This is a genomic window from Rhodonellum sp. (genome assembly GCF_030656585.1).
Taxonomy (GTDB): Bacteria; Bacteroidota; Bacteroidia; order Cytophagales; family Cyclobacteriaceae; genus Rhodonellum; species Rhodonellum psychrophilum.
Window position 1 is genome coordinate 1 of the sequence record NZ_JAUSPP010000007.1, and the last position, 57,671, is coordinate 57,671.

Here is a 57,671-nt window from a genome sequence, read left to right on the forward strand (position 1 = left end):
ACCTGATGTCAAAATCCGAAGCCACAAAATCAATCGTATAGTTGGTACCAGCATCCAAGTTGCCTTGATTGATCGCGTAGTTGCCTACGTTTTCGCCGGAAGTTCTTCCAAGTGCTCCCGTCAGGATACTTGCATCGTCTCCGTTTTCAAAACCAGTGACCGCATAACTGAACGTAGGCTCAGCGGCTCCGTAAACCTTAGTCTGGTTCGCGTCTGCTGTGACCACCAAAGTTTTCAGCGTGATCGCAAAATCAGCTCCGGTGTAAGCAATCGTGTAATTGGTTCCTGCATCCAAGTTGCCTTGGTTGATCGCATAGTTCCCTACGCTTTCACCGGAAAACCTTGCGAGAGCTCCCGTCAGGATGCTCGCATCTTCACCCGCCACGAATCCTGAAGCTGAATAGGTGAATGTAGGATCTGAAGCTCCATAGACCTTTTGGAGAGTTTTATCAACTTGAATGGTAATGGTCGCAGGATTGACGAAAAAGTCTTCCGGGCTAAGAATCAGGGTATAATTCGGGCCTGCATCAAGGTTGCCCAAGGCAAAGGCATAGGCGCCCGCATCTTCTCCCGGCGCACGTGAAAGTAAACCTTGAATGCCACTGATATCGTCACCAGGATTAAATCCAGAAGCCGTGAAGGTGAATGAAGGTTCTGCCGATCCATAAACTTTGTTTTGATTGACCGTTGGGGTGATGGTTAACGGTGATGGCACATCGTTATCGGTAATGGTAACCGTGGCTTCAGCAGGAGAACCTACAGAAACCAGAGGATTGTTGGTCTCTACCAACCTGATGATCACCGTTTCATTGCCTTCTACATCGATATCGTCAATCACCGAAACGGGGATAATGACGCTGCTCGTATTGGCAGGGAAGACAAAAGAGCTTCCTATCGTGGTGTAATCTGTTCCATTGGTAGCTGTTCCACTCACCACGATGGTCACTGAAGTATTTGCCGCAAACAGATTGCTGGTCAACACTTCAAATTCCCCGTCAGTACCCGCTTCGTCAGCCTGGGTTATCGCGCTGATGGTTAAAATTGCCGGTAAAAGTTTTTCAACTGTGTCGCTTTCTTCGGCTCCTACATTTCCGGAAGGATCGGTGAGTGTAACAATAAGAGTCAATTCACCATCAGGAAGTGTACTCACATTTATGCCATCAATGAATTGATTGATATTACTTACTGTACCATTTCCTGTCACCGGGGTCCCTCCTCCACTGCTGCTGATAGAATAGGAATAAGTGGTGCCAATTTCTCCGTCAACCAAGTTGAAACTAAAATCATTCTGATTCACACCATTGATTCTATCCGGAACAATCGACACTGAATACCCGGTTGGATTAATGGTATCCACAGAATAATTATTGGAATTGGAAATTCCAGATCCCGTATTTCCTGCCAAATCCTGATAACCGGTATTGTCCAATGTGATCAGGTTAGTGGCATCTTCCACTCCGCTATCCGGAGTTAAAGTAGCTGTCCAGGTAATCCCTCCATCCGAAGTACTCAATCCGGAGAGGCTACCGTTTTGAATTGTGAAATCATCGAGCGCTAATCCATTTACTGCTTCGGTGAAAGTAATGGTGACAGGACTTGTCTCTCCCACACTCAACTGCGTATCCGAAACAACGATTGTGACGGTTGGTCGCCTTGTATCAATTGCGTAGTTGTTGGAAGTTGTTGTTCCTGTACCTGTATTTCCAGCTAGGTCAGCAACTCCCACATTAGCGAGTTCGATCACATTCGTCGCATCTTCCACTCCGCTTGATGGAGTTAAAGTAGTCGTCCAGGTAATCCCGCCATCAGCCGAACTCAATGCGCTAAGGAATCCATTGGAGACTGTCAAGTCAGCAGTGGTAAACCCTATCACCGCTTCACTGAAGGTGATGGTCACCTGAGTTGTCTCTCCCGAGATCAATTGGGTATCCGCTACGACCACACTTGCGGTTGGTCTTGAGGTGTCAATGGCGTAATTGTTGGAATCGGTAGAGCCGACACCTGTATTTCCAGCCATATCCACCACACCGGTTTTATCCAGGGTAATCAGATTGGTGGCATCTTGTACATTTGCATTTGGAGTGAAGATGGCCGACCAAGTACTTCCACCGTCAGCAGAGCTGAGTCCCGAAAGCGTCCCATTTGCCACGGTAAAGTCACCGGCGTCCAAGCCTGAAACCGCCTCATTGAAAGTGATCGTAACTGTGGTGCTTTCACCGACGGATAAGGCGGTGTCATTTATGACAATGTTTACGGTTGGCCTAATGCCATCAATCGATAAGGTTGAATTGGCCGAGAGTGAATTCACAGTGCCCGGTGCAGGCAATGTCAGCAATGCGTCCAAGGCCTCTGCATTCGTGATCTTTGCTCCGTTAAGCAACAAGGCTGCTGTTCCGGTATAATCCAGATCTGCGGTGCTATTTCCTTCTTGAACGGTGTACTGAAAAGTCAGGATATTGGTGCCGGATCCTGAAGTATATGCGGCCAAAGCGTCTGAGACACCTGTCTCCAAACTCAAAGTCGGAATACCCAAGTCGGTATCCACTGTGAGATTTTGGTCAAACCTGACCTGTATCGAAATCACCTCCCCGATTTTATAGAGCCCGTTGGTTGTAATTGAACTGACGGAAGTCACCACTGGATTGATTGCATTGACCGTAATCAAAATCATGTCTGAATCGGTCTGAGCACCTCCGGATCCATTTAATCCCAGATCACTGGTCGTGATTGTAATGCTCGCCAATCCATTGTAATTACTAGTTGGATAAAATGTCAGCGTGCTTATTGCTGTATTTATGTTGGCGATTGAGCCTCTGAAAGTCATGCTTCCATCAGCGGTTCCATCCCCGGTCGTAAAGGTCAGTCCTGTTACACCGGCTAAAGTCAGTACTCCATTGGTAGCGCTCAATGAAACCTCTACTGTACCACCCCCTGCATCAACATCGGAAATAGAGATCTGATTTGCCTTACTTAAACTAAAGATTAAAACAGCATTTTGATCGACTTGCTGATCACCTGGCACAGCATTAACAGGAGCATCGTTCACCGCTGTCACAGTTAAAGTCAGATTGACAGCATCAGTTTTCGCCCCTCCAGACCCACTGTTTCCATTGTCGTTTATTTCAATTTCCAAAGTGACATCTGTGGTACTGTTTAGGCTGGTAGTAAAGCTTAACTCACCATCTGCTATAAAGCTGTTGAGGTCTGCCACACTGCCCGTCAATTCCAAAGCACCTGTACCACTTCCGTCAACGGTTACACCTGAACCTGATTCAGCAACCAATATTCCACTGGCCACATTAAAAGTGACCAATACCGGATTGGACCCAGCATCCACATCGGTAAAGGCAATTCCTGTCAAGATCTGGGCTACATCTTCCAATACGGCTATAGTCAATGGTGCAGTGATGTCTGGTGCATCGTTCACTGCCGCGACGGTAAGGGTAAAGGAATCCGTGACCGTCTCTCCACCACTATCCTCAGCAATGACTTCCAAATTTATTACACCTGAATCAGCATTACCCGGGGTCCCGCTGAACGTTCGCGTTGCAGAATTAAAACTCAACCAAGTTGGAAGGGCTCCGCCCCCGGTCAACTGAACCGAATAAGTCAACACATCTCCAACATCAATATCATTGAAGGTATTGGCTGCAAATTGGAAGTTGAATGCGATATTTTCGGTAGCATTTTGATTGGGAATCGGATTGGCGACGGTCGGTGCGTCATTCACATTGGCGACTACGATATCAAAAGTGTCAGTTACTGTCCCGCCATTTCCATCATTGGCAATCACATCAATGCTGACTGTGCCGACATTGGCATTCAAAGGGGTGCCGCTGAATGTCCGTGTTATGGAATCAAAGCTTAGCCAAGCAGGCAAGGCCCCGCCACCGGAAAGTTGGGCGGAGTAGGTCAAAGTGGTACCCGCATCCACATCTGCGAAGGTGTTGTTGGCAAACTGGAAATTGAAGGCCGCTCCCTGTGTAGCGTTTTGGTTGGGAATCGGATTGGCTACGGTCGGTGCATCATTCACCGGAGTGATGTCAATTTGGATTTGACCTAAACTTACGTTAGTTCCTCCACCTGAGCCTGTATTTCCTCCATCATTTGCGGATACGGTCAGCGTAGCGGCGCCGACCCCATTGAGATTCAAAGCGGGATTATATGACACGTTGGTATTGGTACTGAGGTAACTTTCGATATTTGTCACCGTACCAACCAGATTTGCCACAGAAGTCCCGTTTCCGATAATGGAAATTATTCCTTGCGGATTCGCAAATCCCAAAGTCCCTGAACTGACAGTTAAGATCAGGGTTACATCATTTGATCCGGCATCTACATCGTTAAAAGTCCCTGCGGAAAGCGCATTGCTCAAGTAACTTGGAGAAACATCCTCCACTACGGTAATCGAAGCCGGCAATCCTATAAAGGTCGGGTCATCATTGATTCCAAGGATATCAAAAGTTGCCGAAGCCACCGCTGACGTGGATGTCCCATCATTGGCTGTAAAAGAAATTCCTCCCGCGTTGGTCCCAAAAAGATCCGGCGTAGGTGCAAATGTGGCAGCAGCCAATGCGGTATTGATTTCTGCCAGCGTCCCGGAGGCTGTAAAATTAGCAGAACCGTTACCGGAATCTCCAAAAGTGATTCCGTCAGTTCCCAGTGAAAGTACTCCACCGGTAATGGTAAAACTCAACGTTTGATTGTCTCCTTCTCCATCGCTTACACTCATCCCTGAAATCAAAACAGGAGCAGTGTCTTCCTCCACTGTTGGAGATATTGGCGGAGTGGCTGTTGGCGTCTGGTTTACATTTGAAACCAATATAGAATTTCCACTCAGATCAGCAATAACTACCGCAGGATTCGTCCCGGCTGACCAATCTTCCGCGGCTGCCAAGTTGTAGGTGGTGGCATCAATAGCACTTAAGCCATTTTTATTCAAAATCGGCTTAATCGCTGCCTGATCTGTGGCTGATAAATTCAAGGTGAAGGAGGTTCCGTTGGTGATTTCAGCATTCTGCGTATCCGTGAAGGTGTACGTTGTTCCTCCTTCCCCAGTTAATGCAAAACGAGTGGCCACAATATCGTTGGATGCGCCGGCAGCCTTCACAAACCAACTTCCAGTTACAACTAATGAACCTGTAGACCAATTGTAAGTGGCAGAGGTAATGCTTGGGACAAGTACATTGAAAACAGAAACTCCATTTCCAGTCAAGTCACTCATGTCGTTGGAGAGTTCCGCCGCAGTCAGCCAGTTGTCTGCAGCAGCAAGATTATAGGTGGTGCCCCCTGTGGAGGCCATCCCATTCTTGTTGAAAATGGTCCCAAGGCTGAGACGATCTGTAGGAGACAAAGTCAGTGTGAATGAAGTCCGCGAGGTAATTTCCGAACCAAAAGTATCCGTCAACGTGTAGATCTCCCCTCCTTCACCAACCAGGGTGAGTTTTGAAGCATCCACATCCGCACCGGTTGAATTACTCAAAAAGTCTGTTCCAGTTACAACGAGCGCCCCAGTATCTCCATGGTATGTAGCAGATGTAATTGTCGGGGTAGGTGCTTCCTTGGTTGCAGTGGCTGTTACCGCTTGGCCAACATTGTTATAGGGATCTGTCAAAGTGAGAGAAAGCGTAATTGTTCCCTTTGCCAATCCTTTGATGTCAATCCCGGTAAATTGTTGATTTGCCGATGTGATTGTGCCTGAACCGGTGACTGGTGTTCCTCCTCCCGAACTGGTGAATGAATAATTTAGAGTTGCCCCGATTTCTGCACCTGCAATCGTAAAGCTGACAGCCGATGCGTTTGATTCATTGATCAGATTTTGGTCGATGCTGACCGAATATCCGGCCGGAGGAGTCTTATCGACTATGATTCCGACATTCGCAGCAGCGGAGGTCGAGGACAATGTATAATTCCCTGCATCCGAACCCGTGATGGAAAGTCCCGTCACAGTCACCTGAATTCCGGTTCCCGGCAAAGCTGAAGCATAACTTCCAGCCCCAGGATTGAGTACAGAAACATCATCAATGCCAATTAGACCCGTCAACTCCAGATTTTCATTCGCAATACTTGCTTGGGTAGTTCCATCTCTTTCTTTCTCAATTGTACCGATTAGATTTACAGTCAGAGATTTTCGGTTAACGGAGAGCTGAATGTGATTTGAAATTGCTTCATTCCCGCATGCATCCATGGCTACTACACGATAGCGGTAGCTGTTGTGGGAAACGGGTGGCTTAGTGATCACCAAAGTTGAGGTGGCTGTACCTGAGTAAATTCCAGCATTGGTCAAAGCAACGTAATCAGTCCCCTCATTTGAACTTACCTGCCATTGGTAGGAGCCGATAGTTCTGCTATCGATTTTTGTAACTGTAAACTGAGTATTTCCTCCGTAAGTGATTGTATTGACCCCTGTTGGATTGTTTAAAAAATTAAAAGGTGTAATGACAAAATTCAGTGCTTTTGGCAACTGAAATCCCGATGGAACAGCATCTGGTTGATACGAATCCTCAAAAACCCAATTTGTATTTTGATTGAATACTGCAACTATGTTTGAAAAAAGTCCACTAAAACTATTAGATGAGATGACCGCATTGCTAAACCCATTGTCTATACTGCTTACCAAGCTTACATTTTGCACATTCGCAGCATTAAGAGCTACTGGTAAGAATGATTCGGAGGAAGTCAGCCTATCGGCCAGAAGGCTGGTCCAACTTTGGTTCAAGTTGATTCCTGCAATAAAAGTGGGACTGTTCACAGTACCTGTGAAAGCAAAAAGCTGATCCCCTGAAATACCGAGATCCAAATAGAGATCAGGGTTATTTGGTGTAGCTCTGACTCCTGAAACCGTACCCAAAGTGGCGGCAAGTGCATATTTAGCATCTATTGTAATCTGAGTACCTGCTTCCACCCCACCCACCGGTGCGGTCCACTTGATGATTCCGTCGGTTAGGGCTTTAGTGGTACTTTGAAATGAGTTGGAAGTAGTCCAGCCCAGGTCCGTGAAATAGATCTCAAAATTTTCACTCACGTCCTGAAGGAGGACGAAACTGAAGCGATCATTTCCACTCGTGCCATCCACTCCATCATCATCGAGATTGACTCCCGAGAAAACCAGGTTCCCTGGAAACAGGATACATTGGGCATAAAGAGAATTGATTCCCAAAAAGAAGAAAGCAAGAAAAATCCCTAGACTTTTGAACACATTTTTCATATCGTATGGCTGAAGACCCTAAAAACTGCTTCCTGGATGGAGATGATTTGAAAGACCGTTACTGATAAAATTCACTTTTTTAAGAGCAGAGGTAGGTATTGAACCAACCCACTTGTGGGGGATTCGGCCGAGTCTCCATAAATTGCTCCCATTCTTTCAATACTTCCTCAAGTTCGATTTTTGAGACGTTGAGGTGTTTTCCTTGAAGTTGGACCTGATACTGGACACCGATAAAATGCCCTGTTTTCAAATGAAACTTCATCACTCCCCTACTTCCTGAAATCGTTGTTTTTTGAAGTTGCTGTGCCTTCTCCTGCCAGTCAGCCCCTGATGCTGAGGCAAGCTGCTGCAGCACTTCTCCGGCATCCCATCCCAAATATGAAAAAGGGGAAACCTCCCGCCTCGCATCATTTTTGAAAAAGTCATGAAGGGGTTGAAACCTCTTGTTTTTCCACTCGGGACTGAGGGAAGTACAAGCGAAAATTTCCGGCAGGGACATTTTTTGATCCAGTTCGGATCCGATGAGTTCATGAAGCATCGCGGCACTGCAAACCAAAGTTGCTTGCGTGTGGGAACCTTCTATTGCTTTGAGAAAAAGCGGCAAAATATTTCCCGTATAGATCGCATAAATCAACATTGGTTCCTGATTCCCTTCCAAAAAATCTTGTAATGGCTTGGGATCAAATTCTGTTTCAAGATGCTTGGACACAAAAGTGAACACGATTTCTCCACCAGCATTTTCTTGCCCAAGATAAAAGGCGTCCCCAATGCCGTATCCTCCATCGTAAAAGTTGGTAGCATTGATTCCTTTGGAAATCCCCAATCCAGAAACTGCATGCGTTGCTGCCAATTTTGCCGAAAGCATTTCTCCCATTGTGAGAAACACAACATAGTCAGGAGCCTGCCAATCGATTGGGTATTTTGCTCCGGGATTAACCACGAGAATGGTCCGGCGAAACTGGGCTGCCAAAGGGAAGATTTTGTCAACTATGGGATGCTCCGCAAAAACCACCAAAACGTCCACATTTTTTTCCAAAAACATCCGCTCCGCTTCAGAATACATCCCATCCCCATCAATTCCAAAACCGATATTTGCGGTGTAAATCGATGGATTAAAAGTGGTATGGTATGCGAAAAATGCTTTTATCCCGAAAAAGAAATCATATCCAATCTCGGGATGTGTGCTGGATTTGGGAAGAAGAATTCCAATATTTTCCATTAGGACGGGGAAGGAAAAACACCAAAGAGACTGATGATGAAATTCACTGCAAGGTAGGGTTGCAAATTAGTATGCGGCTGACCGCCTCCTAAGGGAACCAGAATAGACGAATTCCCCAATCCCTGATTGGCCATATTCACGTTCTCTATGGTCGTTTTGCTGTAAAGATTTATTCCCGGTGATATGGCCGGATAGTTTCCCGCTGGATCGGCAGAATTCCCTGCGATGGACCCTAATGCTACTACGCTGGGCCCTTTCAATGTATGGGTATGTTGAGGAATTTGATTGACTGTTAGTGTGATTTCTTCTGCCCCTCCAGTTTCCGCCAGGATAAAACCATTCCCTTGGTGGATAGGTGTTCTGCCTCGAAGATCAGGAAGAGCAAAAGTTGATTGCCCGTCACCTCCATAGGTTGTTCCAATGAGTGCAAATAAGGTTTCATTTTCAGAAATAGACAATATTTGCCCTGCACAAAACATCCACCCCTGAGGCGGAAAGTTTCCGGCAAAAATGCAAATTTGTCCTATGTATGCTTGAGACATGGTGTTTAGGTTCTTGGTGGAAAAACTCCCTGAAGAGCGATGCAATAATAAACAAATAAGGTTGGCTGCATATTGTTGTGAGGTTGCCCCCCACCAGCAGGATTTGAACTGATTTGAGAATTGAAAGAACCCAAATTTCCATCTGTGGTGGATGAATACAATGCTGCTGGTTTACCATTTATCTGGTCTCCAACTTCAAAAGTCGCAGGATAAGCATTGAGTGGACTATCTGTATCCGCTGTACCTCCAACTGGAATATTAATATCAACATTGTGACTATGATTTGGGATTTCACTTTCAAGTAGAGTAACTGAAGCCTGGCCTCCCATCTCTCCTAAATCATGCAATGAAAGTCCCGGACCTTGTCCGGGATGCATCGGTAACCGGCCTTTAAGGTCAGGTAATGCAAAATTGGAAAAACCATTTCCCCCATAGGTAGTACCCAATAGAGCAAATAAAGCTGTGTTTTGAGATAAGGACAATAATTGACCATCACACCATGCCCAGCCTTTTGGGGCAAAATTGAAGGGAAACATGCATATTTCCGCAACAAACTGATTTGTACCACTCATATTTTAATCAATTTGGAGATGGGAAAATACCCTGAAGGGCAATACAATAATTAAGGGTTAAAAAAGGCATCATATTCAAATGTGCTTGGCTACCTCCAGCGATACCAGAGGCCTTCGAACTTGCAATTTGATCCGAAAGTCCTTCGTCAAATTTTTCCCCAAAACGATTAGGAAAATTGCTGTTGCCAGCAAAAACACGACCCTCCGGATCTCCAGAATCAGCTGAAGAAGATGCGCTGATATTCAAAATTGAACTTCCTGATTTGTTCGATTCATGGAGATGTGTTGGGATTTCAGAAATACTTAATGTATGCGCTTGCGCCCCAACTCTCTCACCTAATGTAAAACCATCTCCTACGTGTGCCAAAGCTCTCCCCCGTAGATCTGGTAAAGCAAAATTCACTCGACCATCACCACCAAAACTGGTCCCCAACAAGGAAAACAAGGCTTGATTTTGGTTGATGGGAAGCAATTGCCCATTGCATTGTGCAAATCCTCTAGGCGCAAAATTGAACGAAAAAAGCATTATCTCAGACAGAAATGGTTCCATGCTTATATTGATTGAGTTGATATTTCATGAATGATTGAAGTGGCTTGGGTCTGGTTTTTCGGCCCTGGAATTCTGGAATGATTGGCGACCATACATTTGGCGTATTTTGGTGTGAAAGTGACTGAAAAGTCACCCAGGTATTTTCCCGAATCCATCACGGTACTGATCAAGACATCTTCGCCGGATCGATCCTTGATCAAATTCAATCCCGGTCTGGTGCTGGTCGTATTGGCGGATAAAATGAAATCAATGTGTTCGGCTTTTTCTGCCAACCTGTCAATCGAAGGGTTTTGGATATCGGGATTTGAATCAAAATTGACAAGGCATACCACCATGTCGCAGGAATGGAAGCTTTTCAGCAATTCCGACTCCCTTAGCGCTGACTTGATTGGGTTCCTGACTTTTTTTGGAAGGGAACCAAACTCATCAGCTACGGCAATCACCCCCATTTTGTATTTGCCAAAATTAACAATGAGGTGCTTGTTGATCACCTGATCGAGTTCAGGATTGATAAATCGATAATTGGTATTGACGAGTGAAAAAGTTGCCTTTTTGGCCAATTCCAGAAGCTGATCCTCCGACAGATCCAGTTCGGTCTTTCCCAGTCCGGCCAAGTGAAGGCCATAATTGGAAAGATTTTTGACAAATTCCAGGTTATCGGAAAAAGACTGGCTTGGATCCAAAAAGTCCCCCGCATCGATTTTCAAACCATTGAAAGTGGCTTCAGCCAAACTTTCAGCGATATCATTTAGCCCTCCGAATTGTCCTTTCAAGGTTGGCCCTGATTGCCCCTTCAATCCCGCAGTATGTACAAATCGAAGCTCTCCCAAATTATTGGCTAATTCGATGGACTTCTTTGATTTGCCAAAAGCATTTGCCACGGGAGCGAGAAAGGCAAGACCGCCCAGGAGTGAACTGGACTTTAGGAAATGACGGCGGGATTTTCCCTCAGAAAATATTTTTTTGAGCATATACTATAAATGTAAAAGATCCGTTAGTAATTTTTTGCGGGAATTTTAATAAAGCAATTGAGGATTTTTTAAAATCGATGAGATTCTATTTGGACCAACCAAACAACTAAAAAAATAATTATTTTTTTAAATATAGATTTTAAAAGTTTTTATAAAGATTAATTTGCATTTTAAATTTTATTAATAGAAGTATTTTGGGGGTAAAAGCTTTTTTTTTGCATTAAAATTAATGACTAAAAAGTCTCAAGGGTTTAAAATTCGATCAAAAAATCTCAAACTACATATTTTATAAACGGTCAAATATTGATTTATAGGGAACAATAACTTAAAAATGGCCAAGAAATTTCTATCTAGTTGTTATTTGATTTATACATATTGACATGGCCATTCCAATTTATTTGACATTAAATCCGAAATATACATTCCGTTTCCAGATGGGCTTGAAACTGCAAGAAAACCAGACTTTTTGAAGCATAGGGTATCGTACCGCTGGGGAGAAGTCAAAAACAGCTTCAAAGACTGATTATTACCCAATTTCAGAATGGAATTGTGTTGCCAATGCATAACCCTGGTCAAACCAATCCACACAGGAGCAAAATGAACCTCCAAACAAGTCTGTATTAAAATACCCATATGCTTCATTTGAGTGCGGAAAACAGTAGGGATAATGCATCAACTCCTGATCAAGCAAAGTCAGAGGGAGTTTTTACCCCTACTCCACCTGGGGATCTATTCAGATCCAAGGAGGAAATATTTATTTGCGATAAGTTTGTCGCAATTGCAAATTCCCATTACATTTGTCAAAATAACTGATCTATCTCATGTTTTCCAAGTCCTGTGAATACGGTATCAAAGCCATCATCTACATCGCCACCAGATCATTGGAGGGAGAAAGGGTTAAAATCGGTGAGGTAAGCTCGGGCATCAATGCCCCTGAGGCCTTTACCGCCAAAATTCTGACTTTTCTGATCAAACAAAAAATACTGGAATCCAAAACAGGACCTTTCGGCGGATTTTTTATTGACAATAAAAAGATGACGGAAATCAATGTGAGTGATATCGTTTTCGCCATTGATGGCGATAATTTATACAAAGGTTGCGGTCTCGGTCTTAAGGCATGCAACAGCAAACAGCCCTGCCCAATGCACGACAAATTCATCAAAATAAGGGAGGACCTTAGAAAGATGCTTGAAACAACCTCTATTCTTGATTTGACTACCGGTCTTAAATCAGGAAAAACCATTCTGACCCGATAAAAAAAAATTTAGTCTTATTTCCGATAATTTTATCCAAAATGAAAAACATTAAATTTTACATTGGCCTACTCTTCCTGATCGCCATTTTCCCAAAGGAGGTATTGGCCCAACCTACCCCAAACCCTGACACAGCCAACTGGATGACTAGTCCAGGCATTGTCGGTACGATTCTGCTCATCGTAATCGTACTTGTCATAGCCATATTCATCCTTACGGTGAAGGCTTCAGGTTATTTCGCACAGCTTCAAAAAAGTGGCGAGCGAAGCAAAAAGAATGAATTTAATGAACGTCTTCTGGAAATGGATGAAGCGGAGATTGGCACAATCCTGGAAAAACGCAGGAAAGCAGTTTCTTACCAATTGACCAGTAGTGAACTTGGAAGTGATCTTGAAGTGGAGGACAGCAGGGGTATCATTGCCGGCGTAACCCATGAGCCAAACAATCCGCTGGTGGATGAAAAGAAAAAGTCTCCCATCACTTTAGACACACCACTCCCATTAAAAAAAATCATCACCTGGTATATAGGTGCCTCGGTGTTTTGGCTCGTTTTCGGTACCCTGATCGGTCAATATCTTGGGATGAAATTTGTTTGGCCAGAAATGGATTCCATTTCCTGGCTTTCCTTTGGAAGGTTGAGGCCTGTCCATACCAATGCCGTATTTTGGGGTTGGGCCTCCCTCACCATGATCGGCCTGGGTCATTTTGTGATCACGAGAACTTCCAACAACACCTTATACAGTTATAAACTCGCCTGGTGGGCGTGGTGGCTGATGAACGCCAGTGTAGCCATTGGGACCTTGTTTTTGATGTCAGGGATCAACAACGGCGGTGGTGAATACCGGGAATATATCTGGCCTGTGGCACTCCTTTTTGCCATTGGCATGGTCATCACCTTTTATAATTTCTACCAAACTGTCGCCCACAGGAAAATAGAGGAAATCTACATTTCCAACTGGTACTTGCTTGGAGGATTGGGCTGGACCATTATTCTGGTTGTCATCGGCTATCTGCCCATGTACCAGGATGGATTGGGAGAAACTGTCATCCAGGGGTACTACATGCATCAGGGAGTCGGGATGTGGTTCATGACTTTCACATTGGGTTTGATCTACTATTACCTCCCCTCCTCTCTCAACAAGCCCATTTATTCCTATTCCTTGGGCGTATTGGCTTTTTGGACCCAGATGCTGTTTTATACGCTGATCGGCACCCACCATTTCGTATTCAGCCCCTTGCCTTGGTGGTTGCAAACAGTCGCCATTGTCTTCAGTGCAGGCATGCTGATTCCAGTAGTTGCCGGGACAACCAATTTCCTAATGACCATGCGGGGAAGCTGGAATGAAATAACCAAAAGTTATGTCCTGCCTTTCTTTCTGGTTGGAGTGGTATTCTACTTTGTGGGATCTGCTCAGGGGAGCCTGCAAGCCTTCAGGTTTACCAATTTCATCTGGCATTTTACGGATTTCAATGTGGCACATTCCCACATGACCATGTATGGCATCATCACCTTTATGCTTTGGGCCTGCGTGTATGCGATTCTTCCCAAAATAACAGGACGGGAACCCAGGCAAATATTTGTGGGGATGCATTTCTGGATGGCATTTATAGGCCTTTTTGCCTACATGGTCTCACTGATGGTGGGTGGATCCATGAAGGGACTGAGTTGGATAGAAGGTGAACCCTTCATTCAATCCGTGATACTGATGCAGCCTTTCTGGCTTTGGAGAGCCATTGGCGGTACGTTGATGTTTATTTCCCATCTTCTCTTTGCCTACAATTTCTATGACATGACAAGAGGTCTAAAAAAGATCCCAAAGAGTCCTGATCAAAAAAATCCCGCTCCGGCAGACGCTGGCAGGAATCGTTTGCGCACAAAAAATGAAATCACAACCAACTAAACGAATCAGACATGTTAGATTTTCATAAAAACCACAAACTTCTTGTCGGAACAGCGCTATTCGGGTTTTTGGTGCTGAGTATTTTGGTTGCCCTGATTCCTGCTTTTCAAATCCAGCAAACCCAACCTCTCCCCACCATAGAAGCATTTTCGGAGGAAGAATTAAAAGGCTTGCGCATTTATGTGGAGGAAAACTGCATGTCCTGCCATACGCAACAGGTGAGAAATATTGAAATGGACAATACCTGGGGAAACCGACCTTCCATCCCCTCGGATTATTATTACAGCAAGCAAAGACAGGATGTTTGGAGACAGTCTCCATCCTTGTTGGGGAGTGAAAGGACCGGCCCCGATCTTACCGATGTGGGAAAAAGGCAGCCTGGGAAGGAATGGCATTTACTCCACCTGTACAATCCCCGGATTGTGGTCAAGGAATCCATCATGCCTTCCTACCCCTGGCTTTTTGAGTTGAAAGAGGAATCAAAAATCAAGGAGTCTGATTACTTGGTTCCCGTTCCCCGGAAATTCATAAATTCTTCCACCAAAAAAGTGGTTGCCTCCCAAAAAGCCCTGGATCTGGTGTCTTACCTGCAATCCTTAAAGCAGGCAGAAATGCCAAAAAATCCCACTGTCAGTTTCATTCCTTCTTCCAAAGAAAACAAACCAACAGCCAATGCTGGTGAGGCGGTACTTCCGGATGGGCAGAAATTGTACATGAACAATTGTGCCGCCTGCCATCAGGCTGATGGAAGCGGATTGCCCGGAGCCTTTCCTGCCTTGGCCGGTAGTGCCATCATCAATGATGAAAACCCGGAAACTTTGATCAGAATCATTATGGAGGGCTATGATGCCCGACCTGAATATGGAGTAATGTCCGGCTTTGAGGAGATCCTTTCTGATGAGGAAATTGCAGCCATCTCCAACCATGAACGCTCAAGTTGGGGGAACAATGCCGTGGCTGTTACTCCCGATAAGGTCAAGCAGATCAGAGTATTTGTCAAATCACTTCAACAATAAACAGTATGGAAACCAAAGAAATTTATCTGGAAACATTGATAACCGCCTCTCCACAGGAAGGGCGTGAACTGGCCATCAAACTTGCCAGGAAATCCATTGCTGCCATCCAGCCGGACAGCGAAATCCGCAAAGGGCTCAGAAAAGATTATGCTGAGGACACGGCACAGCTGATTGCTTCCTCGCAGGTAATTGCCACGGAATTTCAGACGATTGCCATGGCCAATAATTTCTGGAAATGATGCGGACACATTTGAAAACCATCCTGATCACCATCGCCCTTTTCGGGTATGCCTCGGTAAGTTTTGCCTGTGAAGTCTGTAAAGCCAATCAGCCCAAAATGCTTGAAAACATCACACATGGGCAAGGTCCTCAGGGAAATGTCGATTATCTGATTACCTGGTCAGCTGCTGTTTTGGTTGTCTTCACCTTGATCTTCAGCATCAAGTACCTTGTCAAGCCCAAAGAGGATACCCCTGGACATATCAAAAACATCGTCTTGGAATAAAAAATATTTGAATTTATGGAAGATAACAGAACAATTAAAATATTTCTGGATACGGATCCGAAACCATTTGCGGAGTTTGCCCCTCCTGTGAAATTTGTTTTGGACACGACAAAAATCCCTGATGGGAAACATATCCTGAAGATTCTTGCCAAATCCACTTCAGGCAAGGAAGGCATAAAAACAATTTCCTTCGAAGTGAGAAATGGGCCGGACATCTCTGTTTTGGGTATAAAAGAAGGAGAAGTGGTCAATCAACAGATTCCCATCACTGTGAATTCCTATGGCAGTGAGCGCAATGACTTCTTTATGATCAGAGGCTCCGAAACGCCTAAGGCCATTCCTGCATGGGTTTGGGCACTTGTGATCTCTTTTATAGGCTTTGCGGTTTTTTATTTCATCATGTTCTGGAATTCCGAACTGTATACCTCCTATTTCTGATGGTGACAAAAAAAGACATTACCTCCCTTGAGGATATCAAATCGATGGTAGACAATTTCTATGGAGAAGTCCGGAAGGACGCAATGCTCAGGGATATTTTCAATGATAAAATCCAGGAGAGATGGCCAGAACATCTCGAGAAGATGTACAGCTTCTGGCAAACGGTTTTGCTGGAAGAGCATACTTACTACGGAAGCCCCTTTGTCCCCCATACCAAGTTGGCCGTAGAAAAAGAACATTTTGACCGGTGGATTCAACTTTTCTGCAAAACTATAGATGAACAGTTTTGCGGAGAAAAAGCAGAAAAGGCAAAATGGCAAGGAGAAAGAATGGCAGAAATGTTTCACGCTAAAATCAAGTATTATCAAAATAATTCTTTGCGGCCGATTCTATAAAATATGGAAATAATATTCGGCAGAGGATAAGGCGGATGACGCCTGCTGCTGTCTCCTTCCTTCAAAAAATAACGGTAATGATTTAACCCGAATTCCAAGACTTGGAAAAAGTGACGTGAAGCATCTAACTTGATTTAGTTAGATGGAAATATGCAATAGGTTTCCAAATGTGGTTGAAACTAAGAGAAAATCAGACTATTGGGAGAATAATTCCCGACACCAATAGAGTGAAGTCAAAAATAATCAACACCTAATGGATTATCAGTAAATTACATTATTGAATTGAGTTCATAATGCACAAAACGGGTTTAATAAAAAAAGAAACCATGGGTATCTTAGACCAACTTGTCAAACATTAAAACCGAAGTCTGGAATAGGCTTCCTGATAAGGCTTTAACTGCGAAAAAATCAGATTAATTGGAGAATAACGCAGTTTTTTGATTTGGCGAGGTCAAAATTTGGAAACAATTGAAGATTATTAAGCAATTTCAGGTCGGAATAGAATTGCGAATACGTAAAACAGGTTTTTAAGAATCAGACGATGAAAAAACAACCAGAAGTATGGTTTAGAGGCAATATTGAAGGCTATCCGCGGCTATTGCAGCCCGTGGTCCACGCCATCTTGCAAGCCCAAGAGGAAATACATGAACTGATAAGAGAATTTCCTTCTGACCTGCTCTGGGAAAAACCCTTCGGCATGGCCAGTGTCGCCTTTCACCTGCAACATATCCCAGGTGTAATGGACCGCATGGCCACTTATGCAAAAGGGGAAACATTAAGCGGTCAACAATTGGGTTATTTACAAAAAGAAGGGAAACCAGATTTAAAATTCTCCTCCCAAATGTTATTGAGGGATTTAGATCTTCAGATTGTTGAATTCCTCCATTTAATCGCACAAATAAATACCGATACCTTGACCGATCCGCGAGGTGTAGGTAGGGCCCAACTACCGTCTACCGTAGGTGGATTGTTGTTTCATGCGGCCGAACATGCCCAAAGACATTTGGGGCAATTGCTTGTCACTGTGCGGATTTTGACCCATGAAGCGCAGTAAATCATCCCGCAACGGAGGTATCTTGACCTTCATTTGTATATTTCCATCGTTCAAAATGCAGCAGAACTTTCAAGAGCACAAGGTTTGGCTATTTGCCAGATTGTCTTCCCGCACGGAGACTGGATGAGCTTCATCTTTTCCCTCAATCCCTCTTCCTCAAGTTTTGCTTTTCATTTGTCATGCCCTTTCCAAGCGATACATTCCTGATGATAAGGCGTATGCAGCCACCACTTCCAATAGGTGTTTTTTAATGTCAGTCCTGTTCCGTTTCCGGTTATCAATGAGGATCCACGCAAAAAATGCGGACTTCCGGCCACATGTCAAGGAACGGCTTTGCCTTGTCCAAAAAACAGGGTTTTCCTAAAGGGATCCTTCCCCGATTTTTTTATCAGCCCTTGTCTTTTGTGGCCAATATCCCCTTTCTCCATCAGTGGGGAAAATGGCGGAAAAATGACCATTGGGATTTGGATGCCTTCATCACTTTACCACGACTTGAATTTGGATGAAACCTCCCAATTCAAGTCTTTGTCCAGTTGCCTGTTTCAAATCAAAATACCACTTGCGAAACTTGAAAACGACATATTTTTTTACCTGAGCACAAAGTTCTGGCTGCTCAAGCGCTCAGCACTCCGCGGCTATCCCTACTCCTGTCCATTGACATTCAGGAATATTTCCGGATCAATCTCCTTCTTGCCTTGTGGTGATTGTTGTGTTGGGGAGGTTATCCATCAGAAATTTCAACTCCTCCTCGGGGTAATCATTGCCGTTTATACCCAAATACCTAAGGGTATTTGCCAAATTTGCGATGCTTGGTGGAAAGCGTGTTATCTTATTCCGGCTCAGATTCAATAAGGTAAGTTTGGACAGATTCCCGATGCTGGCCGGAACACTGGCGATTTCATTCGTAGAAAGCATGAGCTCCTCCAACTTTTTGAGTTGACCGATGCTTTCGGGAATTGCTTTCAATTTCACATGACCGGCGCTCAATATTTCCAAGTTGGCCATTTTACCAATATCGGATGGGAGGTTATCCAATTCTCCATGAATGATAAGATTTTTTAAACTCGCCAAATCTGTAAAAGATGCCGGCAATTCCTTTAGCCTCAATACAATATTTAGCCTGTTTAGGCTGACCAAATTCCCAAAATTCTCCGGAAGACTGCTTACTCCACTTCCATATCGGATGCTTAGGTCCTTCAAATTGGAAAGGTCGGAAAAGCTTTCCGGGAGAACTCTATAATCCCCAGATAACCAAAGTGTCTCGAGATTTGCGAGCCTACCAAAATCAACTGGCAGGGTAGCAGGCTTGGACGTTACCGTAAAGAAACAAAATTCCAGATTTGACAGGCCAGAAAAGGAGTTTGGGATGTTTTGAGACAATACAGGACCTCTAAATGTTTCCAGATTTTTCAAATTGCCGATTTGTTCCGGTAATTTTTCGATTTGGTTCAGTTCCATGTTTAGGTAATTGAGGCTGGTGAGGTTACTGAAGCTTTCGGGCAAACTTTTAAGCCCCATCCCTGACATGTCGAGAAACCTTAATTTAGTCAATTCCCCAAAGCTCTCCGGGAGAGATGCCACGTTCAGCGTACTCAAGATCAAGGTGTCAAGTTCCACCAAATTCCCAAAATCATCGGCGATACTGGTAAATTGGGCGTGTGAAAGGTTTAAATATTCCAACTTGTGATAATGTGCCGAAATAACGCTCGGGAAGACTTCCAGTAGATTGCCTGCAAGTTCCAACTTGGTAAGATGCTTCAATGCCTTCAATGCAGGAAATTGATCCTCGTAACTGAACATCCACCCGTAGCCATCACCATTCATCACTAATTCGGTCACATCCCCCGCTTCGTTCCGTTTGAAATAGGACGGTGAATAGAGTTTGCCCAAATCTTCCAGGGCTTCATCTTGCTGGTATTCGCCCGATTTGAACACAATTGTCTCCGATGCTGATTTACTGCCATACCATGTTGTCCAGGTGATTTTATATTCGGTGTTTTCAAAACCATAAAAAGTAATATAAGCAGACTCCTCATCGGGTAACCATAAGCCTCCGTGACTTTGCCCAATGATCTGAAGGTAGTTTCCCTCAACTGTCCACATCCCTTTGTCATAGGACTTCGCCAGAAGCCTCAACCTTGTTTGATAATGTTCATGGCTATCATCCAGAATCTCTGTTTTAAGTGGAGAAAAATGGACTTTGACGGTATCCGTGGTGGTCTTGGATCCCATTTTCACCTGCCAAAGCAATTTGTATTCCTCCCCCGGAAGGCCATTGAAGATGGTTTTTGGATCGTGTACATTGTTAAATGAAACTTTATCATCCACCATCCCACTGTGGATCGACCAAGTACCTGTTTCATCTGGTTTCAAATCATCACCAGCCAAGGTGACCCTGAATTCCTTCAGGTCGTAGAAGTCTATTCCTCCATTGGTGGGGGCTGGTGGAAGGTCGGGCTGGTGGATATCATCTTCATTTTGACAACTCATCAGAAAAGCAGTTGCGACAAACAAAAAAAGAATTTTCTTCATATTCTTAGAATGGCTTCATCAATATTTAAATCACCGGAAAAACACCCTCTCAGCCGGGGATTTAAATATAAATTTTATTTTTGAATCCCATACTCTTTGAAATAAAATTCTCCTTGCATTTTCAATCCCATTTAGAATGTATATGAGGGCCTCTGTTTTTTTCAAAACCTTTGATTGATTTTATCCAAAAGCAATTGCAAAAAGAAGAGTATGTTCGGTTGAATTGTATCTGCCACATTTCCCGAAGAATCCCCTCCTCTTGGAAATGAACCCAAGTCATGGAACAGTGATTTCGTAAACCCCCGATTGGATCTTCCAGTCAGATGACAATAAATGTATCTTCCCCCCAAACCCAAAACAGAAGAATTCCCCCTTCAAATCATGCAGTTGCCTGGCATTCCAATTCGGGAAACAGGATTGGAATGCCCTCTTTGAAGATTATTTTTTTTAGGTTCCTGAGCCTTAAACCCCAAATATGCATTCCGTTTCCAAATGAGATCGAAACGGCAAGAAAATCAACTTATTGGGAGACTAATTCCTGACTCCAATAGGCTGAAGTCAAAAATAGTCAGCAAATAATTGATTATCAGTAAATCACAATATTGAATTGAGTTCATAATGTATAAAACGGGTTAAATTTGAAATATTTGTTTGGTTAACTGATAAGGTTGAAACTGAAGGACAATCAGGCTTTTGGGAGAATAAGTATATTGCCTTTAGGGCAAACTCTAAAATAATATACAAATGACCGATTATTAAAAAATCATATCCTGAAATAGAATTGGCAATGCAAAACACGGGTTTAAGCTTAATTCAAAACGAGGGGAATGACAGATGAAACTTCCTAAAGCTATATTTTTTACATAAATTGAATATTCTTGTATTTTAACCCGAAATGCATTCCGTTTCGCAAAAGGGGTTGAAACTGCAAGAAAATCAGACTATTGTGAGACTAATTCCTGACACAACTGGGGTGAAGTCAAAAACAATCAACAACTAATTGAACATCAATTCATTATAATATTGAATTGAGTTTGTCATGCATAAAACAGGCTGAACCGATCCGGTGGAGCCAAAAATTGTAAACCAAGACTGATTCTTAAACAATTCCAGGTAGAAATGGAATTGGCAATGCAAAACACGGAATTAACAATATCGATTTCAAACACCTATGAAGATACTGATTCGATTGATTTTGATTTTAATTGTTCCAATTGCAATTGTAGGCTGTGAGAAAGAACCAAAATTCAGAATTGGCCAAGAGTATGGTGGAGGAATCGTATTCTATATTGACAATACGGGCAAACATGGGCTGATTGCCGCCCCATTTGATCAAGGACAAGCAGAATGGGGTTGTCAAACAACAAAAATCGAGGGTGCTGAAGGAGAAGAAATCGGGACTGGGTTGCAGAATACGCTTGATATCCTGAAGGGATGTTCTTCTGAAAATATTGCAGCAAGAATATGTTCTGAACTGGTCCTAAATGGATACGATGATTGGTTTCTTCCGAGCAAAGATGAACTGAATCAACTTTTTATACATAAGAATAAGGTAGGAGGATTCGCAGATGATGTCACCGCTCCTTATTGGAGTTCTACAGAGTGGGAAATCTACAATGCAGCATGGAGACAGACTTTTGCAGATTATTTTGAGCAGACAGCCTATGACAAATACAATGTATACAATGTTAGGGCCGTCAGATATTTCTAAGAGATTTGCTCGTACTTTGTTGTTTTTTGGGTAGCGGATGCCCATTCTCAAGTCGAAGAACAACATCTTTTACTATTCCAAAAAAATCGTTCGATCCGTTCCGGCAGCCTGATGGCAGATAAATCTTTGTGTGCTCCCCTACTCGATCCGCACAAAACGCTCCTCCAACACCTTATCGTATTTTCAAAAAAATCCTCAGTTAAAACCCGAAATACGCATTCCGTTTTGAATTGATCGGCAATTGGGCAAAGAAATCAGGCTATTGGTAGAATATGGAGAAGTACTGATCTAGAGAAGTCAAGAATAGGGAAGCAGCAGTTGTGTTTAAGATTTTAAATTTCTGAACTCCATTTGCACAATTTCATGGATTAAATCCGAAAGATGCAATAGGTTTCCAAATAGGATTGAAACTGAAAGAAAATCAGCCTATTGGAAGAATAATTCCTGACACCAATAGGGTGAAATCAATAATAGTCATCACCCAATTGATTGTCACTCAATTCCAATATTTCGTTAAGTCCTTAACGCATAAAATGGGTTTAACGGAACAAATTCAGTTTTTCATGGATGGAGGTCATGAAAAGCGGGCCAATTGGCCGCGCTTCGAAAAAAATCACCCCATTCTTAAAATCAACACAAAACCGAATATTTTCGGATCAACCTTTCATCTTGTGTTGCATGTGGTCTAAGACAAGATTATGCTCATGTTGGGGGCTGAACAGGATGACCTCTGCGTCCTGCTCGACTCTCACAGAATGACCCGGAGGCCAGTAAAAAAGGTCACCACCGTGAATCATTTCATGTTTCCCATTGGCATAAGTCACATCGATTTCCCCTTTTATGACATAACCCCAGTGGGGAGATTGGCACATGTCCCCTTCCAATCCTTGGAGCAGTGGGGCGATGTCCGTTCCTGTGCCAAGGGAGAAATATTCCCCACTGATTTTCCCGAATCCAGTGGCATCTCCAAAATCCATCTTTTGTCTGGCGACGGCTCCTGGCACATCAAATTTTACAGGTACTTCTTCTTTTGCGATATGCATTTTTTTTCCACCTCTGTGGCGATTAGGTTAAAAATATACAGTATTGAATTTAGCGTTTCTTAAAAAACTTTGCAAAATAAACGGGTAATATTTAAGCATATATTTCATTGACTATTAATTGTTTATATGAATTATCCGCTTAAAAAGAAGAGCGGTATAATTCCTTGTGTTGGTCCAAGGATTGGAAAAAAATTTAGGGAAAATTCAAGCGCATCACCCCTCTTCAATTCCCCACCATTTTCATTCCTCCGAAAGGAAATTAAAATAGGGAAAACTGTGATATGACCATCCAAATTTTTATCTTTTACTTGATTTACTGAATCTTGTTTGCCTTAGGTGGGCAAGAACAATATTGAGACCCAACCCAAATAGTCAAAAATGAAAGTCATCAATTTTCCATTGTGCTTGCTCCTTCCCTTCATGTTCTTGACAGGAAGTTGCAAGAGATCCGCTGTTGACGATTCTTCCCAGCAACCTGCTATACCCACCGCGCTTACCATTAGATGGAATGAAAATGAAAATTCCCTATCCATATTCAGGAAAGACGAGGACGAGCCCATCCTGACCCAAAATGCCAAAGATGATTTCAGGCCATTTATTCATCCTATCCTTGCTCCTGATGGTAAAGGCGTGCTCACCGAATACAGCCCCGGTCACCACAAACACCAAACCGGCTTGTACTGGGGATTTACGAATGTCAATGGCAGGGATTATTTCCACAATCCCCAAGGTGATTATTGGAAAAAAGTAGCCTTAAATATATTGCAAAAGGAAGGGGAAGAGGTGAAGTGGCAGACCCTCTATCATTTATTGGATGCAGAAGGGGAAACGGTGATGGAAGAAACGCAAAACTGGTCCATGAAGGAGGTCGCTGGCAAATATTTATTGGAACTGGAGTGGAAAGGTGAAGCCATACAGGATGTCACCATCGGGAAGTACGATTATGGTGGTTTGTTTCTTAGAATGCCCTGGAAAGAAGGAATCAATGGGGAAATCGTGAATGCTGCCAGACAGAAGAACGAACTTGCAGAAGGTCAGCCGGCCATGTGGATCAATGTCGGCATGCAGGTAGATGGAAGAAACGATTTGGCCAATATTGCCATTTTTGATCATCCTGAAAACAGGGGATATCCGCAAAAATGGAGGGTGGACAGTCAATTGGGCTTAGGACCTGCATTTACCCGTGATGGAGATTGGACCATTGAAAAAGGCAAGTCGGAGATCATCAAGCACCAGTTGGTGGTCTATACAGGAGCGTTCAATGATGTGGAAGTGACCGAATACTGGAGTGCTTTTTCAGGCAAGGCAGGGATGTATAGCAGCACTGAACTTTGGGGAATTGCACAGGAAGAAGGCCGGACGGCCAAATTCCTGAATCCTCAAGAAGCTGTGGATGCCATGACCATCAAAGCAGGTTATACAGTCAATGTCTGGGCTTCAGAACCCATGATGACCCAACCCATGGCTTTCTGTTGGGATGACAGAGGCCGGTTGTGGGTAGCCGAAAACAAGGATTACGAATCCAGGGGCCATGGCTTTTCCAGTGCTGGAGACAGCCGCATCTTGATCTTGGAAGACACAAACGGTGACGGTGTTGCGGACAGCCGAAAAGTGTTTATGGAAGGTTTGGCCTTTCCTGCAGCCATTGCAGTGGGATTTGACGGGCTTTATGTGGGGGCGCCCCCCAATCTTTTGTTTGTTCCAAACAAAAACGATAAAGCCGATATGGAAAAGATCGAGATTTTGTTGACCGGATGGGGCATCAGGGACAGACACGAAACGCTGAACAGCCTGCATTGGGGTCCGGATGGCTGGTTGTATGGTTTGCAGGGATTTGCTACCCCCTCCAAGATCCGGAAACCAAACGGAGACAGCAAACTGTATTACCACAATGATCCTTTTCCCGAAGATTTATTGGAAGCAGATGGGGTGGATATCAATGGCGGAGTATGGCGGTATCATCCCACCAAAGACCGCTTTGAAGTGGTGGCCCATGGCTTCAGTAACCCCTGGGGAATTGATTATGATGCCAAAGGCCAGTTGTTTATGACCGCCTGCGTGATTCCCCATCTTTGGCACGTGGTACCGGGAGGGATTTACCACCGTCAGGGCGGACAGCATTTCAATCCTTATGTCTATGAAGACATCAAAACAATAGCCAACCACAGCCACCGCTCTGCACATGGTGGAGCGAGGATTTACCAATCCGATGCCTTCCCCAAAGAAGAGCAGGGTAAGATCTTCATGGCCAATATTCATGAACATTCCGTTTTGTCTGATATTTTGGAACCCCGGGGTTCGGGTTTCGTGGGAAAACACGGAGATGATTTCATGTTGGCCAACAATGCCCAATGGGTGGGTTTTAGCATGGAAATCGGTCCTGATGGTGCACTTTATGCCCTTGACTGGCATGATGCGGACATCTGCGGTAAGGAAGTTTTAAATTCAGAAACAGGAAGGATTTTCAGAATTGCAGCGGAAAAATCCCTTGCCAAAGACTTTGAAGGCCGGTATTCAGATCTCGATAAAATGTCTGAAAAACAGCTGATTGACCTGCAAACCAACCCCAGTGACTGGCATTCCCGAAGGGCAAGGGCTATTTTGCAAAAAAGGGCTGCCAAAGGAAAACTACAAGCCAATACGGTCGCTGGATTGAAGGATCTTTTTAACAAAAACAAAAATCCGGATTGGAGATTAAGGGCAATGTGGACCCTGCATATCACTGGAAACTTTTCGGAAACAGAATTGGTCCAAGCCCTTTCTGACAAAGATCCACACATCAGGGCATGGGCGATTCAATTGCTCTGTGAGGACTTGAACCCATCCGCTGAAGCAATGGCCAAATTCAAAACGATGGCCAAAAACGATGATTCCGCCGTGGTAAGACTATATTTGGCTGCCGCCTTACAGAGATTGGGCACAAATGATCCATGGGAAATCGCCACGCTCCTCCTCCAGCATGCCGAAGATGAAAAGGATCACAATTTACCCAAAATCATTTGGTTTGGAATCGAACCATTAATGGCCAAAAACCCGGATAAGTTTCTAGAAATGGCCGCCAAATCAAAGATCCCATTGGTCACCCAATATATGGCCAGAAGAGCTGTGGATGCGGATGAAATGGAAAAGCTGGTTGCCACCATCGGAAAAAACGGTGAGACTGCCGAATGGCTGTTGGCGGGAATGCTGAGTGGAATGGAAGGAAGAGCCGATCTCCAAACACCCCCCAACTGGAAATCAACAGCTGCTAAAATGCAGAGTAGCGAGGGGAAAAAGAAGAACCTATCCATTCAGATTTCTGAGTTGTTCGGAGACACAGAAGCCACCCAAAGAGCCTTTGCAACGCTTAAAAATAAAAATACGCCTATAGATCAGCGGAAAAGAGCCCTTCAAACCCTTAGCGCACAACAGCGGAATGAGCTAATCAAGGAATTGCCGCAGCTTTTGCAGGATCCTGCGCTGAGATTGGAGGCCATCCGATCAGTGGGGGCTTTTGACAATGAAACTTTGGGTAAGTTGTTGATAGAAAATTACCCCAAATATTCCCCCCGGGAAAAGGCAGAGGTCATCAATGTCCTGTCCTCACGGCCTAGATACGGGGGCATGCTCACGAAGGAAATAAAGGAAAAAAGGATCCCAAAAAACGAAGTGCCAGCCAATGTCGCCCGACAGTTGCTTCGGGTGGTGGGAAGTGGATTTATAGAAGTGTGGGGCCCCATAGAGCAGGTGCCAAGCGATGCCGCCGCCTATGCGAAGTATCGGGGGATGTTGGCCGGCAACTCCCTTGCGTCAGCAGATTTGACAAGGGGAAAAATGCTTTTCCAGCGATCCTGTGGCAGCTGCCATAAAATGTATGGAGAAGGTGGAGAAATGGGGCCGGATCTGACAGGCTCAAACAGAACAGATGTGGATTACATCCTGATGAACGTGTTGGAGCCCAGTGCCGAAATCCAGGACGCATACAAGATGGTGGTGATCAATACCCGTGATGGAAGAACCTATTCCGGCAATGTGATCGCTGAAAACGAAAGGCAGCTGACTTTAAGGATTGTGGGACAGGATCCGGTGATCATCAATAAATCCACGATCCAATCCCGTGAAATAACGGACGTTTCGATGATGCCACCAGGCCTTTTTGAAAACCTAAGTGAAGGGGAAATTGTGGATTTGATGGCGTATTTGAAGTCCAATAAGGCGGTGAATTGAACTTCAGGAAGCGGAATCCACATTTGGGGTATAAACCCCGAAATCTAAGACACTGAAAAAGTAACGAAAAGCAACAAACTTGAAGTAAGTTATATGGAAATATGCGTTCAGTTCCCCATTTGGACTTGTCACTACAAGAAAATTGGACAATTGTTGGAACAAGTCGTATTGCCGATTTGGTGAAATCAAAAACAGTGTTTTACTGAGTGGTAATTAAGAGATTTCAGGCTGGAATGAAATTGGCAATGCATCCCACGGGTTAAAGGGATGCCAAGTCAGTCCATCTTGAAGAATAAAACCAGCCCAGAAACCGGACTGGTTTTAAGAATTAGTATTCAACCCAATTGTACTGTGATATTAAATTCTTTGAATGATAACTACAATGGAAAATGGTTTAACCCGGAATATGCATTCCTTTTCCCAATTGGGTCTTGGAACTAAATGAAATTCAGACCATTGTAAGAACAAATCGTATTGCCGAATTGGTGAAATCAAAAACAGTGTTTTACTGGTTGCTTATAAAATAATTTCAGGCTGGAATAGAAATCGCAATGCATCATACGAGTTCAAATGATTTCCAGAAGAGGATTCATTTATCGACAAATCTGACTTGAACCGGGCTATTCAACCTCTCGGAAAAACTTTGTAAATAAGCAGTCCATTCTTTTTCGTTTACAATTTCTCCTGCTTCGTCCCATGCAAAACCGGCATAAAAGACGAATGTATTTTCTGAATCAGGAACCAAGTTGACCAAAATGTGACTTTGGTCCCTGTAAGGACTTTCTTGCTTCCTAATGCTCTCAATTTTTGATGGATCCAGTACAATACCTGTTCCAATATAAGTTTCTTTCATAAGTTCCCAATATCCAAAAAAGCCCTTTTCTTCATCCCAAAAAGCCTGCCCATCATTTTCGTGCATCGTCAACCCAACAGTTAGATAAGGTATTGGCTCTGAACTGTCAATTTTAATCTCATATTTGGTCAGATTGCTTCCCAAATCCAAAGAAATCCTTTTCTTTTCTTTGATTGAGATCCCTGCAACGGTGTAGGCGGAATAATCAAGATCAAACATAGTCTTCAACGGACCTACAGCTATGGTTTTGTGATTGATGAAATTTTCCGCTGCATAAAGGGTATCTTGATACCAGAATCCGGTTCCTCCCACGCCTCTGCTTATTCCTACATGGTAAAAGTCAGCCCCTTCCCCGGTATCTTCATGATAAGAACCTTCACCAGACAGTTCTTTCTTATACCATTTGTCAATTATGGGATAATTTACTTTTTTATGCCATGCATCGATGCCACTTGAAAAAGTACCACCGGGCTTCCCTTCTTTTATCCTTCGCAAAGCATCAGGGCCATATGTTCTGAAGGCTACCTTATCGTTTTCCCAAGTATAGTCATCAGTACGTTCGGGAACAAACCTCGAATAGGTCATCACTTCCGGTGAAAGGAAAGGCTCCTCCACTTTCACAATTTCCAAATGAATTTCCTTATTTTTTTCAAGACTTACACCGACCAATAGGTTTTCTCTTTTGCCCTGTTCGTCCAAGAGCCACTGATGATCCAGCATGTTTCCATTGCTGATGTTCCTGACCCTGATATAATCCCAGTCTTTTTCATCCCATCCTTTTTTCACTGATACCATTGGCAAATTGATGACCGTAAATTCATGGTCTCTCTCTGATACCACACTAAAATAAGAGGAAGATTCGTGCTGCTTGCAGGCTACTAAACCTAGAAAGAGCATCAAAAAGCCAGAAGCGTAATGTCTCATAAGAATTGATTTTTATTTAATACTTCCGTTCTGAGGTGAACCTTATATTGTTTTTTCTTTGAAGGGCCTCCAGATAATAGTAATCAGCATAAACCAAAGGCACATCAACTTCGTGTTTTCCAGGTAAATGGCCTGTACTGTGGAGCAGTAGAAATCCTTTATTGGCACCAAGCTCAGATCTATAGCTGGCAGTCAAATTATCCAGTACTTCAAGAGCGGTATCTCGGTATTTCCTTTTACCTCCACGGACATAGGTGTCAAGCTCAATTAATGCAGAGGCCATGATGGCTGCTGCGGAAGCATCACGGGGTGCATTTGGGATATCAGGGGCATTGTAATCCCAGTAAGGGACCATATCTTCCGGCATATTGGGATGATCCAACATAAATGCAGCAATTTTTTCTGCCATGTCCAAATATTTCTTTTTTCCTGTTTCCCTGTAACTCATGACATACCCGTACAATCCCCACGCTTGACCCCGGGACCAAGCAGATTCATGCGCATGTCCTTGATGGGTGTGTTTGTTTCTTACCCCACCTGTCAGTGTATCATAATCGATAACATGGAATGAGCTATTGTCCTCCCTAAAATGATTGGCCAAGGTCACTTCGGCATGGCTATCGGCGATCTTATAATACGTGGAATCCCCTGTGACTTTGGTGGCCCAAAAAAGAAACTCCAAGTTCATCATGTTGTCAATGATGACTGGATAATCCCATTTATCACGGTTGTGATCCCAAGACCTAATTACCCCTACCCTGTCATCAAAACGTGAAATCAGGGAATTGGCAGCAGTAATCATTACCTCTTTGTATTGCTCATTACCGGTCAACTGATATCCTTTGCCAAAGCTGTTGTAGATCACAAAGCCAAGGTCATGTGTACCCTTATTGTCTTTAACCGATTCAAGTGGCTCGGTGAATTCCTTTGCTTTTTCTTTCCAAAACTCGTCACCAGTAGCCTCAAACATCCACCAAAGATTCCCTGCAAAAAAACCACTGGTCCAGTCTTTTGGAGGCACCATAAAAAGGGTGTCCTCCCTTAGAGACCGGGGGCTCAAGAGATCGGGATATTGCTCTTTGACTTTCGCCACCTCTTTCAGGGCGAAGTTCAATTGTTCCCCTGCAAATTCAATTGTGTTTTTCGGTGCGGATTGCTCCCTACAGGAAGCAAAAACCAAAAGAAGTGAGAGGAAGAAAATTCCGTTTGATTTTGACAAAATAGAGTTTTGATTAAGCATATTAAATGATAAAGAATAGCGTCTGAAAATGAAATAAAAAATGGGGAAATTGCCTCCCCATCTTTATGTACCAAATCAATTAATAGCCTGGATTTTGGGGAGCCAAATTGGGATTTGTCTCCAGTTCCTGCCTGGGAATAGGCATTAAATAATCTCTTGCTTCAGAGAAGGTCGCATGCGGCTCCAAGGAATTGGCACCTGTGAAAACCTGCGTTCCCAAATTCCTCCTTTTGATATCATACCATCTTTTAAATTCAAAAGCCAGTTCCAATCTTCTTTCTTCCATCACAAGATTGACAAATGCCTCTTTGCCCATTCCCGGCTGCACATCTTCCGGAAAAGTATTCATCACTCCTGCTTCGTTTCTTGCTCTTGCCCTGACCTGATTGATATAACCCACTGCTTCCGCATTTCCTCCACTGATTTCGCCCAAGGCTTCCGCCGCTATAAGCAATACTTCCGCATACCTGAAATCTGCATAGTTATGGTCGCTAAACTGCATTTCACCTTGTGACCTACCTGGAAATCTGGAGTATTTCGCGATATGAGGTCTTTGTGTATTGACAAATGCCGAAAAAGGACGGATAGTAGTACCCATCAAGATTTCCGAATCAAAACTAACTTTCTTTCTATAATCCCTATCGTCCCATGTATCAAAGACCATCATGGAAGGGACGATTACACTCCACCCGGAAGGAGTGGCACCTCTAATACCTGTCATGGAAGCCATATAGTCTATGTTTGCGTTGCCTGGACCACTCTGTAGACCCAGAAAATCAATGGCAAAAACATGTTCCTGCAATCCATTCGCAGTATTGGCATTGAACAGACCTTGGAAATCAGGTAGCAATGCATAACCAAATGAAGCCCTATTGTCAATAACCCATTTTGCTTCCTCATAGGCTTTGGGATAATTGGCCAAGGTTAGGTGTACAGATGAGAGATAGGAAGCAGCCGTACCTTTGGTGGCTCTGGTTCTTATATTATTGGGTCTGACATCGGGTAACCATTGCTTGGCATATTCCAGGTCTTCAATTATTTTCCCAAAAATCTCCACCTCGGCGGTTCTGGAGATAGTCTTGATTGACTCAGGATTATTGATGAAATAATCAATGTAAGGAACAGCCCCAAAATTACGAACCAGATGATAATAGGAAAATGCTCTCATAAAACGAGCCTCAGCTATTAAAGGATTAAGCTGTACTTCTGAACCCTGAATGCTTTCAGCGCCTGATATTGCGGCATTGGCTGCACTGATGACTTGGTACCAAACTGGCCAAAAAACAGTGATCATCCCATTGTTGTCATCCATATTGAAGTCATTCATTTGCTGTCTAGCAGCAGGTGTGCCCCTGTCTCCGATATCCGCCATATCACTTCGCAACATCAAAGCAGAGACAAACTGTCTGCCATACAACGCCTCCGTGGCCAAAAGCCCTACGGATCCCAGTACAGCCACATTTACATCTGCAGGCGAATTGAATAGTCCTTCCGGCGCCAAAACCCCGATTGGCTTCTCCTCTAAATTGGTACATCCAAAGATCCCTGCCATCATGCAGGCAATGGAAGCTATTTTATATATGTTTTGCATGGTTATTTAGATTTAATTTTTTGTTAAAAAGCAATGTTTAATCCCACTGTGTAGGACTTTGCATTTGGATAACTTCCATAATCAAGCCCAAGATTTCTATTTCCGCCCGTAGCGCCTCCAGAATTGTAATTTACCTCAGGATCATAGCCTTCATAGCTGGTCAATGTCAGTATATTCTGCGCAGAAACATAGATTCTAGCCCTGCTTAGGCCAATACGGGAAGAAGCACTTAAAGGTATATTGTATCCTAAGGCTACGTTTTTTAGTCTAACAAAACTTCCATCAGAGATAAATCTTGTAGAAACCCTTCTCGTCCTACCGACGGAAGCTCTCGGGACATCCGTATTTGTGTTTTCTGGAGTCCATCTATTCAGTGCATTAGTGGTTGCATTATTCACACCTGAGAGCAGATCCAGCTCCATCAAGGTGTAGCTCAATATATCATTGCCCTGGATGCCATGAAAGAAGATATTCAGATCAAAGTTTTTGAATTTGAAGTCATTGTTAAAGCCCCAGGTAAAGTCAGGATGAGGATTACCGATGATTTCACGGTCATTTGCATTTAGGATATTGTCCCCGTTGACATCTCTGAACTTCTCTCCTCCAGCTACTTGTTCGAAACCGCCACCCGGGACGAAGGAGTCCCCCTGCTGGTACACCCCGTCATAATGCCACCCGAAAAAACTACCCACGGGAAATCCTTCACGTAGAATCTGAGTCTGTCCAAGCCCGACCATATGGCCCGGTCCTGATCCGTAGAGAATGTCATTCCCTCCTGGTAAGCTCAGTACTTTATTTCTATTCTGGGAAAAATTGAAATCTGCATTCCATTGTAGTGTGCCTGTAAGGATTTTGGCACCGACAGTTAGTTCAATCCCCTTATTTTCCACACTTCCCACATTCTGAAGCTGAGAGGTGAAACCAGAATACTGTGGCAAAGGTACCTGAAACAAGAGGTCACTGGTCACCATCCGGTAATATTCTACGGAGGTAAATATCCTGTCCGCTAAGAAGGATATATCGGTGCCGATATTCAACTGTGCAGTGGTTTCCCAAGTCAAGTCATTATTAGCAACTGTAGTTGGCCTAATGGCATTTACTGGCAAACCATTTACCACAGTAAAGATATCCGAGTACCTGGCAAGTGTTTGATAAGGCTCTATCGCTTGATTTCCGGTAAGTCCATAACTGACCCTCCATTTCCACATACTGAAGGTCTCACTATTTTTAAGAAAGGATTCATTGCCCATATTCCATGCTACGGCTCCTGATGGGAAAAATGCCCATTTATTATTCACACTGAAAGTAGAAGAACCATCGTAGCGTGCATTGAACTGAAACAGAAATCTTTCATCATAGCCATAATTCACCCTTCCATAAAATGAGGCCAACTCCCACCCAGTCAAAGATGAGCTAGGTCTGCCCCAAACAGACGAGGCGCCCAAATTCCAGTACTCAAAAGCATCTGTGACAAAATTCTGACCTGTACCTCCCCAACCCTCGTTGGATTCGGTCTGGTAGGAATATCCTCCCATTACAGTAAGGTTATGGATTTCCCCAAAAGTCTTGTTATAAGTCAGGTAATTTTCATTCTGTAGCAAGGTGCTTCTGATTCCGTTAACATTGGCCTGACCTCCTACGATTCTGCCTGCGTTCAAAGTAGTCGGTAAAAAAGTGCCTATCCTGCCGCTGTTGGTAGTTGCCCCCAATGTGGTTTTGAAGGAAAGGTTATCGAAAATGCGATAATCCGCAGAAAAATTACCTTGAACCCTGTCGTTAACAGACTCATTTTGGAATTCCCTGGCAACGGCCACCGGATTGTCATGAGGATCGTTCATCCTTGCAATGGTGTATCTTCCGTTTTCATCAAATATCGGCTGATCCGGTTCAAATTTAAATGCGCCGGCAACAACACCAGTGTTTGATGCACCTCCTGATCCCTCTTGTGTTCGGGTTCCCTCCTGCTGGGATCTTTGGGCAAATATATTGACGCCTAGCTTCAGTCTTTCAGAAGCTTGGATGTTGACATTGCTGGTAATGGAAAACCGGTTGAATCCTGAACCCGTGATCACACCTTTCTGGTCAAAATATGCTCCCGAAACATAGTAATCCACTTTATCGGCACCACCTGAAATCGAGACCTGATGGTTCTGAATATTACCGGTTCTGAAAATCTCCTCCTGCCAGTCTGTATCTGAACCTAAGGCAGTAAAGTTGGGCCTAATTTCACTTACGTAATCGATAAATTGGGATGCATTCAAAAGGCTCAATCTGCTGATTTCCTCTTGGCTCGAATATGCAGTATTGATTTCAATTCTCGGAGCTCCTGATTTTCCTTTTTTGGTCGTCACCATCACTACTCCATTGGCTCCCCTAGAACCATAAATAGCCGTTGCTGAAGCATCTTTAAGGACTTCAATGGACTGGATATCTTCAGGGGGAGGCATTGCAGCACCTACAAAACCATCCACCACAAATATCGGATCACTGCTCGCATTAATTGAAGTTCCTCCTCTGATCCTTACTTTGAAGGAGGCCCCAGGCTCCCCGTTATTAGCTTGGATCTGCACCCCGGCAGCCCTGCCCTGAAGGGCCTGAGCGACATTCAAGGAAGGAAATGCAGTCAGCTGCTCAGCCTTCACTGAAGAAACAGAACCGGTAAGGTCACTTCTTTTCTGCGTTCCATATCCGACCACAATCACTTCCTCCAAAGAAGATATGTCCAGCCTTAATGAAACATTTACTTGAGTCTTGTTGTCCACCGCAACACGCATCGATTCAAACCCTATATAGGAAAAAACCAAGGTGGATCCGTCTGGAACAGTAAAAGTATAATTCCCATCAATGTCAGTCACGGTACCCATGGTAGTTCCCGACACAGTAACAGAGGCCCCTGGCAAGGGATCACCTTTGTCATCAGTGACTTTTCCTGAGATGGTAACTTCCATCAATTCAATAACTTCAACTGCTTTATCTTTACTCTTACCTGACTTCACATGAATATTCTCATTGACCTGCACAAAGTTCAAATGCGTCTGCATGGAAACGGCTACCAAAACATCATATAGTGATTTGTTATTTTCCACAACCGTGATGGCTTGTTTCAGATCTACTAGGTTATCTGTATAGGTGAACTTGAAATCCGTTTTGGATTCCACCTGCCTAAAAAACTGGGCTAGGGATTTTTCTTTAAGATTTAAAGAAACCTTCACTTCCTCAATGCTTTTTCGCTGCGCATTCCCGTCGTTGGCCAAAATGACCGTACAAAGGAAAAGCTGAACCAGGAACGCGTATATTAATCGTTTTGACAGCATGATCAGTTGCCTTCGTAAATTATTTTCCATAAGTTTGAATGGTTTAAGTGTTGAAATACTTGGACTAATGCCTCCCTCGGATTCCAATTAGAAAGAGGCATTCCTACGGGCAGGAGCCTGTTCCGCCAAGAACAGTCCCTGCCTTTTTTGCTAGCTGGTATTGTTGTCAAGGTTTTTCATGTCATTTTGGGTTGGTTATGGTTATTTTTTTATTCTCAATTTTATAGCGCATGCCTGAAGTCAAGCAGATTCCGCGCAATACATTTTCCAGTATTTCATCTTCATAGACGCCGGAATAGGTCCAATTTTTATCAAAGCTGCCTTTCAGTTCTATATTGACACCATACCATTGTTCGAGTTTCCTCTTGACATCAACCAGATTGGAAGTCTTGAATACCAGAAAGTTGTCTTTCCACCCAGTGACCTCATTGGGATCAAAACCCGTTTTCCGAAAGGCCCCACCTGCTTCCAAAATCAACATTTCATTGGGGTCTAAAGTCAATTTGCTGCCGTTTTCGGTATTTACGCTGACTTTTCCGGTGACCAATGCCACGTAGAGTGCTCCGTTCTCCTTCTTTTTGACATTGAAGGATGTGCCCAAAACCTGTATTTTCGTTTCCCCCGATCGGACAATAAAAGGTCTGCTTTCCTTCTCGATTTCAAAAAATGCTTCCCCAATTAAACTTATCATTCTACTGTCACTGGAAAACTCCTGCGGAAACTCAATTTCACTATTGGCATTCAGGTGTATTCTGGACCCGTCCGGAAGGTCAATAATGGATTTTTGACCGGAAGGGTTTGTTCTTTTGATCAAGGCTATTTCCGCTATTGTGGCTTGTTCGGGTTTAAATCGCATCGCTTCGAATTGTACCCAGACGCAAAAAAGAACCAGCAAAGAGGCCGCAATTCCTTTGATCGGAAAAACCGGGAATGATTTCACAGATGTATGAGAGCTGCTTTTTGTAGACATTATGGGTGTTTGCTGACGAAAATGATTGTCTGCCTTCAGAATGTTCTCAAAAGTGTCTACATACATCCTATCTGTAAATTCAGGACAATCGGTGTACTTCACTGACCGGATCAAATTGGCAGCTTCATTGACCAAAGACCTTTTTTCAGGATGCTGTTCCATCCATTTTTCCCAAAAATGACTGGTGTTTTCATTTGGGCTTTTTATCCACTGAATGAAAAATTCATCCGTAATAAAATTCTCTATATCGTAATCTTCGTATTTCATATCGTAGATGGAAATTCAATTCCTTAAAACTTCGCTTTGCTACCTGTTTTGAAGCAATGCTTTCAACATGGACAATGCCCTATAGATTACCTTTCTGGCAGATTTTACCTCATTAAAATCCATTGCTACGGCAATCTCTTTGTAGGTCAACCCTTCTTCATAGAGCAATAAAATGGCCTGTCGCTGTCTGCAGGTAAGCTTATTGATGGCACTTTGTATTCTTTCAAAATTCTCTAGCTGGCTTTCCTGCTGAATAAGTTTGGTTTCCTGAGAAAATTCAATGGGAAAATTTCTATCGATCTTTTCAGGATCTTGCTGGACCGACTCTTTGGATTTATTTGATTTTCTGATCAGTTCCCGATAAAGAATCTTAAACAGATAGGCCTTGATGCTTTGGACTTCGCTGAGCCGGCCTCTTTTTCTTCTTAGGTCTATAAAAATATTCTGGATACAATCCTGAATATGATCTTGGTCCTTACACATTTGACATCCGTACCTAAACAATACAGTCACATATATCCTGTAGATATAGTTGAATGCATTTTCATCCCCATTGTTAAAGGCTTTCCAGATATCTTCGTCGGATTTACTTTCATAAACTTTGATGGATTCAGAATGGCCTAAAGGATAAATGGTTAAATGTTCATTATTTGGCAATTTTGGGTTGTGGTTCATTGGAGTTCTGTATTCACTCAGTCATCTAAAATAAAGAGGAGGTAAAAAGACAAAGCGACCCCATAATATCAAGATTATTTTAAAATTTTATCATTTCTTTTTTAACTCCTGCTATGCAATACCCTTCCTGTTCAAGAATTTTTTCGCTAAAAAATCAGTCATTATTTACTTTCTCTAAGAGTAGCACAATCTTAATGCAACCTTTTCTCGAAATAGTCTGGTATTTTTGCGGTGTCAAGCCATACTAGGAAACAGAATGCAAATTTCGGGTTTAATACTGACCTTATTTCCAAGAGGATTCAAAAAGCCTCAAATAACCGGCTTAGAATGGGATGACTTGAAAGATCTAGAAAAAGGCCTATCGATAGATTTAAAGAGGGACTATTTTGACATCCTTGTCGGTATCAGTGATAAAGGGTCAAAAGGATATTACATTATCGTTTTGTAGCTTGCCAGGGTACAGCTTCTGACTTGTCCGGAGTCCGTTCAACCCACAATATGCATCCTGTTTCCCATTTGAACTTGGCACTACAAGAAAATTGGATTATTGGTAGAATCAGGCATTTTACCGATACGAAGTTTCAAAACCTGCAAACAACCTACTGATTATCAGAAAATTTCAGTCCGGAATAGAATTTAGGGTGCATAAAACATGTTTAATTTCACTTTGCGCTTCTACTGAAAAGCGATCCAGCCAAACTAGTTGGCACTCATTTAAAGTAGTGCTTTCAATCTGCATCTTTTACATCTTCAGTGGCCTTTAAAAAGTCTTTGGTCTATTTGTTACTGGTATTATATTCAAAGTTCTTTGGTCGAAATTATTCAACTGGTCTTGTTATTTTCTTTGCCAATTGCTTTTATGATTGCCCTGATCTTATCTATTTAGGGTCGGATAAGGAACAAACTCTGTTTCTCCGGCTACTTTGGGGAAACGTTGGTTAGTCCAATCTTCTTTAGCTTGTTTCAATCGATCTTTCCTGGAAGACACAAAATTCCAGTCAATGAACCTTTCTTCGGGAAATGCCTCTCCCCCAAAAATATAGACTGTAGAATTGGGACCCATTTCAAACTCGCAGAGTTTGCTGTCTTTGGCGATCAAAATCTGCCTGGGTTCATACATATTCCCTTCGCTTGAAATTGAGCCATCAAATATGTATAAAGCACTTTCGCCAAATAGGTCATCTCCAATACTCATTTTTTGAGTTGAGGTATTCCTGATTTCAATAAAATAAAGGGGGCTATGAACAGGAACAGCAGATTTCCTACCAAATGCTTCTCCTGCCAATAATTTGTAGTGGATCCCTTTCTCCTCCCAACTTGGGATTTCTTCAGCGGAAATAGGTACAAAAGTCGGTTCAGATTCTTCAAGGTCTTTGGGTAAAGCTACCCAAATTTGTAAACCGTGCAGGGATTTTGTGGAGTTTCTCATGTGTTCGGGTGTTCTCTCGGAGTGCACCACTCCCTTTCCTGCAGTCATCCAATTTACTGCTCCAGGTTTTATTTCCACTTCACTTCCTATGCTATCGCGGTGCATGATTGCCCCATCAAACAAATAGGTGAGTGTGGAAAGACCGATATGGGGATGTGGCAAAACATCAAAGTTTTCCCGCTCATTCAACTTTACCGGACCCATATGGTCAATGAATACAAATGGGCCAACAGCTCTTTTTTGCCTGAAGGGCAGCAAACGCCCAACCATAAAGTTGCCAATTTTTGCTGCTCTTTCTTCAATGATTAAGCTGATGTTTGACATAGTTTTTGTGTTTACTCCTCCAAATATTAAAATTACCCATATTAACCCAAAAAATGCATTCGGTTTCCTATTCGGAATTGAAACATCAAGAAAATCAGCCTATTCGTTGAGTATGGCATTTGCCAATTAGTGTGATTCAGAAATTGTAAACACCCGACTGATTACTTGGCAATTTCAGGCTGGAATGGAATTGGGAATCCGTAATATGGGTTATTTTTATGCTACCGATTAATGTTGCTCAAGAACCAATTTGAAGCTGAACAGCTAAGAATTGACAAAATTTTCGGGGAATAATAAACAGATTTCCCTGAAAGCCATACACCACCATTACCACAATTTTCAATCAAATCCCCAAAACGACAACAGCCTTACAATAAACTCAAAAACAAGCACTTAAGATTTTGAAAGTATCGATTTTTTGACCTATATTCAAGTTGTGATGTGTGGAAAAGTTGGGATGCTGATCTAAATTTTTACCGATAAAAATAGTATCTGAAACCAATTTTAGAATGTAAAGCAACCAATTCAGCTATTGAGTGAAGGATGGAGCAAATCATTGAAAAAATTCGAGAAGTGCTAAAACGCAACATGGATGTGAAAACACTTTCAAGGAGCCAGGATTTTTTCAAAGAAAGAATTAAGTGCTATGGAGTGAAGGTGCCAACCGTAAACAAAATCAGTAAGGAGTACTTTAAATCAATTGAATTTAAGGAAAAGTCGGAAATTTTTGATCTATGCGAAAGCTTATGGAAATCAGGGTATCTGGAAGAATCCTTTGTTGCCTGCAACTGGTCCTATGCTCTCCACGAGCGCTATGAACCAGAGGATTTTCAAATTTTTGAGAATTGGATTGATAAATATGTGGACAATTGGGCCTCCTGTGATACCCTTTGTAATCATACCCTTGGGGAATTCATAGAAATGTACCCTGAATATTTGAAGCAGCTAATGGATTTTGCCAAATCAGAAAATAGATGGAAGCGGAGGGCGTCCGCTGTGACATTGATCCTGCCAGCAAGAAAAGGGAAATTTCTTAGGGAAATTTTGAAAATTTCAGACACTTTGCTTTTGGACAAAGATGATTTGGTCCAAAAGGGTTATGGATGGATGTTGAAGGCTGCAAGTGAGGCCAATCAACAACCGATATTTGATTATGTGATGAGAAACAAGGCAATCATGCCTCGGACATCGTTAAGATATGCCATTGAAAAGTTACCCAAAGACCTGAAGTTTAAAGCTATGGAAAAATGAAAAAGAACAACATTTTCGAAAATCTCAGGGTTTTAAATACTTTTCTTAGAACGCATTTTAAGCATTGCGAATTCAATTCAACATTACAATTGCCTGATAATCATATAGGTATTTACTATTTTTGCCCTTATCGGGATTTATGCTTTCAATAGTCTGATTTTCTTTCCGTTTCAATACCATTTGCAACCTATTTCATATTGCGGGTTGAACCTAATTCAAAATGTATAAAATCAATACATTGGATGGAAGAACCCTTAAGAGAATTGCTGTGAAGACAAATGGGTGCGCATATTGAAGATTACAATCGCATTTCTCAAATTGAATTTTGATCATATAATTGATTTTGTGGAAATCCCTAAAGCGAGGATTGCTTTGAAATGGGAGTTTATGTTTTACTTAATATTCTATTCATCAGAAACCTAAAAGACCTGGTCAACTCGCGAAATGAAGTTAGAAGATTTGGGATATAATGAAAGGCTGGAAAAGTTTAGGCTTGAGAACAAACTCAATGACTTTGAGATTGGAAGAGTGATTTCTGAACACAAAGAACGATATATAGTCAAGACCGAAAAGGGAGAATTTGAAGCCGAAATAACTGGAAACTTAAGATTTTCGGCAAGTGGTCGTGAGGATTTTCCGGCCGTTGGAGATTGGGTTGTCCTGACCCAATATGATGACGGTCTTTCCTTGATCCATAAAATATTGCCCAGATTTTCAGTGATTTCAAGAAAGGCGGTTGGACAACATGGGGAAAAGCAAATCATTGCAGCCAATATTGATTATGCGCTATTGGTGCAGGCAGTTGATAGGGATTTCAATATCAACAGACTTGAAAGATACCTGACCATTTGCAATGCATCCAAGGTTAGCCCCATTATCATACTGAGTAAAATTGATTTGGTGAATGCTGATCGAGTCTCAGAAATAATGGAAAATATCAAAGCCCGCATCCAAAATGTTTCGATTGTTCCCACTAGCAACGAATCTCTTGATGGATACACACAAATTAGAGCGACAATCCAAAAAGGCAAAACCTACTGTATGCTAGGTTCATCAGGAGTCGGAAAGTCAACGCTTTTCAATACCCTTTCCGGCAAGTCCATCATGCGAACAGAACCAATCAGTCAGAGTACCAATAAAGGAAGACACGTCACGAGCCATCGGGAACTGATTGTATTGGATAAGGGAGGGATTCTGATCGATAATCCGGGTATGAGAGAGGTGGGTATTGCAGATTCCCCAGGCGGATTGGATTTGACATTCGATAGGATTGTGAGACTTTCTAAAAGTTGCAAATTCAAAGATTGTACACATACAAATGAGATCGGTTGCTCGGTACTTGAGGCAGTTGAAAAAGGAGAAATAGACAAAGCTTCTTATGAAAACTATGTTGAAATGGAAAGAGAAAAGGCGCATTATGAAACCACAGCGGCAGAGAAACGAAAAAAAGACAAAGAATTTGGAAAATTCATCAAGAACTATAAAAAAAGCAGAAACAAAAATAAGAACGATGATTCAATTGGGTAATCCTCCGCAAACTTGTTTTGACCCTTGCAAAATAATCTTTGGTTTTTCGGCTTTCTTTGCCGTATTGGGTCCTCAAGGTGTACATGTCGGTGATTTTTTGGTAAAATCTACATTGATCGGCCCTGATTTCACGAATGCCTTCCAGCAATTCAAAAAAACTGCCTAAACTTTTTGCCTTGAGTGGCACTTTCATCATCCAAAAATCCAATTTTACTGAACCAGCAATTGGCCCAGAGCTGTCACAATGAACAAAGTAAGGCAGCAGAAAAATAGGTTTTATACAGATTTCAAAAATTAGCGCCCTAATTGTTACAGCATTCAAGTGTACTTTTACAACATCCCCATATTGATGGATATTAACACAAAATTTCCTTGCTTTGGATCAATTGTTGCACTTTCAGGATTTGCGTAATGCCATTTTTTAAAACTAAAAAATCAAAAACATGAGAAATTTTGTAAAATTCACATGCTTGTTCCTCTTCGTCGCCTCGGGTTGTTCGTCAAAGATATCGGATCAACAGAAAAAAGAACTGAGCGAACAGCAAGCAGACACAGTTCAGACAGCGATCGGCCCACTGATATTGCCCCCACCCTATTCTTCAGAATCCGTACGGAACGAGAGCAAAATGGTCGACTGGCCAGAAGGAAAGACACCCACTGCACCGCAAGGGTTTGAAGTGACCAAATTTGCAAGTGACCTTGACAATCCCCGTACTTCTTATTTGGGGCCAAATGGAGACCTTTTTGTTGTGGAAAGCAATACCAAAGGGAGTGCGGACCGGATTACGATTTTTCAGGATGTCAATAAGGATGGCGAATATGAGACAAGAGCAATCTTTCTGGAAGATCTCAATCAGCCTTATGGAATGCTGATTTTAAACAACACCTTCTATGTGGCAAATACCGACGGTCTTTATCGATTTCCCTATCGTGAAGGGCAGCAAAGGATCGAAGAAAAAGGTGAAAAAATCATGGAGCTACCTGCAGGCGGATACAACAATCACTGGACAAGAAATCTGATTGCCAACGCGGAGGGAACGAAAATTTATGTTTCTGTGGGTTCGGCCAGTAATGCTGGAGAACACGGAATGGAAGAAGAAATTCGTCGCGCCTGCATTCTGGAGATCAACCCAGACGGATCAGGTGAGGTGGTGTTTGCCACTGGCTTGAGAAATCCGGTTGGGATGGACTGGAACCCTGTTTCCGGAGGGCTTTGGACAGCGGTCAATGAACGGGACGAATTGGGTGATCATTTGGTCCCTGATTATATCACGAGTGTGAAGCGAAACGCGTTTTATGGTTGGCCGTATTCTTATTATGGTCAGATCCCCGATCCACGGATGGAAGGCAAAGGCATGGAGCTGGTGGAAAAGGCCCTTGTCCCGGATGTACCGGTAGGTAACCATACCGCATCTTTGGGACTCGTGTTTTATGATGGCAAGCAGTTTCCCGAGAAATACCGAAATGGCGCTTTTGTGGGTCAACATGGATCTTGGAACCGCGCTGCACTCAGTGGATATAAGGTGTTGTTTGTTCCTTTTGAGAACGGTAAACCATCCGGCCAACCTGAAGATTTTCTCTCGGGCTTTATCGCTGACCGTGAAAAATCAGAAGTGTATGGTAGACCCGTCGGCGTCACTGTCCTCCCTGATGGTTCCCTTTTGGTCAATGACGATTCGGGAAACACCCTATGGAGGGTAAAGTCAAGCCAAAATCCTGCTTTGCCGAAAAATTGAAATCAATTCCAATGATCCAATCCTTTATCATGCAGCGATTCTTAAAAAACATCAGTATCCTCCTCTTACTCACTTTGACCCTTGCCTCCTGTAAGCGTGAAACATTGGGAATATTTTCTCCAAAGACTGAGAAAGAGCGCTACCTGCAACAGTTGAAAGCATCGGGAATCGATAAAAGTATTTTGGGCAAAAGCTGGGTTGCGGCAGGTAACGAAGCGCTGAATAATCCCCCACAACTCGATATCCCTGCGGCCATTCGTGGTTCATTCAAATCAAAATCAGTCCAAGCCAATTCCTGGCAACTGAACCTTCAAAAAGGAGCGACTTTACAGGTGGCTTTGACATGGGAAAGTCAGGACAGCAGTCGGGTATTTTTGGAAATCATAGATGCACAATCCATGAAGGATGAAATGGCCACGACCTCATTTGATGAGCGGATTGAATTTGAAGCGGAGCAATCGGGAACATATTTCATTCGCATTCAGCCCGAATTAATGGCCGAAGGAAATTATAATTTGATCGTGGAAAACCGATCTACCTATGCCATTTTCCCGGTTCAGGGAAAAACGAGTGCTGCCATCCAGAGTTTTTGGGGTGCAGGAAGAGATGGAGGACAAAGAAAACATGAAGGTATTGACATTTTTGCCGTTCGGGGGACTCCTGTCGTGGCGCCTGTATCCGGTGTGGTGACTTCGGTCAAAGAGACAGGACGCGGAGGAAAGCAAGTCTGGCTTCGGGATAACAAACGGGGTTGGAATTTGTATTTCGCCCATTTGGACAGCCAAACAGTCAACAACCTTCAGCGCGTAAGTCCCGGAGATACTTTAGGTTTTGTGGGCAACACCGGCAATGCCAAAACCACTCCTCCCCATTTGCATTTTGGGATTTACAGTAGCGGGGCATTTGATCCGTTTCCAGTTGTCAAAGACAATTATCCCAAAGCCATCTCTGGTAACCTTCCACTGGAAAATGAGGTGATGCTGGTGCGCAGCGCTACTGCAAATCTTCGTCAGGGACCCTCGACCGATTTTGCCAGTTTGGCCATGTTGGATTCCAAGACGCCTGTATGGGTGGAATCGGCTGTGGGAGAATGGTATCAGGTTCGGACGCCCACCGGTATCAAAGGTTTTCTGTCTGCAAACATTCTTGCGGCACCTCAGGAAACCAGCCTTTCTAACAGCGCTTCCTATGTTTTTCGGGACCCCTTCGCTGCACCATCAGATTCGATTTATGTCGCTTTGGACAATTTTGTCAAAATCGGTTCTTATTTGGATTTTGATTTAATCAGAGATCGGGATGATAATCTTTTCTTTGTTCCGATTTTGTGAAGTATTCATTTGTAAATTGAGCAGCGTGTTTTCATTGATTGAAAAGGGCTTTAAGTTATCCATGCATCTCCACGCTCATCTAAGGTTTTGCTGGAATTGGGAAAAATTTCATGGTGCTCCTCTTTGATCTTGAAGGGCGCTCCTTTGGGAGAGAATATTTATTGCATATCCTCAATCTCTAACCTTTATATCCACTTTTTGATTGTAATCACCGACAAATGGGGGAAACCCTGAAAGACAACATTGGTATGCAATTTCCTCTGAGTGAAAAAAGTCAGTGGAATATCCAACTCGATTCAACCCGAATTCCATTACACCAGAATAGTGACCTAAGGCATCTACTTGAGGTAAGTTAGATGGAATACCAAAAAGAAATGAAGGAGAGAATGAATGCATCAATTAAAAAAAGATGCAATCCCTGAATATGTCAGTCGATGAGTTGAATGCTGCCCAATCATATGTTTGATGGAAATATGCATTCAGTTTCCAAATGAGATCTAAACTGCAAGAAAATCAGACTATTGTGAGACTAATTCCTGACACCAATAGGGTGAAGTCAATAAAAATCAACAACTAATTGAACATCGGTTAATTATACTATTGAATTGAGTTCGTAATGCATAAAATGGGTTGAACCCATCAAAATTCTTCTTCTATTAATGCGTTGTTAACCATCGCGCCCCCGATATTTCCTGCCGACACTGCATTTGAAACCGAACGCATCGGGCTGACATTGTCTCCGCAGGCAAAAACGTTTTTCACATTTGTTTTTTGAAACATATCCACTTTGAGAAGTCCTTGTTCCGTCAATTCGCAACCAAGTGTTTCGGGAATTTTACAATGCTGTTCAAATTCAGGACGTGAATAAATTGCCTTCAATTCAAAAGTAGAATTGTCCTTAAAAACGATTTGCTCGACAGCTCCATTTTTATGTTTCAAATAAGCGATTTCTTTTTCGATTATCGGGATGTTGTGTCTGGTGATTTTATCGGTTTGCTCTGCGGTCATTGAGGATTTGCCGTTGGTAAAAATAGTGAGCTCTTTTGTCCAATTTCGGATCAATTGGGCATAATGAAAAGCAAAGTCACCATTTGCCAATACGCCTGTTTTCTCACCTTTTACTTCGTAACCGTGGCAATAAGGACAGTGGATAACCGATATGCCCCAACATTCGGCAAAACCTATAATTTCTGGCATGATATCTTTCACACCTGTGGCAAAAATCAGTTTCTTCGCTTTAAAAGATTCACCTGTTTGCGTAGTGATTTTAAAACCACTTTCTGAGATTGTCCCACTTACGGCAAGAACATCCAAGAATTTTACGGTGCTGTACTTCAAAACCTGTGCTTTGGCTTTTTGGGCGATTATGCTTGGTTTTTCACCGTCCTGTGTGATGAAATTGTGTGAATGTGGCGTTTGCCGGTTGCAAGGCAAGCCACTGTCCAAGATGAGTACATTTCTCAATGCCCGTCCCAATGCCATGGCTGCGGAAAGGCCTGCGTAGCTTCCGCCAATGATGATTGCGTCAAAATATTCACTGTCTGTCATTTGATTGATATTGTACATGCGGCATATCAAAAAGGAAAACCCGCTTTGAATGATACACTTTCGGTTAGATGAATTTGGTTTTGAATTCTTATAATTCACTTAATCGCAACAATGTTGCAAACATAAAAATTCATATTCATCAAATAATTTATTGCGGAAGAGATGGAAATCCTGTTGGACTTTGTTGCCCTAATGGGATTGGAACCAAAATGGTTGTCCGACCGAATAAGCGGTCCAAATCGCCGATCTATTCTTAAATGTACCGAATCATGACCCAATGATCACTTTCCGCTTGTCTTGGCATAGTGGATTTCGCATTTACCGGTATTTAAATGCTAATGGAGGATACACAGAACTACGCCTGGATAGCCCCTACTGGTTTACTAATCGGTAAATCTGCAGTACTGGAATCCAGCGATGCAGGGAGCACAGGTTCACTCCAGGTCCCCATCAATTTGTCAGGAACTGTGAGCGGGAAGAAACAAATTGTTTACCTGGTTTTCAAAAATGACGAAGGGATTCAAGGTTCCCTAATGGTCGTGTCTGCGTTAGAATTTAAAATGCACCGGGAAAAACCAATAGTTCAAGCCAGGGAGCCTGAATTGACTTCCATGGTGAGGGGTGAAGATTTCTTTAATTCGAATTCTAAGACAGCGGAAAAGTAACGTGAAGCATCTAACTTGATTAAGTTAGATGGAATATGCAATAGGTTTCCAAATGGGAGCGAAACTGCAAGAAAATCAGACAATTGGGAGACTAATTCCTGACACCGATATGATGAAGTCTATAAAAGTCGACAAATAACTAATTATCACATAAATACAGTATTAAATGGCATTCGTAATGCATACAACGGGTTAAACCTGTTTTATGCATTACCCATTCTATCCCTGCCTAAAATTGCTCAATACTCAGTCGGCAGTTTACGGTTTTTGACTCCAACACATGAAATTTTACCTTATTGCCCAAATAGTCTGATTCTTTTGATGTTACAGTCCTATTGGGAAGCGGAATTCACATTTCGGGTTTTATACCTTTCCTACAAAACATTTCATAACCAGTTTATTTTTGAAATTTTAGGATAGCAAAATCCAAAATTTTTAAATCAACCCTGCTCCCAATGCAATGGAAATCAGGATAAGCATGATCGCTACGGTCACTTGAAGGAAATGAAGGGTGACTTTTTTCAATAATTTATTGCCGATAAATGATCCTGCAATTCCTGCAAGCGTTGCGCAGAGGACCAAAGTCAAATTTTCGTCCAATCCCGCTTTTGTAAACCGGGTGGCATACACGCTTAATCTGGTGAAATCAACCAAGGTTGAAACCACCACAGCAGTACCGATAAATGCTTCTTTGGAAAGGCCTGCTTTGATGAGAAATGCACTGCGCAAGGCACCTTGATTTCCTGATAATCCGCCAAAGAAACCGCTCAATGCACCGCCAATAGGAAGTTTTTCTTTTCCGAATTGCAGTTTGTTGAAATAAGGAATCAGGTCTATACTCGCAAAAATGATAAGCAGGATGGAAATAATGAACTTTACAGGAAACACTTCGAAAGTTTTCCCAAACATCTCATAGGAAAATAGTGGCGCTGCATCTGAAATATTGATAAGCAACCAAGAACCAATCAACGCAGCGATGACGGCAGGAATGCCGAATCGGATCAAAACAGATTTATCGGCATTTTTTCCTACCAAAATCAGTTTGAAAATATTGTTGAAGAAATGCACGATTCCGGTCAAACCAATGGCAAGGTCAACCGGGAAAAAAATCATGAATACGGGTGTCAGGATTGTCCCCAAACCAAAACCCGAAAAGAAGGTAAGTATGGCTACTAAAAAAGCTGCAAGTGAGATGATTATGATTTCCATTTAGTATTTTGGTTTGAATGAATTGAAGTCAAAAGACCAATAACCACTGCCCTTGATCAATAGGAAAATACTACCGAGCAACATGGCCCAATCTGTTCTGCTGCCGTGCATCATTTCCCAGAAGCCCTGATTGGCCAAAACATCTCCTTTGGTGGTGGCAATGGCAACAAGCATAATGATGATCAGAGGAATACTGGCAAGCCGCGTCAATAAACCAACTAAAATCAATGCCCCGCAGAGTATTTCAAATGCACCTACAAAAGCCCCTAAAAATTCGGGTGAGGGCAAGCCGATTTTTTCAAATCTACCGGCACCTCGAATGGCAGGAAACAGGAATTTTTGAATGCCTTCCGAAAGGAATACCGCGCCTACCATCAGGCGGATGAGAAAAATAGACTTGTCAGCTGAAGTTTGCAATATTTTTTCTATTACTGTCATGCTGTTCTTATTTGTGTTTTTACTTATGTTCCCTATTTCAATTTTTCACTTCCTCTGGCACAAAAGGATATTTCCTTCATTTAAATTGCCGAAGATTTCCACACCGGCTGTATTGCATTACCAAGTCCTTCCAACCTGAAAATGATCAATAAATTTTTTTAAAGATTATTGAATTCTCCATAACGGTTATAAGGCTAATCCTTCAAATGGCCTTATTCTCTTGTAATTTCAAGCCCTATTAAATAACGGAATCCATAGTTTCGGATTTGAGATGAAAACAAACCAAACACCAATATTTTACCATTCCGGAGGTTTATATCAGCCTACCGAAGAGGAGGTCAAAATCTGTATATCCAAAATTATACAATACTTCTGTTTCAACCCTCTGAAATCTGTTTGAATTTCATTGATATTTGTTTAAATATCTGAACTCAAATAAAATAGATTGCCGTATTTTTGGAGCGGAAAACATGAAATCCAATGGCCTTGAACACCTCCATTTTCAAATCCAGTCTCCTTGTACTCCTCCTGATTTGTGGTTTGGTGAAATCACCTTCCCTATACGCCCAATCGATTGATTCTGCGAAGATGGAAAGAAACTTTGGAGGTGCTGCCGGAGTCACCAATAACGGCATTTCTCTCCTGCCTACCTTTTCGCTTAACCAACCCGCAGGATTTGTGATGTTGAATATGGGCAATCGGCTTTCCTTCGATCCGGAATTCCATTTTTCCCTGGAAGGCAAACCTTGGACAGTTCTATTATGGTTGCGATACAAACTGATTCGAAATGAAAAGTTCAAATTAACAGTGGGAGCCCATCCAGGCTTGCTCTTCGTTCCCCAAAATTTGATGATCAACGGTCAGCCCCGCGATGTCATCACTACCGAACGGTATCTGGCCTCGGAGCTGGCGCCCAATTATTTCATCACTCCCCATACCAGCATTGGCTTTTATTACCTTCGGGGAATGGGGTTTGCGGAAAGCGCTGTACAAAACACCAACTTTCTCACCTTCAATGCCAATTTTAGAAAGATAGCACTTCATGAAAATTTCTATCTGCGGTTAAATCCTCAGGTTTATTACCTGAAAATGGATGAACTGGACGGGTTCTTCGCCTCTTCAACTTTGACCCTTGCCAAAAAGGATTTCCCCCTCTCTTTACAAATGCTGGCCAACAAATCAATTTCTACCAAAATCCCGGATAGTTCGGCCTTGCTCTGGAGCTTAAGTCTAATTTATTCCTTCGGAAACACCTATGTGCCATCACCAAGGCTTTTTCCGAATTAAACCCGTGTTATGCATTACCAATTCTATTCTAGCCTTGAATTGCTTTACAATCATTCAGTCATCAATAATTGTTGACTTCTCCCTATCGGTATGCTGATCTATCCTCCAAATAGTCTGATTTTTTTGCAATTTCAGTCCCATTTGAAAACCTATTGCCTATTGCGGGTTAAATTCTGTCCCAAGTACAGAAAAAACCTCAGTTTGAGCTGATTTCTCGTCCCAAAACCTGATTGGCCAGACCCAATTTTCTCTTCTGATCTAAAAAGTGATGTCCTTCAGGATTGATCCAGGAAACATTCCTCAACACATTTTCAAAAAAGCGGAAGCCCTAATTTAGATTTTCACCTGTCATTTTCTGGGTTTTCGCATTTATTGGCAATATTTCGTATATTTTTATCTGAATATCCTTTTAATTTTTAGTCGACTGATTTTTATCATGTTTTTTTCAAACTAATATTCTGTATTTTGATGAAATATTCAGAACAGGAAAATTGAATTCTCTCCATGGCTAAATTTCAGAATATAAAAAGATTTTTTTTTAAGTATTCCCTTATCCCCCCAAAAAAATGGCGCCCGGCAGCGATTGTACTTGTGGCGAGCTTTTTTGGCTTGGGACTCTACATCCTAAAGCTTAGCAATGCCGCCGCCTATCTTTCTGATGATCCCCAGGCCTGCGTAAACTGTCATGTGATGACACCACAATACATTACCTGGTCTCGGAGTGCCCACAGGGAAGTAGCCACTTGCAACGATTGCCATGTGCCGCATAACAACGTGTTCAACCAATATTATTTCAAGGCGATGGATGGCTTGTACCATTCCTACATTTTCACCATTAGAGCAGAACCTCAGGTCATTCAGGCCAGACAACCTTCTGTAGAGGTGATACAAGACAATTGCATCAGGTGCCATGCCCCACAGGTCAAGGACGCCAAGACCGAAGCCTTTGTGGAAGATCATCATTTCAATAGAACAGACAGAACCTGTTGGGAATGCCACAGGGAAACACCACATGGCAGGGTAAAGAGCCTCTCCGCTGTTGGTCACATGCTAGAACCGATCAAAGCACAGACACCCTCAGGCCTACAAGTCGTCCCCAATTGGCTAAAAGATGCCATGCAGGAAAAAAACCAAGAAACATTACCTCAAAAATAAAAGCATTATGAAAAACTGGATACTCTTTATTGCTACAGGCGTGGCAGTGTTTTTATTGGCGATGCTCGCCTACTCCATAATGGACAGGCGGGCAGAGGCGAGATTTGCCTACCAACCTCAGGTAGAGATTCAAGGCATCGAACCTAGAGATTCAATATGGGGCTTGAATTTTCCCCGCCAATATCAATCTTACATGAAAACCGGTCCATCCCCCCACCAATCCGGTTCTGATGCAGATCGCCCTGGGGATATGTTGGAGGACAACCCTGAAATGGTCATTCTGTGGGCGGGCTATGCCTTCAGTAAAGGATATGGTGAGCCAAGAGGTCATGGGCACGCACTCGATGATGTTCGGAGTTCCATCAGAATAGGTGCTCCCATGGAAGCCGGAGATGGGGTAATGCCAAGTACCTGTTGGACCTGCAAAAGTCCTGACGTACCCCGTCTGATGAGCGAAATGGGCGTGACAGAATTTTACAGTAAAAAATTATCTGACCTTGGCAACGAGGTGATCAATCCCATCGGTTGCGCGGATTGTCACAATCCTGAAACCATGAACCTGACCATCACCCGCCCTGCGCTTGTGGAAGCATACGAGGCGATGGGCAAAGACATCAATCAAGCCTCTCATCAGGAAATGCGGAATTTGGTTTGTGCCCAATGCCATGTTGAATATTACTTTGACAAGACCAAGCCCGGAAAAGAAGGTGCCCAATACCTGACATTTCCCTTGGCAGATGGATTAGATGTGGAGTCCGTGGAAGCATATTATGATAAGATAGATTTCACCGACTGGGTACATCCTTTGAGCAAGGCCAGAATGCTAAAAGCCCAGCACCCTGATTATGAATTGTACTCCATGAGTGTACATGCCAAAAGAGGAGTATCCTGTGCAGACTGCCATATGCCCTACAAAACCGAGGGAGGTCAGAAATTTACAGATCACCACATCGCCTCTCCCCTGCAGAATGTGGAAAATTCCTGCTTTGTCTGCCATAGGGAAAAAGTTTCGGACCTCGTTGCGGATGTGCATGAACGCCAGTCAAAACTCAAAGTTGCCAACCAAAGACTTCAAAGACAGATCGCCATGGCACATTTGGAAGCTGAAAAAGCATGGCAATTAGGCGCTACGGAGGCACAGATGGCAAATATCCTCAAGGGTATCAGGCATGCCCAGTGGAGATGGGATTATGTGGCCGCCTCCCATGGTGCTGGTTTTCACGCTCCTATCGAAGCAAACCGCATCTTGGCATCCTCTTCATCCATCATCCAGGAAACCAGAATTGAATTGACCAGAGTACTGGCCAGTTTAGGCCATATCAAGGCTTTGGATACTCCAGATCTCGACAGTAAAGCTGCTCTTCAGGCGTATATCGGGGTAGATTTGGAAAAGGAAAAGGCACAGAAAGCCAACTTCCTGGAGCAGGTCGTCCCCAAATGGCTACAGGAAGGAAAAGCGCGCGAAGCCCAGAAGCCAGTGAGATCCATCAATAGATAAACTCCACAAAGAGATGTATAAGAAAATTTTATTTGGATGGGGCCTATTGATGGTCCTTTCCTCTACGATTTCCCATGCCCAGTTCAATCTTGACGGACAGCTTATCCAGAGAGCCGAATACAGACATGGATTTAACAGACTCTTCCCTGAAGGTGATAAACCTGCAGGATTTATAGCCCATCGTGCCCGATTACAGGCAAGCTATAAAATGGAAAGCTTTGATTTTTACATGAGCATCCAAGACATCAGGACCTGGGGAAACACGCCACAGGTAAAAGCCACGGATAATTTTCTGTCGGTGCACGAAGCTTGGGTGGAAGCAAAACTGTCCCAAAACTGGAAGGTAAAACTGGGCCGTCAGGAACTGAACTATGACAATGCCCGCTTTCTTGGAAATCTGGATTGGGCACTTCAGGGTAGAGCCCATGATTTTGCCTTGGTAAAATATGAAAAGGAAAACCTGAAGTTTCATTTCGGCGGTGGATTTAACCAAGATGCCCAAATGCTGACCGGAAACATCTTCACCGTTCCCAACCAATACAAAGCAGCCCAGATGGCAAGGGTTGAAAATAAATGGGGGGATTTTCATTTTTCAACCCTGATCTGGAATGATGGAAGACAATATGTTACAACCAATGCTGCAGGAGAAATTTTAGACGAGGGAATCCGTTACCAACAAACCATTGGGCTTCCTACCTTAAGGTATCCGATAGGCAATACCACACTTTCCGCCTTTTATTATCACCAATTGGGTACAGACGTTGCCGGCAGGAATGTCAACGGGTTTGACTTGAGCGCCCAGGTGACGCACCAGATAACTGGCGCAGCACAAACAGACAAAAGATTACGCCTCACCGCTGGATTCGAAATTCTGAGCGGCACATCCAACAATGATCTCTCAAAAAACCGGTCCTTCTCCCCTCTTTACGGCACCAACCATCTCTTCAATGGCTACATGGATCTGTTTTATGTAGGAGGTACCCATGAAACCAATGTGGGATTGCAGGATTACTTCTTACGCAGCAGATATGACTTTGGCCCCAGATTTTTCTTGCAGACCGATGGACATTTGTTCTATTCCCAAGCAGACGTGTATCGCGCCAATGGGGCCGGCGAAAAAATGGACAAGTTTTTTGGAACAGAACTCGACCTGTCACTTGGCTTTATTTTAAATGATGCCATTTCCATTCAGGGAGGGTATAGCCAGTTCTTCCATACAGATACTTTTGAAATGATCCAGAAAAGAGGGGCCTTAAGTGACAATCAAAATTGGGCTTATTTGATGCTGATTTTCAGGCCTACGATGAAAAATAAATTTATAGGTATATTACTATAGTACCATGAAATATTTGAGTTATTTGATTTCGACCAAGATGACATTGGTATTGTTGATCGCCTTTGCTGGCGCTATGGGGGCAGCCACCTTCATGGAAAATGATCACGGTACTGCAGTGGCAAGGGGATTGGTGTATGATGCCTGGTGGTTTGAGATTATCATGGTTTGGCTGGCAGTCAATTTTCTCTGCCACATAGGGCAGTACAAAATGTTTCATAAAAACAGATGGCCGGTAGGCTTATTTCACCTGTCTTTTGTAATCATTATTTTGGGAGCAGGGATCACCAGGTATTTTAGCAAGGAAGGTATCATCCATATCCGTGAAGGCAATGCTGAGCAAACCTTTTATTCGACTGGACATTTTCTTCAGATCAAACAGCTCACAGAAGGCAAAGAAGTCAGCTTTGAAAAACCCTATTCCCTGATCAGCCATAATTTTAAGCCCCAATCGATCAAGGCAGGTTTCAGCAAACCTGAATTTAAGGTGGTATTTGAAGATTATATTTTAGGGGCAAAAGAGAATTTTGCAGACGGAGCGCATACCTACATAGATGTAGCTGTAGCGATGGGAGAAGGCAGGGAAGATTTCCTTCTTACAGAAGGCAATGCCATACCACTTGGCGTCATTTCTCTGGGCACCGTTAAAGATGCACAAAACCCTGTTCGGATTTTCAAGTCTGACAGTATTTGGATGATCCATACTGAGGTCCACCTTCAGGTAATGGAAATGGCTACCCAAAACATCGGGGTCATCCATGCAGGAGAAACCCTTCCGCTGAGACTTCGCTCCCTTTATCAGTGGGATGGCGGCGCATTCCTGATCAAATCCATCTTTGAAGATGCACAACTTGAATACGAAGCCGAGAGAGATGAAATGTTGGCCAAAAACCTGCCCAATGTAGTCAAAATAAAGGTTTTGGATCAAAATGATCAAACAGTGACCGAAAGCTTTGTGAAACTGGTAAGCTTCAATCCCGCTTGGCATCCTTTTACCCATGAAGGCACGGATTACACCCTCACTTATGGACCAAGGACTGAAACCTTACCCTTCAAACTCTATCTCAATGCCTTTGAACTGGAAAGATATCCTGGCAGCAAGAGTCCTGCAAGTTATGCCAGTGAGGTGATGGTGATGGACGGAGAAAATGAGTTTCCCTACAGGGTTTTCATGAACAATGTTTTGGATCACAGGGGATACAGATTTTACCAATCTTCCTTTGACACAGATGAAAAAGGAACGATACTTTCCGTTAGCCAAGACAGGCCAGGCACTTATATCACCTATTTGGGCTATATATTATTGACCATAGGGATGATCTTCACGCTTTTTGCCAAAGGAAGCCGATTCAGTTTGCTGAACAAAAAACTGGGCACCATCCGGAAAAGGGCTGGCACTGCGATGCTGATCGCTTTCATGGTTTTCAGCAATATGGCTGTCCAAGCGCAGGAACCGGAAATACTCCCAGTAGTACCCGCTGATATGGCGACTGCGTATGGAAAACTTATCGTTCAGGATTTGGACGGACGGATGAAGCCATTGAATACCCTTGCCAATGAAATTTTGCGCAAGCTAAATGGAAAAACCTCTATCGAAATCCCTACGGCATCCGGCATTGTCAATATGAATGCCGAACAGTTTCTTTTGGCTGTCCAATTGGACCCCGTGGCCTATAGCCAATTGCCCATCATAAAAATCGACAAGAAAAAATCCCTGTTTGCCTTTGCGGCATTGGAAATGGAACCCCAGGACAAAATCAGCTTCAAGGATTTTTTGAGCGATGAAGGTGATTATTTACTGCACGACCTCGTAGAAGCTGCCAATCTGCTGAAACCTTCCGAAAGAAATGAAGGCCACAATGAACTGTTGAAGACGGATGAACGCTTCAACATCTACTATGCCCTGCTGACAGGAGATTTTCTCCGGATTTTCCCCAACAAATTGGACCATAACAACACCTGGTTTACCAGCCAACAATCCAATAAAGGATTTGAGGAAGAGGATGCTGTTTTTGTCAAGAACATCACTTCCCTTTTTCTTTCGGGACTGAACAAAGGCATCTCAGAAGGAGATTGGGCAGAAGCCAACGAGGTGCTTGACTATATCCATTTATTTCAGCAGCAGGCAGGAAAAGAAGTGTATCCAAGCTCAAATATGATCGTGGCCGAGTTGCTTTACAACAGAATGAATTTGGGAAACAAGCTTTTTGGTCCTTTCTGGGTGTTGGGAATCTTCATGTTGATCATGGGGATCACCATGCTTTTTCAAGAACCCAAGCCTATCCGGATCGCATGGAATATCGGTAAGGTGCTCAGCTGGTTGGGACTGGTCATTTTCACCATTCATCTGGGCATCAGGTGGTATATTGCCCAACACCCACCTTGGAGTGATGGCTTTGAAATGCTGGTCTTTGTGGCTTGGGGTGTATTGTTCTTTGGCCTGCTCTTTTCCAACAAATCCAAGTTTACGGTTCCGCTGAGTTTGCTGTTTTCAGGCACCTTGCTTTTTGTGAGTTTCTTGGATTGGCTCAATCCCGAAATCACCAACCTGATGCCGGTACTCCACTCCTATTGGTTAAAAATTCACGTCGCCATCATCGTCAGTGGCTATGCGCCTTTGGCTTTGGCAGCAATCCTTGCGCTGCTGAGTCTGCTGCTGATGATCTTCAAACCGACCCATCCCACTGCCAATTGGTGGCTGAGCATGAAAGAGCTGAATATCGTGAACGAACTCTCCATCACCATAGGTCTATTCCTGCTGACCGTCGGCACTTTCTTAGGAGGTGTCTGGGCCAATGAAAGTTGGGGCCGATACTGGGCATGGGATCCAAAAGAAACCTGGGCCTTGATTTCGGTCATTGTGTATGCCTTTGTGATTCACCTGAGATTAATCCCAGCCATAAAAAGTTCTCTGCTCTTCAACCTTGCGAGCCTTTGGGCATTTTCCTCCATTGTGATGACCTCCTTTGGGGTGAATTATTACCTCTCAGGACTCCATTCCTACGCAGCAGGCGATCCTGTTCCCATTCCAGGCTGGGTGTATTGGATAGTTGGTGTTTTGCTGGCCATCTCCATCGCTGCCATCGTCAAAAACCGTGGCCTTAGCGACAAGGAAAAGAAGGATTTGGTGGTTTAATCCGTCTTATGCATTGCTGGTTCTATTTTGAGTCTGGAAAGACTAAATAATCAGCCATGCGATTTCTGGGATTGATTTCACCATATTGGTATGCTACGGTATTTCCCAAAAAATTCGATTTCTGTTAGTTATAACAACCATTGGTAAACCCAATGGTTGTTTTGGGTTAAATCCTTCTCATTAGGACGATCGGTTATGCATTGCAGGAACTAAACAACAATGGCCTTGGGCTAAAAAAACAGGAGAAGGAGGCAATGGAATAATTCCATCCCTACATTACTCAAAATTTTGTAACCCTACTAATATTATATGTTTTACTCTTAGCCAATTGGTTTTACCTTCCATAGGAATTGCAAATACCTATGGAAAGAAACCATTTTTACGCTAATCCCTACCATAAATTTAACAAAATAGTCAAATTAGCATTATTAAAAGAAAATATTAATTTATAAAGTGGTAAATATACCCTGTTAAGGGTATTTTTTCATTGAGGGGAATTGTGTAGGTTTGATAATGATGTAATCACCTATCATCTAAAAGCTATTTTTATTAAGCATTTTCCAAACAACTCAAATTACCCTATTATTTAAATCCTATTGCTAAATAATGGCTTTTCTAAAAAATGCTCCAAGAAAAATTCAAACCACGAAAAATATATGGTAGATCTTATTGGAGACATTCACGGACACGCCGACAAACTTGTGGCATTGCTGTTGAAGCTTGGCTACACCCAAAACGGAGGCTCGTACTCTCATCCCAGTAGAAAAATTTTGTTTGTCGGTGACTACATTGACCGGGGTCCGAAAATAAGAGAAACACTTCAAATCGTAAAAGCAATGGTGGATAGCGACAACGCAA

The 57,671-nt window shown here is 43.0% G+C and carries 41 protein-coding genes (1 of these 41 running past the window's edge); 22 read left to right on the forward strand and 19 right to left on the reverse strand.

Annotation, left to right across the window (positions count from 1 at the left end; genetic code table 11):
* From Q7J63_RS00965 to Q7J63_RS00990, 6 genes are all read right to left on the reverse strand, one after another.
* Window positions 1–7,207: Ig-like domain-containing protein (locus Q7J63_RS00965; protein WP_304883592.1), on the reverse strand; the 7,207-nt coding region annotated here is incomplete at its 3' end.
* 79 nt (window positions 7,208–7,286) lie between these two features.
* Window positions 7,287–8,426 (reverse strand): ABC transporter substrate-binding protein, encoded by a 1,140-nt coding sequence (locus tag Q7J63_RS00970; RefSeq protein WP_304883593.1) that lies wholly within the window; start codon window positions 8,424–8,426, stop codon window positions 7,287–7,289.
* A complete protein-coding gene (locus Q7J63_RS00975; protein WP_304883594.1) occupies window positions 8,426–8,968 on the reverse strand; it encodes a phage tail protein in 543 nt (180 codons plus the stop codon). The genes Q7J63_RS00970 and Q7J63_RS00975 overlap by 1 nt, the downstream gene beginning before the upstream one ends.
* 5 nt (window positions 8,969–8,973) lie before the next feature.
* Window positions 8,974–9,504, reverse strand: coding sequence for a phage tail protein (locus Q7J63_RS00980; protein WP_304883595.1), 531 nt, complete (start codon window positions 9,502–9,504; stop codon window positions 8,974–8,976).
* A gap of 43 nt (window positions 9,505–9,547) precedes the next feature.
* Window positions 9,548–10,090 carry a phage tail protein gene (locus tag Q7J63_RS00985; RefSeq protein ID WP_139189907.1) on the reverse strand — a complete coding sequence of 181 codons (543 nt, stop codon included), beginning with the start codon at window positions 10,088–10,090 and terminating at the stop codon, window positions 9,548–9,550.
* A 2-nt stretch (window positions 10,091–10,092) separates the two neighbouring features.
* Window positions 10,093–11,061, reverse strand: coding sequence for a hypothetical protein (locus Q7J63_RS00990; protein ID WP_304883596.1), 969 nt, complete (start codon window positions 11,059–11,061; stop codon window positions 10,093–10,095).
* Between the two features lie 821 nt (window positions 11,062–11,882).
* On the opposite strand from Q7J63_RS00990, the gene Q7J63_RS00995 reads away from it, so the two are divergent.
* From Q7J63_RS00995 to Q7J63_RS01035, 9 genes are all read left to right on the forward strand, one after another.
* The gene (locus Q7J63_RS00995) at window positions 11,883–12,317 is read left to right on the forward strand and encodes an Rrf2 family transcriptional regulator (RefSeq protein ID WP_304883597.1); all 435 of its coding nucleotides are present in this window, start codon (window positions 11,883–11,885) and stop codon (window positions 12,315–12,317) included.
* Between the two features lie 38 nt (window positions 12,318–12,355).
* Window positions 12,356–14,215 (forward strand): cbb3-type cytochrome c oxidase subunit I, encoded by a 1,860-nt coding sequence (locus tag Q7J63_RS01000; protein ID WP_304883598.1) that lies wholly within the window; start codon window positions 12,356–12,358, stop codon window positions 14,213–14,215.
* Window positions 14,216–14,226: 11 nt separating this feature from the next.
* On the forward strand, window positions 14,227–15,231 hold the full coding sequence (locus Q7J63_RS01005) for a cbb3-type cytochrome c oxidase subunit II (RefSeq protein WP_304883599.1): 1,005 nt from the start codon (window positions 14,227–14,229) through the stop codon (window positions 15,229–15,231).
* A 5-nt stretch (window positions 15,232–15,236) separates the two neighbouring features.
* Window positions 15,237–15,470: a hexameric tyrosine-coordinated heme protein gene (locus Q7J63_RS01010; protein ID WP_304883600.1), complete on the forward strand. Its 234-nt coding sequence runs from the start codon at window positions 15,237–15,239 to the stop codon at window positions 15,468–15,470.
* Entirely contained in the window at window positions 15,467–15,736 is a 270-nt protein-coding gene (locus Q7J63_RS01015) for a hypothetical protein (RefSeq protein WP_304883601.1), read from the forward strand. Before Q7J63_RS01010 ends, Q7J63_RS01015 begins: the two co-directional genes overlap by 4 nt.
* Window positions 15,737–15,751: 15 nt before the next feature.
* Window positions 15,752–16,174 (forward strand): cytochrome C, encoded by a 423-nt coding sequence (locus Q7J63_RS01020; RefSeq protein ID WP_304883602.1) that lies wholly within the window; start codon window positions 15,752–15,754, stop codon window positions 16,172–16,174.
* Window positions 16,174–16,569 (forward strand): group III truncated hemoglobin, encoded by a 396-nt coding sequence (locus Q7J63_RS01025; RefSeq protein WP_304883603.1) that lies wholly within the window; start codon window positions 16,174–16,176, stop codon window positions 16,567–16,569. Before Q7J63_RS01020 ends, Q7J63_RS01025 begins: the two co-directional genes overlap by 1 nt.
* A 541-nt stretch (window positions 16,570–17,110) precedes the next feature.
* Window positions 17,111–17,623, forward strand: coding sequence for a DinB family protein (locus Q7J63_RS01030; RefSeq protein ID WP_304883604.1), 513 nt, complete (start codon window positions 17,111–17,113; stop codon window positions 17,621–17,623).
* A gap of 299 nt (window positions 17,624–17,922) precedes the next feature.
* Window positions 17,923–18,129, forward strand: coding sequence for a hypothetical protein (locus Q7J63_RS01035; RefSeq protein ID WP_304883605.1), 207 nt, complete (start codon window positions 17,923–17,925; stop codon window positions 18,127–18,129).
* 172 nt (window positions 18,130–18,301) lie between these two features.
* Here the strand turns inward: Q7J63_RS01035 and Q7J63_RS01040 are convergent, their stop codons facing one another.
* Window positions 18,302–20,155, reverse strand: a complete 1,854-nt coding sequence (locus tag Q7J63_RS01040) for a leucine-rich repeat domain-containing protein (protein WP_304883606.1) — start codon at window positions 20,153–20,155, stop codon at window positions 18,302–18,304.
* 1,171 nt (window positions 20,156–21,326) lie between these two features.
* On the opposite strand from Q7J63_RS01040, the gene Q7J63_RS01045 reads away from it, so the two are divergent.
* Window positions 21,327–21,866 (forward strand): DUF1566 domain-containing protein, encoded by a 540-nt coding sequence (locus tag Q7J63_RS01045; RefSeq protein WP_304883607.1) that lies wholly within the window; start codon window positions 21,327–21,329, stop codon window positions 21,864–21,866.
* 656 nt (window positions 21,867–22,522) lie between these two features.
* Here the strand turns inward: Q7J63_RS01045 and Q7J63_RS01050 are convergent.
* Window positions 22,523–22,909, reverse strand: coding sequence for a hypothetical protein (locus Q7J63_RS01050; RefSeq protein ID WP_019598291.1), 387 nt, complete (start codon window positions 22,907–22,909; stop codon window positions 22,523–22,525).
* Window positions 22,910–23,287: 378 nt separating this feature from the next.
* Between Q7J63_RS01050 and Q7J63_RS01055 the strand changes: the two genes are divergently transcribed.
* Complete coding sequence (locus tag Q7J63_RS01055) at window positions 23,288–27,115, forward strand: PVC-type heme-binding CxxCH protein (protein WP_304883608.1); 3,828 nt, start codon at window positions 23,288–23,290, stop codon at window positions 27,113–27,115.
* Between the two features lie 589 nt (window positions 27,116–27,704).
* On the opposite strand, the gene Q7J63_RS01060 is transcribed toward Q7J63_RS01055, so the two are convergent.
* From Q7J63_RS01060 to Q7J63_RS01090, 7 genes are all read right to left on the reverse strand, one after another.
* Window positions 27,705–28,892: a DUF4861 family protein gene (locus Q7J63_RS01060; RefSeq protein WP_304883609.1), complete on the reverse strand. Its 1,188-nt coding sequence runs from the start codon at window positions 28,890–28,892 to the stop codon at window positions 27,705–27,707.
* Window positions 28,893–28,908: 16 nt separating this feature from the next.
* Window positions 28,909–30,132 carry a glycoside hydrolase family 88 protein gene (locus Q7J63_RS01065; protein WP_370691848.1) on the reverse strand — a complete coding sequence of 408 codons (1,224 nt, stop codon included), beginning with the start codon at window positions 30,130–30,132 and terminating at the stop codon, window positions 28,909–28,911.
* A 79-nt stretch (window positions 30,133–30,211) separates the two neighbouring features.
* Window positions 30,212–31,723, reverse strand: coding sequence for a RagB/SusD family nutrient uptake outer membrane protein (locus Q7J63_RS01070; protein ID WP_304883611.1), 1,512 nt, complete (start codon window positions 31,721–31,723; stop codon window positions 30,212–30,214).
* A gap of 23 nt (window positions 31,724–31,746) precedes the next feature.
* Window positions 31,747–35,067: a TonB-dependent receptor gene (locus tag Q7J63_RS01075; protein ID WP_019598283.1), complete on the reverse strand. Its 3,321-nt coding sequence runs from the start codon at window positions 35,065–35,067 to the stop codon at window positions 31,747–31,749.
* A gap of 151 nt (window positions 35,068–35,218) precedes the next feature.
* A complete protein-coding gene (locus Q7J63_RS01080) occupies window positions 35,219–36,274 on the reverse strand; it encodes a FecR family protein (RefSeq protein ID WP_304883612.1) in 1,056 nt (351 codons plus the stop codon).
* A 39-nt stretch (window positions 36,275–36,313) separates the two neighbouring features.
* The gene (locus Q7J63_RS01085) at window positions 36,314–36,949 is read right to left on the reverse strand and encodes an RNA polymerase sigma factor (RefSeq protein WP_019598281.1); all 636 of its coding nucleotides are present in this window, start codon (window positions 36,947–36,949) and stop codon (window positions 36,314–36,316) included.
* An 874-nt stretch (window positions 36,950–37,823) separates the two neighbouring features.
* On the reverse strand, window positions 37,824–38,702 hold the full coding sequence (locus tag Q7J63_RS01090; RefSeq protein WP_304883613.1) for a pirin family protein: 879 nt from the start codon (window positions 38,700–38,702) through the stop codon (window positions 37,824–37,826).
* A gap of 573 nt (window positions 38,703–39,275) precedes the next feature.
* Between Q7J63_RS01090 and Q7J63_RS01095 the strand changes: the two genes are divergently transcribed.
* Entirely contained in the window at window positions 39,276–39,953 is a 678-nt protein-coding gene (locus Q7J63_RS01095) for a DNA alkylation repair protein (RefSeq protein WP_304883614.1), read from the forward strand.
* Between the two features lie 444 nt (window positions 39,954–40,397).
* Window positions 40,398–41,480, forward strand: coding sequence for a ribosome small subunit-dependent GTPase A (rsgA, locus tag Q7J63_RS01100; RefSeq protein WP_304883615.1), 1,083 nt, complete (start codon window positions 40,398–40,400; stop codon window positions 41,478–41,480).
* On the opposite strand, the gene rhuM is transcribed toward rsgA, so the two are convergent.
* A complete protein-coding gene (gene rhuM / locus Q7J63_RS01105) occupies window positions 41,425–41,676 on the reverse strand; it encodes a RhuM family protein (RefSeq protein WP_370691849.1) in 252 nt (83 codons plus the stop codon). The genes rsgA and rhuM overlap by 56 nt on opposite strands.
* A gap of 247 nt (window positions 41,677–41,923) precedes the next feature.
* Between rhuM and Q7J63_RS01110 the strand changes: the two genes are divergently transcribed.
* Both Q7J63_RS01110 and Q7J63_RS01115 read left to right on the forward strand, forming a co-directional pair.
* Window positions 41,924–43,216: a sorbosone dehydrogenase family protein gene (locus Q7J63_RS01110; protein ID WP_304883616.1), complete on the forward strand. Its 1,293-nt coding sequence runs from the start codon at window positions 41,924–41,926 to the stop codon at window positions 43,214–43,216.
* 29 nt (window positions 43,217–43,245) lie between these two features.
* Window positions 43,246–44,544, forward strand: a complete 1,299-nt coding sequence (locus tag Q7J63_RS01115; protein ID WP_304883617.1) for a M23 family metallopeptidase — start codon at window positions 43,246–43,248, stop codon at window positions 44,542–44,544.
* A 639-nt stretch (window positions 44,545–45,183) separates the two neighbouring features.
* Here the strand turns inward: Q7J63_RS01115 and Q7J63_RS01120 are convergent.
* Window positions 45,184–46,092, reverse strand: a complete 909-nt coding sequence (locus tag Q7J63_RS01120; protein WP_304883618.1) for an NAD(P)/FAD-dependent oxidoreductase — start codon at window positions 46,090–46,092, stop codon at window positions 45,184–45,186.
* 338 nt (window positions 46,093–46,430) lie between these two features.
* Here Q7J63_RS01120 and Q7J63_RS01125 point away from each other — a divergent pair, with 338 nt between their 5' ends.
* Window positions 46,431–46,757 carry a hypothetical protein gene (locus Q7J63_RS01125; RefSeq protein ID WP_304883619.1) on the forward strand — a complete coding sequence of 109 codons (327 nt, stop codon included), beginning with the start codon at window positions 46,431–46,433 and terminating at the stop codon, window positions 46,755–46,757.
* A 435-nt stretch (window positions 46,758–47,192) separates the two neighbouring features.
* Here Q7J63_RS01125 and Q7J63_RS01130 read toward each other — a convergent pair whose 3' ends face one another.
* The gene (locus Q7J63_RS01130) at window positions 47,193–47,966 is read right to left on the reverse strand and encodes a sulfite exporter TauE/SafE family protein (RefSeq protein ID WP_019598269.1); all 774 of its coding nucleotides are present in this window, start codon (window positions 47,964–47,966) and stop codon (window positions 47,193–47,195) included.
* A complete protein-coding gene (locus tag Q7J63_RS01135; RefSeq protein ID WP_033405327.1) occupies window positions 47,967–48,404 on the reverse strand; it encodes a DoxX family protein in 438 nt (145 codons plus the stop codon). It lies immediately after the preceding gene.
* A 480-nt stretch (window positions 48,405–48,884) separates the two neighbouring features.
* On the opposite strand from Q7J63_RS01135, the gene Q7J63_RS01140 reads away from it, so the two are divergent.
* From Q7J63_RS01140 to Q7J63_RS01165, 6 genes are all read left to right on the forward strand, one after another.
* A complete protein-coding gene (locus Q7J63_RS01140; RefSeq protein WP_304883620.1) occupies window positions 48,885–49,691 on the forward strand; it encodes a hypothetical protein in 807 nt (268 codons plus the stop codon).
* Window positions 49,692–50,195: 504 nt separating this feature from the next.
* Window positions 50,196–50,846 carry a cytochrome c nitrite reductase small subunit gene (gene nrfH, locus Q7J63_RS01145; protein ID WP_304883621.1) on the forward strand — a complete coding sequence of 217 codons (651 nt, stop codon included), beginning with the start codon at window positions 50,196–50,198 and terminating at the stop codon, window positions 50,844–50,846.
* Window positions 50,847–50,853: 7 nt separating this feature from the next.
* Window positions 50,854–52,344, forward strand: a complete 1,491-nt coding sequence (locus tag Q7J63_RS01150) for an ammonia-forming cytochrome c nitrite reductase subunit c552 (RefSeq protein ID WP_304883622.1) — start codon at window positions 50,854–50,856, stop codon at window positions 52,342–52,344.
* 13 nt (window positions 52,345–52,357) lie between these two features.
* A complete protein-coding gene (locus tag Q7J63_RS01155) occupies window positions 52,358–53,680 on the forward strand; it encodes an alginate export family protein (RefSeq protein ID WP_304883623.1) in 1,323 nt (440 codons plus the stop codon).
* 4 nt (window positions 53,681–53,684) lie between these two features.
* Window positions 53,685–56,813 carry a cytochrome c biogenesis protein gene (gene ccsA, locus Q7J63_RS01160; RefSeq protein WP_304883624.1) on the forward strand — a complete coding sequence of 1,043 codons (3,129 nt, stop codon included), beginning with the start codon at window positions 53,685–53,687 and terminating at the stop codon, window positions 56,811–56,813.
* 656 nt (window positions 56,814–57,469) lie between these two features.
* Window positions 57,470–57,671, forward strand: the 5' portion of a protein-coding gene (locus Q7J63_RS01165; RefSeq protein ID WP_304883625.1) for a metallophosphoesterase. Its footprint extends 710 nt past the window's final position; 202 of the gene's 912 nt are visible here — the first part of the coding sequence; the start codon lies at window positions 57,470–57,472; its stop codon lies off the right edge, out of view.

Excerpts from the sequence above, each read along its gene's own strand:
- Q7J63_RS00970 (WP_304883593.1), bottom strand. The coding sequence starts at position 8,426 with ATGGAAAATATTGGAATTCTTCTTCCCAAATCCAGCACACATCCCGAG.
- Q7J63_RS00975 (WP_304883594.1), bottom strand. The coding sequence starts at position 8,968 with ATGTCTCAAGCATACATAGGACAAATTTGCATTTTTGCCGGAAACTTT.
- Q7J63_RS00980 (WP_304883595.1), bottom strand. The coding sequence starts at position 9,504 with ATGTTTCCCTTCAATTTTGCCCCAAAAGGCTGGGCATGGTGTGATGGT.
- Q7J63_RS00985 (WP_139189907.1), bottom strand. The coding sequence starts at position 10,090 with ATGGAACCATTTCTGTCTGAGATAATGCTTTTTTCGTTCAATTTTGCG.
- Q7J63_RS00990 (WP_304883596.1), bottom strand. The coding sequence starts at position 11,061 with ATGCTCAAAAAAATATTTTCTGAGGGAAAATCCCGCCGTCATTTCCTA.
- Q7J63_RS00995 (WP_304883597.1), top strand. The coding sequence starts at position 11,883 with ATGTTTTCCAAGTCCTGTGAATACGGTATCAAAGCCATCATCTACATC.
- Q7J63_RS01000 (WP_304883598.1), top strand. The coding sequence starts at position 12,356 with ATGAAAAACATTAAATTTTACATTGGCCTACTCTTCCTGATCGCCATT.
- Q7J63_RS01005 (WP_304883599.1), top strand. The coding sequence starts at position 14,227 with ATGTTAGATTTTCATAAAAACCACAAACTTCTTGTCGGAACAGCGCTA.
- Q7J63_RS01010 (WP_304883600.1), top strand. The coding sequence starts at position 15,237 with ATGGAAACCAAAGAAATTTATCTGGAAACATTGATAACCGCCTCTCCA.
- Q7J63_RS01015 (WP_304883601.1), top strand. The coding sequence starts at position 15,467 with ATGATGCGGACACATTTGAAAACCATCCTGATCACCATCGCCCTTTTC.
- Q7J63_RS01020 (WP_304883602.1), top strand. The coding sequence starts at position 15,752 with ATGGAAGATAACAGAACAATTAAAATATTTCTGGATACGGATCCGAAA.
- Q7J63_RS01025 (WP_304883603.1), top strand. The coding sequence starts at position 16,174 with ATGGTGACAAAAAAAGACATTACCTCCCTTGAGGATATCAAATCGATG.
- Q7J63_RS01030 (WP_304883604.1), top strand. The coding sequence starts at position 17,111 with ATGAAAAAACAACCAGAAGTATGGTTTAGAGGCAATATTGAAGGCTAT.
- Q7J63_RS01035 (WP_304883605.1), top strand. The coding sequence starts at position 17,923 with ATGCGGACTTCCGGCCACATGTCAAGGAACGGCTTTGCCTTGTCCAAA.
- Q7J63_RS01040 (WP_304883606.1), bottom strand. The coding sequence starts at position 20,155 with ATGAAGAAAATTCTTTTTTTGTTTGTCGCAACTGCTTTTCTGATGAGT.
- Q7J63_RS01045 (WP_304883607.1), top strand. The coding sequence starts at position 21,327 with ATGAAGATACTGATTCGATTGATTTTGATTTTAATTGTTCCAATTGCA.
- Q7J63_RS01050 (WP_019598291.1), bottom strand. The coding sequence starts at position 22,909 with ATGCATATCGCAAAAGAAGAAGTACCTGTAAAATTTGATGTGCCAGGA.
- Q7J63_RS01055 (WP_304883608.1), top strand. The coding sequence starts at position 23,288 with ATGAAAGTCATCAATTTTCCATTGTGCTTGCTCCTTCCCTTCATGTTC.
- Q7J63_RS01060 (WP_304883609.1), bottom strand. The coding sequence starts at position 28,892 with ATGAGACATTACGCTTCTGGCTTTTTGATGCTCTTTCTAGGTTTAGTA.
- Q7J63_RS01065 (WP_370691848.1), bottom strand. The coding sequence starts at position 30,132 with ATGCTTAATCAAAACTCTATTTTGTCAAAATCAAACGGAATTTTCTTC.
- Q7J63_RS01070 (WP_304883611.1), bottom strand. The coding sequence starts at position 31,723 with ATGCAAAACATATATAAAATAGCTTCCATTGCCTGCATGATGGCAGGG.
- Q7J63_RS01075 (WP_019598283.1), bottom strand. The coding sequence starts at position 35,067 with ATGGAAAATAATTTACGAAGGCAACTGATCATGCTGTCAAAACGATTA.
- Q7J63_RS01080 (WP_304883612.1), bottom strand. The coding sequence starts at position 36,274 with ATGAAATACGAAGATTACGATATAGAGAATTTTATTACGGATGAATTT.
- Q7J63_RS01085 (WP_019598281.1), bottom strand. The coding sequence starts at position 36,949 with ATGAACCACAACCCAAAATTGCCAAATAATGAACATTTAACCATTTAT.
- Q7J63_RS01090 (WP_304883613.1), bottom strand. The coding sequence starts at position 38,702 with ATGTCAAACATCAGCTTAATCATTGAAGAAAGAGCAGCAAAAATTGGC.
- rsgA (WP_304883615.1), top strand. The coding sequence starts at position 40,398 with ATGAAGTTAGAAGATTTGGGATATAATGAAAGGCTGGAAAAGTTTAGG.
- rhuM (WP_370691849.1), bottom strand. The coding sequence starts at position 41,676 with ATGATGAAAGTGCCACTCAAGGCAAAAAGTTTAGGCAGTTTTTTTGAA.
- Q7J63_RS01110 (WP_304883616.1), top strand. The coding sequence starts at position 41,924 with ATGAGAAATTTTGTAAAATTCACATGCTTGTTCCTCTTCGTCGCCTCG.
- Q7J63_RS01115 (WP_304883617.1), top strand. The coding sequence starts at position 43,246 with ATGCAGCGATTCTTAAAAAACATCAGTATCCTCCTCTTACTCACTTTG.
- Q7J63_RS01120 (WP_304883618.1), bottom strand. The coding sequence starts at position 46,092 with ATGACAGACAGTGAATATTTTGACGCAATCATCATTGGCGGAAGCTAC.
- Q7J63_RS01125 (WP_304883619.1), top strand. The coding sequence starts at position 46,431 with ATGGAGGATACACAGAACTACGCCTGGATAGCCCCTACTGGTTTACTA.
- Q7J63_RS01130 (WP_019598269.1), bottom strand. The coding sequence starts at position 47,966 with ATGGAAATCATAATCATCTCACTTGCAGCTTTTTTAGTAGCCATACTT.
- Q7J63_RS01135 (WP_033405327.1), bottom strand. The coding sequence starts at position 48,404 with ATGACAGTAATAGAAAAAATATTGCAAACTTCAGCTGACAAGTCTATT.
- Q7J63_RS01140 (WP_304883620.1), top strand. The coding sequence starts at position 48,885 with ATGGCCTTGAACACCTCCATTTTCAAATCCAGTCTCCTTGTACTCCTC.
- nrfH (WP_304883621.1), top strand. The coding sequence starts at position 50,196 with ATGGCTAAATTTCAGAATATAAAAAGATTTTTTTTTAAGTATTCCCTT.
- Q7J63_RS01150 (WP_304883622.1), top strand. The coding sequence starts at position 50,854 with ATGAAAAACTGGATACTCTTTATTGCTACAGGCGTGGCAGTGTTTTTA.
- Q7J63_RS01155 (WP_304883623.1), top strand. The coding sequence starts at position 52,358 with ATGTATAAGAAAATTTTATTTGGATGGGGCCTATTGATGGTCCTTTCC.
- ccsA (WP_304883624.1), top strand. The coding sequence starts at position 53,685 with ATGAAATATTTGAGTTATTTGATTTCGACCAAGATGACATTGGTATTG.